Origin of the sequence: Klebsiella sp. GB_Kp056, assembly GCF_040064755.1 — a bacterium.
Lineage (GTDB): Bacteria > Pseudomonadota > Gammaproteobacteria > Enterobacterales > Enterobacteriaceae > Klebsiella > Klebsiella quasipneumoniae.
The window spans coordinates 1-57,671 of sequence record NZ_JBEAJA010000035.1; the positions used below are offsets into that span (position 1 = coordinate 1).

General features: G+C 58.1%; 42 protein-coding genes and 1 pseudogene (1 of these 43 running past the window's edge). 30 read left to right on the top strand and 13 right to left on the bottom strand.

Annotated features, from left to right (window positions below; translation table 11 throughout):
• From ftsK to ABLV52_RS02655, 8 genes are all read left to right on the top strand, one after another.
• Nucleotides 1-2,797, top strand: a 2,797-nt coding sequence (gene ftsK / locus ABLV52_RS02620; RefSeq protein ID WP_348889963.1) for a DNA translocase FtsK, incomplete at its 5' end; no start/stop codon positions are given.
• 122 nt (nucleotides 2,798-2,919) lie between these two features.
• Complete coding sequence (gene lolA, locus ABLV52_RS02625; RefSeq protein WP_004201368.1) at nucleotides 2,920-3,531, top strand: outer membrane lipoprotein chaperone LolA; 612 nt, start codon at nucleotides 2,920-2,922, stop codon at nucleotides 3,529-3,531.
• 8 nt (nucleotides 3,532-3,539) lie between these two features.
• Nucleotides 3,540-4,883, top strand: coding sequence for a replication-associated recombination protein RarA (gene rarA, locus ABLV52_RS02630; RefSeq protein WP_032455263.1), 1,344 nt, complete (start codon nucleotides 3,540-3,542; stop codon nucleotides 4,881-4,883).
• A 91-nt stretch (nucleotides 4,884-4,974) separates the two neighbouring features.
• Nucleotides 4,975-6,267: a serine--tRNA ligase gene (gene serS / locus ABLV52_RS02635; protein ID WP_004201371.1), complete on the top strand. Its 1,293-nt coding sequence runs from the start codon at nucleotides 4,975-4,977 to the stop codon at nucleotides 6,265-6,267.
• A gap of 198 nt (nucleotides 6,268-6,465) precedes the next feature.
• Nucleotides 6,466-8,904, top strand: coding sequence for a dimethylsulfoxide reductase subunit A (gene dmsA / locus ABLV52_RS02640; RefSeq protein ID WP_044521912.1), 2,439 nt, complete (start codon nucleotides 6,466-6,468; stop codon nucleotides 8,902-8,904).
• A gap of 10 nt (nucleotides 8,905-8,914) precedes the next feature.
• On the top strand, nucleotides 8,915-9,532 hold the full coding sequence (locus tag ABLV52_RS02645) for a DMSO/selenate family reductase complex B subunit (protein WP_023289012.1): 618 nt from the start codon (nucleotides 8,915-8,917) through the stop codon (nucleotides 9,530-9,532).
• A 1-nt stretch (nucleotide 9,533) separates the two neighbouring features.
• Complete coding sequence (locus tag ABLV52_RS02650; RefSeq protein WP_348889964.1) at nucleotides 9,534-10,397, top strand: dimethyl sulfoxide reductase anchor subunit family protein; 864 nt, start codon at nucleotides 9,534-9,536, stop codon at nucleotides 10,395-10,397.
• Between the two features lie 274 nt (nucleotides 10,398-10,671).
• Nucleotides 10,672-11,820, top strand: a complete 1,149-nt coding sequence (locus ABLV52_RS02655) for an MFS transporter (protein ID WP_008805851.1) — start codon at nucleotides 10,672-10,674, stop codon at nucleotides 11,818-11,820.
• A gap of 140 nt (nucleotides 11,821-11,960) precedes the next feature.
• Here ABLV52_RS02655 and pflA read toward each other — a convergent pair whose 3' ends face one another.
• The 4 genes from pflA to ycaO form a co-directional block, all read right to left on the bottom strand.
• Complete coding sequence (gene pflA, locus ABLV52_RS02660; protein ID WP_002898145.1) at nucleotides 11,961-12,701, bottom strand: pyruvate formate lyase 1-activating protein; 741 nt, start codon at nucleotides 12,699-12,701, stop codon at nucleotides 11,961-11,963.
• Between the two features lie 191 nt (nucleotides 12,702-12,892).
• Nucleotides 12,893-15,175, bottom strand: coding sequence for a formate C-acetyltransferase (gene pflB, locus ABLV52_RS02665; RefSeq protein ID WP_023289014.1), 2,283 nt, complete (start codon nucleotides 15,173-15,175; stop codon nucleotides 12,893-12,895).
• 51 nt (nucleotides 15,176-15,226) lie between these two features.
• A complete protein-coding gene (gene focA / locus ABLV52_RS02670; RefSeq protein ID WP_023289015.1) occupies nucleotides 15,227-16,084 on the bottom strand; it encodes a formate transporter FocA in 858 nt (285 codons plus the stop codon).
• A gap of 385 nt (nucleotides 16,085-16,469) precedes the next feature.
• Nucleotides 16,470-18,230 carry a 30S ribosomal protein S12 methylthiotransferase accessory factor YcaO gene (gene ycaO / locus ABLV52_RS02675; protein ID WP_032455278.1) on the bottom strand — a complete coding sequence of 587 codons (1,761 nt, stop codon included), beginning with the start codon at nucleotides 18,228-18,230 and terminating at the stop codon, nucleotides 16,470-16,472.
• Between the two features lie 115 nt (nucleotides 18,231-18,345).
• Here ycaO and ABLV52_RS02680 point away from each other — a divergent pair, with 115 nt between their 5' ends.
• The 14 genes from ABLV52_RS02680 to ABLV52_RS02745 all read left to right on the top strand — a co-directional run bounded on the left by ABLV52_RS02680 (nucleotide 18,346) and on the right by ABLV52_RS02745 (nucleotide 34,221).
• Nucleotides 18,346-19,038: a DUF421 domain-containing protein gene (locus ABLV52_RS02680; RefSeq protein ID WP_023289017.1), complete on the top strand. Its 693-nt coding sequence runs from the start codon at nucleotides 18,346-18,348 to the stop codon at nucleotides 19,036-19,038.
• Nucleotides 19,039-19,226: 188 nt separating this feature from the next.
• On the top strand, nucleotides 19,227-20,315 hold the full coding sequence (serC, locus tag ABLV52_RS02685; RefSeq protein ID WP_023289018.1) for a 3-phosphoserine/phosphohydroxythreonine transaminase: 1,089 nt from the start codon (nucleotides 19,227-19,229) through the stop codon (nucleotides 20,313-20,315).
• A gap of 73 nt (nucleotides 20,316-20,388) precedes the next feature.
• Nucleotides 20,389-21,672, top strand: coding sequence for a 3-phosphoshikimate 1-carboxyvinyltransferase (aroA, locus tag ABLV52_RS02690; RefSeq protein WP_044521915.1), 1,284 nt, complete (start codon nucleotides 20,389-20,391; stop codon nucleotides 21,670-21,672).
• A gap of 147 nt (nucleotides 21,673-21,819) precedes the next feature.
• Nucleotides 21,820-22,587 carry a M48 family metallopeptidase gene (locus tag ABLV52_RS02695; RefSeq protein WP_049014842.1) on the top strand — a complete coding sequence of 256 codons (768 nt, stop codon included), beginning with the start codon at nucleotides 21,820-21,822 and terminating at the stop codon, nucleotides 22,585-22,587.
• Between the two features lie 171 nt (nucleotides 22,588-22,758).
• A complete protein-coding gene (gene cmk, locus ABLV52_RS02700; RefSeq protein ID WP_023289021.1) occupies nucleotides 22,759-23,442 on the top strand; it encodes a (d)CMP kinase in 684 nt (227 codons plus the stop codon).
• Nucleotides 23,443-23,575: 133 nt separating this feature from the next.
• Nucleotides 23,576-25,249 carry a 30S ribosomal protein S1 gene (gene rpsA / locus ABLV52_RS02705; RefSeq protein WP_002898162.1) on the top strand — a complete coding sequence of 558 codons (1,674 nt, stop codon included), beginning with the start codon at nucleotides 23,576-23,578 and terminating at the stop codon, nucleotides 25,247-25,249.
• A gap of 151 nt (nucleotides 25,250-25,400) precedes the next feature.
• The gene (gene ihfB, locus ABLV52_RS02710; RefSeq protein ID WP_002898165.1) at nucleotides 25,401-25,688 is read left to right on the top strand and encodes an integration host factor subunit beta; all 288 of its coding nucleotides are present in this window, start codon (nucleotides 25,401-25,403) and stop codon (nucleotides 25,686-25,688) included.
• 202 nt (nucleotides 25,689-25,890) lie between these two features.
• Nucleotides 25,891-28,155 carry a ComEC family protein gene (locus tag ABLV52_RS02715; RefSeq protein ID WP_348889965.1) on the top strand — a complete coding sequence of 755 codons (2,265 nt, stop codon included), beginning with the start codon at nucleotides 25,891-25,893 and terminating at the stop codon, nucleotides 28,153-28,155.
• Between the two features lie 36 nt (nucleotides 28,156-28,191).
• The gene (msbA, locus tag ABLV52_RS02720) at nucleotides 28,192-29,940 is read left to right on the top strand and encodes a lipid A ABC transporter ATP-binding protein/permease MsbA (protein ID WP_004201387.1); all 1,749 of its coding nucleotides are present in this window, start codon (nucleotides 28,192-28,194) and stop codon (nucleotides 29,938-29,940) included.
• The gene (lpxK, locus tag ABLV52_RS02725; protein WP_348889966.1) at nucleotides 29,937-30,917 is read left to right on the top strand and encodes a tetraacyldisaccharide 4'-kinase; all 981 of its coding nucleotides are present in this window, start codon (nucleotides 29,937-29,939) and stop codon (nucleotides 30,915-30,917) included. Before msbA ends, lpxK begins: the two co-directional genes overlap by 4 nt.
• A gap of 54 nt (nucleotides 30,918-30,971) precedes the next feature.
• Nucleotides 30,972-32,201, top strand: coding sequence for a winged helix-turn-helix domain-containing protein (locus tag ABLV52_RS02730; protein WP_348889967.1), 1,230 nt, complete (start codon nucleotides 30,972-30,974; stop codon nucleotides 32,199-32,201).
• A 63-nt stretch (nucleotides 32,202-32,264) separates the two neighbouring features.
• Nucleotides 32,265-32,447, top strand: coding sequence for a protein YcaR (gene ycaR, locus ABLV52_RS02735; RefSeq protein ID WP_004201390.1), 183 nt, complete (start codon nucleotides 32,265-32,267; stop codon nucleotides 32,445-32,447).
• Nucleotides 32,444-33,190, top strand: coding sequence for a 3-deoxy-manno-octulosonate cytidylyltransferase (gene kdsB / locus ABLV52_RS02740; protein WP_348889968.1), 747 nt, complete (start codon nucleotides 32,444-32,446; stop codon nucleotides 33,188-33,190). Before ycaR ends, kdsB begins: the two co-directional genes overlap by 4 nt.
• Before the next feature lie 137 nt (nucleotides 33,191-33,327).
• A complete protein-coding gene (locus ABLV52_RS02745) occupies nucleotides 33,328-34,221 on the top strand; it encodes a YcbJ family phosphotransferase (protein ID WP_004201393.1) in 894 nt (297 codons plus the stop codon).
• Here ABLV52_RS02745 and elyC read toward each other — a convergent pair.
• Nucleotides 34,198-34,977, bottom strand: a complete 780-nt coding sequence (gene elyC, locus ABLV52_RS02750; RefSeq protein WP_289551502.1) for an envelope biogenesis factor ElyC — start codon at nucleotides 34,975-34,977, stop codon at nucleotides 34,198-34,200. The genes ABLV52_RS02745 and elyC overlap by 24 nt on opposite strands.
• 121 nt (nucleotides 34,978-35,098) lie before the next feature.
• Between elyC and cmoM the strand changes: the two genes are divergently transcribed.
• The 7 genes from cmoM to ABLV52_RS02785 all read left to right on the top strand — a co-directional run bounded on the left by cmoM (nucleotide 35,099) and on the right by ABLV52_RS02785 (nucleotide 45,859).
• A complete protein-coding gene (gene cmoM, locus ABLV52_RS02755; RefSeq protein ID WP_348889969.1) occupies nucleotides 35,099-35,899 on the top strand; it encodes a tRNA uridine 5-oxyacetic acid(34) methyltransferase CmoM in 801 nt (266 codons plus the stop codon).
• Entirely contained in the window at nucleotides 35,896-37,218 is a 1,323-nt protein-coding gene (gene mukF / locus ABLV52_RS02760; protein ID WP_002898189.1) for a chromosome partition protein MukF, read from the top strand. The genes cmoM and mukF overlap by 4 nt, the downstream gene beginning before the upstream one ends.
• Nucleotides 37,199-37,903 carry a chromosome partition protein MukE gene (mukE, locus tag ABLV52_RS02765; RefSeq protein WP_004150840.1) on the top strand — a complete coding sequence of 235 codons (705 nt, stop codon included), beginning with the start codon at nucleotides 37,199-37,201 and terminating at the stop codon, nucleotides 37,901-37,903. The genes mukF and mukE overlap by 20 nt, the downstream gene beginning before the upstream one ends.
• Nucleotides 37,903-42,351 (top strand): chromosome partition protein MukB, encoded by a 4,449-nt coding sequence (gene mukB, locus ABLV52_RS02770; RefSeq protein ID WP_348889970.1) that lies wholly within the window; start codon nucleotides 37,903-37,905, stop codon nucleotides 42,349-42,351. Before mukE ends, mukB begins: the two co-directional genes overlap by 1 nt.
• A gap of 201 nt (nucleotides 42,352-42,552) precedes the next feature.
• Complete coding sequence (ldtD, locus tag ABLV52_RS02775) at nucleotides 42,553-44,343, top strand: L,D-transpeptidase (RefSeq protein ID WP_348889971.1); 1,791 nt, start codon at nucleotides 42,553-42,555, stop codon at nucleotides 44,341-44,343.
• 303 nt (nucleotides 44,344-44,646) lie between these two features.
• Nucleotides 44,647-45,198 (top strand): YcbK family protein, encoded by a 552-nt coding sequence (locus tag ABLV52_RS02780; RefSeq protein WP_004201403.1) that lies wholly within the window; start codon nucleotides 44,647-44,649, stop codon nucleotides 45,196-45,198.
• A gap of 13 nt (nucleotides 45,199-45,211) precedes the next feature.
• Nucleotides 45,212-45,859 carry an MBL fold metallo-hydrolase gene (locus ABLV52_RS02785; RefSeq protein ID WP_023289031.1) on the top strand — a complete coding sequence of 216 codons (648 nt, stop codon included), beginning with the start codon at nucleotides 45,212-45,214 and terminating at the stop codon, nucleotides 45,857-45,859.
• 66 nt (nucleotides 45,860-45,925) lie between these two features.
• On the opposite strand, the gene aspC is transcribed toward ABLV52_RS02785, so the two are convergent.
• From aspC to pncB, 4 genes are all read right to left on the bottom strand, one after another.
• On the bottom strand, nucleotides 45,926-47,116 hold the full coding sequence (gene aspC / locus ABLV52_RS02790) for an aspartate transaminase (RefSeq protein ID WP_023289032.1): 1,191 nt from the start codon (nucleotides 47,114-47,116) through the stop codon (nucleotides 45,926-45,928).
• 187 nt (nucleotides 47,117-47,303) lie between these two features.
• On the bottom strand, nucleotides 47,304-48,386 hold the full coding sequence (ompK35, locus tag ABLV52_RS02795) for a porin OmpK35 (RefSeq protein ID WP_004201406.1): 1,083 nt from the start codon (nucleotides 48,384-48,386) through the stop codon (nucleotides 47,304-47,306).
• A gap of 591 nt (nucleotides 48,387-48,977) precedes the next feature.
• A complete protein-coding gene (gene asnS, locus ABLV52_RS02800; RefSeq protein WP_017899452.1) occupies nucleotides 48,978-50,378 on the bottom strand; it encodes an asparagine--tRNA ligase in 1,401 nt (466 codons plus the stop codon).
• Nucleotides 50,379-50,543: 165 nt separating this feature from the next.
• Nucleotides 50,544-51,746: a nicotinate phosphoribosyltransferase gene (gene pncB, locus ABLV52_RS02805; RefSeq protein WP_032428717.1), complete on the bottom strand. Its 1,203-nt coding sequence runs from the start codon at nucleotides 51,744-51,746 to the stop codon at nucleotides 50,544-50,546.
• Nucleotides 51,747-52,072: 326 nt separating this feature from the next.
• Here pncB and pepN point away from each other — a divergent pair, with 326 nt between their 5' ends.
• On the top strand, nucleotides 52,073-54,688 hold the full coding sequence (gene pepN, locus ABLV52_RS02810) for an aminopeptidase N (RefSeq protein WP_348889972.1): 2,616 nt from the start codon (nucleotides 52,073-52,075) through the stop codon (nucleotides 54,686-54,688).
• 97 nt (nucleotides 54,689-54,785) lie between these two features.
• On the opposite strand, the gene ssuB is transcribed toward pepN, so the two are convergent.
• The 4 genes and pseudogenes from ssuB to ABLV52_RS02830 form a co-directional block, all read right to left on the bottom strand.
• Nucleotides 54,786-55,559 carry an aliphatic sulfonates ABC transporter ATP-binding protein gene (gene ssuB / locus ABLV52_RS02815; protein ID WP_147733836.1) on the bottom strand — a complete coding sequence of 258 codons (774 nt, stop codon included), beginning with the start codon at nucleotides 55,557-55,559 and terminating at the stop codon, nucleotides 54,786-54,788.
• Nucleotides 55,556-56,347 (bottom strand): aliphatic sulfonate ABC transporter permease SsuC, encoded by a 792-nt coding sequence (gene ssuC / locus ABLV52_RS02820; RefSeq protein WP_348889973.1) that lies wholly within the window; start codon nucleotides 56,345-56,347, stop codon nucleotides 55,556-55,558. Before ssuC ends, ssuB begins: the two co-directional genes overlap by 4 nt.
• A gap of 10 nt (nucleotides 56,348-56,357) precedes the next feature.
• Nucleotides 56,358-57,503 (bottom strand): FMNH2-dependent alkanesulfonate monooxygenase, encoded by a 1,146-nt coding sequence (ssuD, locus tag ABLV52_RS02825; protein WP_023289041.1) that lies wholly within the window; start codon nucleotides 57,501-57,503, stop codon nucleotides 56,358-56,360.
• A pseudogene (locus ABLV52_RS02830) lies at nucleotides 57,463-57,671 on the bottom strand (sulfonate ABC transporter substrate-binding protein); it runs 791 nt beyond the window's last position. Before ABLV52_RS02830 ends, ssuD begins: the two are co-directional and overlap by 41 nt.

Genomic DNA, 57,671 nt, shown 5'->3' on the forward strand with positions numbered 1-57,671 from the left:
GCCGCAGGGGTATCAACCCGAGCCTGCACAGTATCAGCAGCCGGTTTACGATCCGCATGCCGGTCAGCCTGCGCCGCAGGGGCATCAATCCGAGCCTGCACAGTATCAGCAGCCGGTTTACGATCCGCATGCCGGTCAGCCCGCGCCGCAGGGGTATCAACCCGAGCCTGCACAGTATCAGCAGCCGGTTTACGATCCGTATGCCGGCCAGCCCGCGCCGCAGGCGTATCAGCCTGAGCCCGCGCCGGTACCTGCCGCGCAGCCAGAGCCTGAGGTCGTGCAGGAAGAAGTGAAACGTCCGCCGCTCTATTACTTCGAGGAAGTGGAAGAGAAACGGGCGCGCGAACGCGAGCTGCTGGCTTCCTGGTATCAGCCTATTCCGGAGCCGGAAAGCCCGATCGCCACCAAACCGCTGACGCCGCCAGCCGCCCCGTCCAAACCGCCCGTGGAGTCAACCGTGGTTTCTGCGGTGGCGGCCGGGGTGCATCAGGCAACGGCTGCCAGCGGCGGCTCAGCGGCAGCGACGACGGCGACCGCCGCGTCCGCAGCGACGGCGCCATTGTTCAGCCCGGCCTCCAGCGGACCGCGGGTACAGGTGAAAGAGGGCATTGGTCCAAAACTACCGCGGCCTAATCGCGTTCGCGTCCCGACGCGTCGGGAACTGGCCTCCTACGGCATCAAGCTACCGTCGCAGCGGGAAGCAGAACAGCGCGCGCGGCAGGCGGAGCGCGACCCCCATTATGATGATGGGCTACTCTCGGATGAGGAAGCGGATGCTATGGAGCAGGATGAACTGGCTCGCCAGTTCGCCGCCACTCAACAGCAGCGCTATGGCCATCACTGGGAAGACGATAACGCGACTGATGACGATGATGCCGACGCCGCGGCGGAAGCGGAGCTGGCGCGCCAGTTTGCCGCCACCCAGCAGCAGCGCTACGCCTCCGAGCAGCCGCCGGGCGCCAATCCGTTCTCGCCGGCGGATTACGAATTCTCGCCGATGAAAACTCTGGTCAATGAGGGGCCGAGCGAGCCGCTGTTTACGCCGACACCTGAAGTACAGCCGCAGCAGCCAGCCCAGCACTATCAACAACCGGCCGCCGCTCCGCAGCAGGGTTATCAACATCAACCTGCGCAGCACCAGCCGGTACACCATCAGCCAGTACCGCCGCAGCCTTACCAGCCTGCGCCGCAGTCCGTGCCGCAACACCAGCCGGTTACCCCGCCGGGGCATCAGCCTGCCGCGCCTGCGCCGCAGGAGAGCCTGATCCACCCGCTGCTGATGCGCAATGGCGATAGTCGACCGCTGCAAAAGCCGACGACGCCGCTGCCGTCGCTGGATCTGCTTACGCCGCCGCCCAGTGAAGTCGAGCCGGTGGATACCTTTGCTCTCGAGCAGATGGCACGACTGGTGGAAGCGCGACTCGCCGATTTCCGCATTAAAGCGGATGTGGTGAACTACTCGCCGGGGCCGGTGATCACCCGCTTCGAACTGAATCTGGCGCCTGGCGTCAAAGCGGCGCGAATCTCTAACCTGTCACGGGATCTGGCGCGTTCACTGTCCACGGTCGCCGTGCGCGTGGTGGAGGTGATCCCGGGTAAACCGTATGTCGGGCTTGAGCTGCCGAATAAAAAGCGCCAGACCGTCTACCTGCGTGAAGTGCTCGACAACAGCAAGTTCCGTGATAACCCGTCGCCGCTGACCGTGGTGCTGGGTAAAGACATCGCCGGCGATCCGGTGGTGGCCGATCTGGCGAAAATGCCGCACCTGCTGGTGGCCGGTACCACCGGTTCCGGTAAGTCGGTCGGCGTCAACGCCATGATCCTCAGCATGCTCTACAAGGCGCAGCCGGAAGATGTGCGTTTCATCATGATCGACCCGAAAATGCTGGAGCTGTCGGTCTACGAAGGTATTCCGCACCTGCTGACGGAAGTGGTTACCGACATGAAAGACGCCGCCAATGCGCTGCGCTGGAGCGTCAACGAGATGGAGCGTCGCTACAAGCTGATGTCGGCGCTGGGCGTGCGTAACCTGGCGGGCTATAACGAGAAGATTGCAGAAGCGGCGCGCATGGGGCGTCCGATCCCGGATCCGTACTGGAAGCCAGGCGACAGTATGGACGCCGTGCACCCGGTACTGGAAAAGCTGCCGTACATTGTGGTGCTGGTGGACGAATTCGCCGACCTGATGATGACCGTCGGTAAGAAGGTGGAAGAGCTGATCGCTCGCCTGGCGCAGAAAGCGCGTGCGGCGGGGATCCACCTGGTGCTGGCGACGCAGCGTCCGTCGGTGGATGTCATTACCGGTCTGATTAAGGCCAACATTCCGACGCGCATCGCTTTTACCGTGTCGAGCAAAATTGACTCGCGTACCATTCTGGATCAGGGCGGTGCGGAATCGCTGCTCGGGATGGGGGACATGCTCTACTCCGGGCCGAACTCCACCACGCCGGTGCGCGTCCATGGGGCGTTTGTTCGCGACCAGGAAGTCCACGCCGTGGTTCAGGACTGGAAAGCCCGCGGTCGTCCGCAGTATGTAGACGGCATTACCTCCGACAGCGAAAGCGAAGGCGGCGGCGGTGGCTTCGACGGTGGTGAAGAGCTGGATCCGCTGTTCGATCAGGCGGTCAGCTTTGTGACCGAGAAGCGTAAAGCGTCGATTTCCGGGGTGCAGCGCCAGTTCCGCATCGGCTATAACCGTGCCGCGCGTATTATCGAACAGATGGAAGCGCAGGGCATTGTCAGCGAGCAGGGCCATAACGGTAACCGCGAAGTACTGGCGCCGCCGCCCTTTGAATGAGTGCAAAGTTGGGTAAATAAGCGCAAAATCAGCCAATTCTTCTGTCCCGCCGCCGTCGGCGGTCCTACATTAGGGGCAGAAGAGGCTCCCGCGTCGGGAGTGACGCACATTAAGGAAGAACAATGAAAAAACTCGCAATCACCTGTGCATTACTGTCTGGTATGGTCGTCAGCCAGGTCTGGGCAGATGCGGCCAGTGACTTAAAAAGCCGTCTTGATAAAGTGAGCAGCTTCCATGCCAGCTTCACGCAAAAAGTCACCGACGGCAGCGGCAACGCCGTGCAGGACGGACAGGGCGACCTGTGGGTAAAACGCCCGAATCTGTTTAACTGGCATATGACCCAGCCGGATGAGAGCGTCCTCGTTTCGGATGGTAAAACCCTGTGGTTCTATAACCCGTTCGTCGAGCAGGCCACGGCGACCTGGCTGAAAGACGCCACCAGCAACACGCCGTTTATGCTGATTGCCCGCAACCAGTCCAGCGACTGGCAGCAGTACAATATCAAACAAAACGGCGATGATTTTGTGCTGACGCCGAAAAGCGGCAGCGGCAACCTGAAGCAGTTCACGATCAACGTCGGTCGGGACGGCACCATCCATCAGTTCAGCGCCGTCGAGCAGGATGATCAGCGCAGCAGCTATCAGCTGAAATCGCAGCAGAACGGCGCCGTCGACGCATCTAAGTTCACCTTTACGCCGCCGAAAGGGGTGACGGTGGACGATCAACGTAAGTAGAGGCGAAAGTGAGCAATCTGTCGCTCGATTTTTCCGACAACGCGTTTCAACCTCTGGCCGCTCGCATGCGGCCAGAAAATTTAGCGCAGTATATTGGCCAGCAGCACCTGCTGGCACCGGGCAAACCCCTGCCGCGGGCGATCGAAGCCGGGCACCTGCATTCGATGATCCTCTGGGGGCCGCCGGGCACCGGCAAGACTACCCTGGCGGAAGTGATCGCCCGCTATGCCAGCGCCGATGTCGAACGGATCTCGGCGGTGACCTCCGGGGTGAAAGAGATCCGCGAGGCCATTGAGCGCGCGCGGCAGAATCGCAACGCCGGCCGACGAACGATTCTGTTTGTTGACGAAGTGCATCGCTTCAATAAAAGCCAGCAGGATGCCTTTCTGCCGCATATTGAAGATGGCACCATCACCTTTATTGGCGCGACCACCGAAAATCCCTCCTTTGAGCTTAACTCGGCGCTGCTCTCCCGCGCCCGCGTCTACTTACTGAAATCGCTCACCACCGACGATATCGAGCAGGTGCTTGACCAGGCGATGCACGATAAAACCCGCGGCTACGGCGGCCAGGATATCGTTTTGCCGGATGAGACCCGCAGGGCCATCGCCGAACTGGTGAACGGCGATGCGCGGCGGGCGCTGAATACCCTGGAAATGATGGCCGATATGGCCGAGAGCGATGATGCGGGCAAGCGGGTGCTGAAGGCGGAACTGCTGACCGAGATCGCCGGCGAGCGCAGCGCGCGCTTTGATAATAAAGGCGACCGTTTCTACGATTTGATTTCCGCCCTGCATAAGTCAGTGCGCGGGAGCGCGCCGGACGCGGCGCTCTACTGGTACGCGCGGATCATCACCGCCGGGGGCGATCCGCTGTACGTTGCCCGCCGTTGTCTGGCGATTGCCTCGGAAGACGTCGGCAACGCCGACCCGCGGGCGATGCAGGTGGCCATTTCGGCGTGGGACTGCTTTACCCGCGTCGGGCCGGCGGAAGGCGAACGGGCGATTGCCCAGGCCATTGTCTATCTGGCCTGCGCGCCGAAGAGCAATGCGGTCTACACCGCCTTTAAAGCGGCGCTGGCCGACGCGCGAGACCGTCCGGACTATGACGTTCCGGTGCATCTGCGCAATGCCCCGACGAAGCTGATGAAAGAGATGGGCTACGGGCAGGAGTATCGTTACGCTCATGACGAACCTAACGCCTACGCCGCCGGTGAGCAGTACTTCCCGCAGGAAATGGCGCAAACGCGCTATTATCGCCCGACAAACCGGGGGCTTGAGGGCAAAATTGGCGAAAAGCTCGCCTGGCTCGCTGAACAGGATCAAAATAGCCCGATAAAACGCTACCGCTAATTGAGGCGTTGCGGTAAGGTTATTACACTATTTCCGTGGTCGTAGTCTGCGGCCACTATTCTTTTTTTAATTCGATAAGCACAGGATAAGCATGCTCGATCCCAATCTGCTGCGTACCGAGCCAGACGCAGTCGCAGAAAAACTGGCACGCCGGGGCTTTAAGCTGGATGTAGATAAACTTCGCGCGCTTGAAGAGCGTCGTAAAGTTCTGCAGGTGCAAACGGAAAACCTGCAGGCGGAGCGCAACTCCCGATCGAAATCCATTGGCCAGGCGAAAGCGCGCGGGGAAGACATCGAGCCATTACGCCTGGAAGTGAACAAACTCGGCGAACAGCTGGATGCCGCAAAATCCGAGCTGGAAGCGCTGCTGGCGGAAATCCGCGATATCGCGCTGGCGATCCCGAATATTCCTCACGATGACGTGCCGGTTGGCCGTGACGAAAACGACAACGTTGAAGTCAGCCGCTGGGGCACGCCGCGCCAGTTCGATTTCGACGTGCGCGATCACGTGACGCTGGGTGAAATGCACGGGGGGCTGGATTTTGCCGCCGCCGTTAAGCTCACCGGTTCGCGCTTCGTGGTGATGAAAGGCCAGCTGGCCCGTCTGCACCGCGCCCTGGCGCAGTTCATGCTGGATCTGCACACTGAACAGCATGGCTATAGCGAAAACTATGTCCCGTACCTGGTTAACCAGGACACTCTGTATGGCACCGGCCAGCTGCCGAAATTTGCCGGCGACCTGTTCCATACCCGTCCGCTGGAAGAAGAGGCTGACAGCAGCAACTACGCGCTGATCCCGACGGCGGAAGTGCCGCTGACCAACCTGGTGCGTGATGAAATTATCGATGAAGACGATCTGCCGATAAAAATGACCGCCCATACGCCGTGCTTCCGTTCCGAAGCAGGTTCTTATGGTCGCGACACCCGCGGTCTGATCCGTATGCACCAGTTCGATAAAGTTGAAATGGTGCAGATTGTCCGTCCGGAAGACTCGATGGCGGCGCTGGAAGAGATGACCGGCCACGCCGAGAAAGTGCTGCAGCTGCTGGGCCTGCCTTACCGTAAGGTCGCGCTGTGCACCGGCGATATGGGCTTCAGCGCCTGCAAAACCTATGACCTCGAAGTGTGGGTCCCGGCGCAGAACACCTACCGTGAGATCTCTTCCTGCTCCAACGTCTGGGATTTCCAGGCGCGTCGTATGCAGGCTCGCTGCCGCAGCAAGTCCGACAAGAAGACCCGTCTCGTTCATACCCTGAATGGTTCTGGCCTGGCGGTCGGTCGTACCCTGGTGGCGCTGATGGAAAACTATCAGCAGGCCGATGGCCGTATCGAGATCCCGGAAATTCTGCGCCCGTATATGCGCGGCCTCGAATATATCGGTTAATTTTTACCTTCTCCCTTAAAAGCGCCTGCGGGCGCTTTTTTTACATCCTTATTGATACCGGGCAATAATCCCATCCGCGAATGCAGTGATACTCCCTTTGGATTAAACCAGCATAAAAAACCAATAATATTTCAAAGCCTTATATATATGACTATATAGCGCTTGTCAGTTTATTGTGAGCAACCAAAGCGAGTATCCATGAAAATTAAAGCCCCCGATGCTTTACTGGCTGCTGAGGTAAGCCGCCGTGGTCTGATGAAAACCACGGCAATAGGCGGCCTGGCGCTGGCCAGCAACGCACTAACGTTACCCTTTTCCCGTATGGCCCACGCCGCCGACACGCCTGCCCCGGCCAGTGAGAAGGTGGTCTGGAGCGCCTGCACCGTCAACTGCGGTAGCCGCTGCCCGCTGCGCATGCACGTGGTGGATGGCGCGATTCAATACGTCGAAACCGATAATACCGGTGACGATAACTATGACGGCCTGCATCAGGTGCGCGCCTGCCTGCGCGGGCGGTCTATGCGCCGCCGGGTTTATAACCCCGATCGGCTGAAATATCCGATGAAGCGCGTAGGCAAACGCGGTGAGGGTAAATTCGAGCAAATCAGCTGGGAAGAGGCGTTCGATATCATCGCCAGCACGACGCAGCGCCTGATTAAAGACTACGGCAACGAGTCCATCTATCTGAACTACGGCACCGGCACGCTGGGAGGCACGCTGACCCGCTCCTGGCCGCCGGGGAAAACCCTGATTGCCCGTCTGATGAACTGCTGCGGTGGGTATCTCAATCATTACGGCGACTATTCATCCGCGCAGATTGCCGCAGGGTTGAATTACACATACGGCGGCTGGGCGGATGGCAACAGCCCGTCGGATATTGAAAACAGCCAGTTAGTGGTGCTGTTCGGCAACAACCCAGGCGAAACGCGGATGAGCGGCGGCGGGGTGACCTACTATCTTGAGCAGGCGCGCCAGAAATCCAATGCCCGGATGATCATTATCGATCCGCGCTATACCGACACCGGCGCCGGACGCGAAGATGAATGGATCCCGATTCGCCCCGGTACCGATGCGGCGCTGGTATCGGGTCTGGCGTGGGTGATGATCACCGAGAATCTGGTCGATCAGCCGTTCCTCGATAAATACTGTGTGGGATACGACGAGAAAACTCTGCCTGCCGATGCCCCGGCCAATGGCCACTATAAAGCCTGGATCCTTGGCCAGGGCGCCGACGGTATCGCCAAAACGCCGGAGTGGGCCTCGACCATAACCGGTATTCCGCGCGAACGCATTGTTAAACTGGCGCGCGAAATTGCCAGCGCCAAACCGGCCTATATCAGCCAGGGCTGGGGGCCGCAGCGTCACGCCAACGGCGAAATCGCCACCCGGGCTATCGCGATGCTCGCCATTCTGACCGGTAACGTCGGGATCAACGGCGGCAACAGCGGCGCGCGCGAGGGCTCCTACAGCCTGCCGTTTGAGCGCATGCCGACGCTGGAGAATCCGGTTCAGACCAGCATCTCAATGTTTATGTGGACCGATGCGATTGAGCGCGGCCCGGAAATGACCGCCCTGCGCGATGGGGTGCGTGGCAAAGATAAGCTCGATGTGCCGATCAAAATGATCTGGAACTATGCGGGCAACTGCCTGATCAACCAGCACTCAGAGATTAACCGCACCCACGAGATCCTGCAGGACGACAAGAAGTGCGAGATGATTGTGGTCATCGACTGCCATATGACCTCGTCAGCGAAATACGCCGATATTCTGCTGCCGGACTGCACCGCCTCTGAGCAGATGGATTTCGCGCTGGATGCTTCCTGCGGCAACATGTCCTACGTCATCTTTGCCGACCAGGCCATCAAGCCGCGTTTCGAATGCAAAACTATCTATGAGATGACCAGCGAGCTGGCGAAGCGCCTCGGCGTCGAGGAAAAATTTACCGAAGGCCGTACCCAGGAAGGCTGGATGCGCTATCTGTATGAGCAGTCGCGTACAGCGATTCCCGACCTGCCGGATTTCGACACCTTCCGTCAGCAGGGCATCTATAAGCAGCGCGATCCGCAAGGGCACCATGTGGCTTATAAAGCCTTCCGCGAGGATCCGCAGGCTAATCCGCTGACCACGCCTTCGGGCAAGATTGAAATCTATTCGCAGGCGCTGGCGAAAATCGCCGCCACCTGGGAGCTGCCGGAAGGCGATGTCATCGATCCGCTGCCGATCTACACCCCGGGCTTCGAAAACTACAACGATCCGCTGACGGCGAAATACCCGCTACAGCTGACCGGCTTCCACTATAAATCGCGTGTCCATTCAACCTACGGCAACGTCGATGTACTGAAGGCTGCCTGTCGGCAGGAGATGTGGATTAACCCGATCGATGCCCGCCAGCGCGGCATTGCCAACGGCGATCGCATTCGCATCTTCAACGACCGTGGGGAAGTGCATATCGAAGCGAAGGTGACCCCGCGCATGATGCCGGGCGTGGTCGCGCTGGGGGAAGGGGCCTGGTATAACCCGGACGCCTCGCGCGTGGATCAGGCGGGCAGCATTAACGTGCTGACCACCCAGCGCCCCTCGCCGCTGGCGAAGGGGAACCCGTCGCATACCAACCTCGTCCAGGTTGAGAAGCTGTAAGGAGTAACCGATGACAACTCAGTATGGATTTTTTATTGATTCCGCCCGTTGCACCGGTTGCAAGACCTGCGAACTGGCCTGTAAGGACTACAAAAATCTGACCCCGGATGTCAGCTTCCGCCGCATTTATGAATATGCCGGCGGCGACTGGCAGGAGGATAACGGCGTCTGGAATCAGAACGTTTTCGCCTATTACCTCTCCATCGCCTGTAACCACTGCGAAGATCCGGCCTGCACCAAGGTCTGTCCGAGCGGAGCGATGCACAAGCGCGAAGACGGTTTTGTGGTGGTCAACGAAGAGGTATGCATTGGCTGCCGTTACTGCCATATGGCCTGTCCTTACGGCGCGCCGCAATATAATGCCGACAAAGGCCATATGACCAAGTGTGACGGCTGCCACGAGCGCGTTGCCGACGGGAAAAAGCCGATCTGCGTCGAGTCCTGCCCGCTGCGGGCGCTGGATTTCGGGCCGATTGCCGAACTGCGCGCTAAGCACGGCCAGCTGGCGGCGGTGGCGCCGTTGCCTTCGGCGCACTTTACCCGGCCGAGCATCGTGATCAAACCTAACGCCAATGCCCGGCCGTGTGGCGATACCACCGGTTACCTGGCAAACCCGAAGGAGGTGTAAGATGGGAAACGGATGGCATGAATGGCCGCTGATGATCTTTACGGTCTTCGGCCAGTGCGTCGCGGGCGGCTTCATCGTCCTGGCGCTGGCGCTCATGACGGGCAAGCTCTCCCGTGAGCAGGAGCAGCGCGTGGTGGGTAGCATGTTCGGCCTGTGGGTATTGATGGGGATCGGGTTTATCGCCTCGACAATGCACCTCGGTTCGCCGCTGCGGGCCTTTAACTCGCTCAATCGCGTAGGGGCCTCCTCGCTGAGTAATGAGATAGCCAGCGGGGCGATCTTCTTCGCCGTCGGCGGGATTGGCTGGCTGCTGACCGTGTGTAAAAAGCTGCCTGCCGGACTGCGTAGCCTGTGGCTGGTAGCGACCATGGCGCTTGGGGTGATCTTCGTCTGGATGATGGTGCGGGTCTATAACACCATCGACACGGTGCCGACCTGGTATACCGTCTGGACGCCGCTGAGCTTCTTCCTGACGCTGTTTATCGGCGGCCCGCTGCTGGGCTACCTGCTGCTGCGCGTCGCAGGCGTCGACGGTTGGGCGCTGCGCCTGCTGCCGGTGGTCACTTTACTGGCGCTGCTGGTGAGTATCGTGGTGGTCCTGATGCAGGGGAGTGAACTCGCCACTATCCGCAGCTCAGTTCAGCAGGCCTCCGCCCTGGTGCCGGATTATGGGCTGCTTATGGCCTGGCGCGTGGTGCTGCTGGCGCTGGCCCTGGCCTGCTGGTGCGTGCCGCAGATCCGCGGTCGCAAGCCGGCGGTCTCGCTGCTCGGCCTGGCGTTTGTTCTGGTGCTGGCGGGAGAGATGATCGGCCGCGGCGTATTCTATGGTCTGCATATGACCGTCGGGATGGCTATCGCCAGTTAATCAGCGTCATCATGCCGGCGCAGGCGTGCCGGCATGATGAAAACGTGCTGTCGATAGATGAAATTTTTCGACTGAAATTAACAGCAAGATTTATTAATAAATTAAGAAAAACAACAGCGTATTATCTGTTGCCTCATCTTTATCCGTTCTGTGGATAAAAAACTTCTATCGTGCCCGGCAAAACCGCGTCAGGCCTGATTTCAGGTGGATTGACAATGTTTTTAGCGGTGGCATGATGCGCTCGCGATCTGAACATTCCTCACGGTTTTTACCCATGACCATCTACACCCGGCCAGTGCAAATGCTGCTCTGTGGCCTGCTTTTACTGACCCTGGCGATAGCGGTGCTGAATACGCTCGTCCCGCTCTGGCTCGCCCATGAAAATATGCCAACCTGGCAGGTCGGCATGGTGGGGTCATCCTATTTTACCGGCAACCTGGCCGGTACGTTGCTTGCCGGCTGGGTGATCAAGCGCCTGGGGTTTAACCGCAGCTATTATCTCGCGTCGTTAATATTCGCCGTCGGCTGCGTAGGGCTGGGGATCACCGTGGGCTTCTGGACGTGGCTGAGCTGGCGTTTTATCGCCGGCGTAGGCTGCGCGATGATTTGGGTGGTGGTGGAAAGCGCGCTGGTCTGCAGCGGCACTTCACGCAGCCGCGGCCGTCTGCTGGCGGCGTACATGATGGTCTATTACGTCGGTACCGTACTGGGCCAGCTGATGGTCAGTAAACTCCCCACCGATCTAATGAGCGTCCTGCCGTGGGTGACGGGTCTGGCGCTGGCGGCGATCCTGCCGCTGCTGTTTACCCGCATCATGGGGCAGGCCGAAGAGCCACATGAAACGGTACGTATCTGGCCGATGCTGAAGCTGCGCCAGGCGCGCCACGGGGTCAATGGCTGCATTATCTCAGGGATTGTCCTCGGCTCGCTGTATGGTCTGATGCCGCTGTGGCTGAACCATCAGGGCGTCAGCGACGCCGGCATTGGCTTCTGGATGGCGGTGATGGTTAGCGCCGGGATCCTCGGCCAGTGGCCGGTAGGGCGCCTGGCAGACCGCTACGGTCGCCTGCTGGTGCTGCGGGTGCAGGTTTTTGTGGTGATTCTGGGATGTATGGCGATGCTCAGCCAGGCGGCGATGGCGCCGGCGCTGTTTGTGTTGGGCGCTTCGGGCTTTACCCTCTATCCGGTGGCGATGGCCTGGGCCTGTGAAAAAGTGGAGCACCATCAGCTGGTGGCAATGAACCAGGCGCTGTTGATGAGCTATACCATCGGCAGCCTGCTGGGCCCGACGCTGACGGCGATGCTGATGCAGAACTTCTCGGATAACCTGCTGTTTATTATGATCGCCAGCGTGTCGTTTATCTATCTGCTGACCCTGCTGCGTAAAGCCGGGCATCATCCAACGCCGGTGGCGCACGCCTGACCCTGTAGCGCGCAGCGCATGCTGCGCGTCATCCGTTTTAATTGCAGTAGAGCCGTCTTGCATAAGAATGCAACGGCTGGACGGTAACAGCTTCCCACGCCGTTGCAGGCCGGCATAAGCGCATCACCGGCCCGGTGGGATTAGTACATCACTTTGTGCCCATATTGCTCAAGGATGCCTTTGACTCGCTCCATGGTCTCTTTCTTCGGCGGATGGACGCCGTCCAGCTTGTACTCTTCGCCCATCGCTACCCATTTGTGTTTGCCCAGCTCATGGTAGGGCAGCAGCTCGATTTTTTCGACATTGCCCATATCGCGGGTAAATTCGCCCAGGCGGTGCGCGGAATCATCATCGTCTGACCAGCCCGGAACCACCACGTAGCGGATCCAGACATTGATATTCTTCTTCGCCAGATACTGGGCGAATTCCAGCGTACGATGGTTAGAGACACCGACCAGGTTCTGGTGAATCTCATCGTTCATCTGCTTGAGATCCAGCATCACCAGGTCTGTTACCTCCAGCAGTTCGTCGATAACGGGATCGTAGCGACGAACAAAGCCATTGGTATCGAGACAGGTATGAATACCTTCCTTCTTACAGGCGCGGAACCAGTCGCGAACAAACTCCGCCTGCAGGATCGCTTCGCCGCCCGATGCGGTGACGCCGCCGCCGGAAGCATTCATAAAGTGACGATAGGTCACTACCTCTTTCATTAACTCTTCAACGGTGATTTCTTTGCCGCCGTGGGTATCCCAGGTATCACGGTTATGGCAGTACAGGCAGCGCATCAGGCAGCCCTGGAAAAAGGTAATAAAGCGGATGCCCGGGCCATCAACGGTGCCACAGGATTCAAAGGAGTGAATGCGACCAATAACTGACATTGCGGTGTTTTCTCCAGATGTGGCCCATCCGGGGCCGTGTTGGTGCACAGCTCAGCGGCTGTGTCGAGTCTGTTTTGACAGATACCCAAAGTATAGATAACTGGCAAAGCAGGCTAGGGCGGGGATTGCTTGTTAAAAAGGCCCCACTGATGTGGGGCCTTTATTGTACGCTTTTTCAGTCAGACAGGGAATTACATGGTCTGAGTGAAGGTACGGGTAATAACGTCCTGCTGCTGTTCTTTAGTCAGGGAGTTAAAACGTACAGCGTAGCCAGATACGCGGATGGTCAGCTGCGGATATTTTTCCGGGTTTTCCATCGCGTCGAGCAGCATTTCGCGGTTCATCACGTTCACGTTCAGGTGCTGACCACCTTCGATGGACGCTTCGTGGTGGAAGTAACCATCCATCAGACCCGCCAGGTTGGTCTTACGAACTTCGTCATCTTTACCCAGCGCGTTCGGTACGATAGAGAAGGTGTAAGAGATACCATCTTTCGCGTAAGCAAACGGCAGTTTCGCTACGGAGGTCAGAGAGGCAACAGCACCTTTCTGGTCACGGCCGTGCATCGGGTTAGCACCTGGTCCGAACGGCGCGCCAGCGCGACGACCGTCTGGGGTGTTACCGGTTTTCTTACCATATACCACGTTAGAGGTGATGGTCAGAACAGACTGAGTCGGGATCGCGTTGCGGTAGGTGTGCAGTTTCTGAATTTTCTTCATGAAACGTTCAACCAGGTCAACGGCCATGTCATCGACGCGAGCATCGTTGTTACCAAACTGCGGGTATTCGCCTTCGATTTCGAAGTCGACAGCCAGACCGTCTTCGTCACGAATCGGTTTAACTTTCGCATATTTGATTGCAGACAGGGAGTCAGCAGCAACGGACAGACCCGCGATACCACACGCCATGGTGCGGATAACGTCACGGTCGTGCAGCGCCATCAGAGAGGCTTCGTAGCTGTACTTGTCGTGCATGTAGTGGATGATGTTCAGCGCAGTGACGTACTGTTTAGCCAGCCAGTCCATGAAGTGATCCATGCGTTCCATCACTTCGTCGAAGTTCAGAACGTCGCCTTTGATCGGTTCAGATTTCGGACCCACCTGCATTTTCAGTTTTTCATCCACGCCGCCGTTGATAGCGTACAGCATGGTTTTTGCGAGGTTGGCGCGAGCACCGAAGAACTGCATTTGCTTACCAACAACCATCGGGCTTACGCAGCATGCGATAGCGTAGTCGTCGTTGTTGAAGTCTGGACGCATCAGGTCATCGTTCTCATACTGCAGAGAAGAGGTATCGATGGACACTTTAGCAGCGAATTTCTTGAAGCTCAGCGGCAGTTTTTCAGACCACAGGATAGTGATGTTCGGCTCCGGAGACGGCCCCATGGTGTACAGGGTGTTCAGGAAGCGGAAGCTGTTTTTGGTCACCAGAGTACGGCCGTCAACGCCCATACCGCCGATGGATTCTGTTGCCCAAATCGGGTCACCGGAGAACAGTTCATCGTATTCCGGGGTACGCAGGAAGCGAACCATACGCAGTTTCATGACCAGGTGGTCAACCATTTCCTGCGCGTCTTGCTCGGTGATTTTACCCGCCTGCAGGTCACGTTCGATGTAGATATCCAGGAAGCTGGAGGTACGACCGAAGGACATTGCCGCGCCGTTCTGAGATTTAACGGCAGCCAGGTAACCGAAGTAGGTCCACTGGATAGCTTCCTGAGCGGTGGTCGCCGGACCGGAGATGTCGTAGCCATATTTAGCCGCCATCTCTTTGATCTGGCCCAGCGCGCGGTGCTGTTCAGCGATTTCTTCACGCAGACGGATGGTCGCTTCCAGATCTTCGCCGCTTTCCAGTTTCGCTTGCAGAGAGTTGAACTGGGCGAATTTGTCTTTCATCAGGAAGTCGATACCGTACAGCGCAACGCGACGGTAGTCACCGATGATACGACCACGGCCGTAAGCATCCGGCAGACCAGTCAGCACGCCGGATTTACGGCAGCGCAGGATGTCCGGAGTATAGACGTCGAAAACGCCCTGGTTGTGAGTTTTACGGTACTCAGTGAAGATTTTTTTCAGCATCGGGTCCAGCTCGCGATTGTACGCTTTGCAGGAACCTTCAACCATTTTAATACCACCGAACGGGATGATCGCACGTTTCAGCGGCGCTTCGGTCTGCAGACCAACGATTTTTTCCAGACCTTTCTCGATATAGCCTGCGTCGTGAGAGGTGATGGTGGAGGCCAGGGCAGTGTCAAAATCAACAGGCGCGTGAGTGCGGTTTTCCTGTTTTACACCTTCCATTACGCTGTCCCACAGCTTGGTGGTCGCTTCAGTCGCGCCAGCCAGGAAGGATTCGTCGCCTTCATATGGGGTGTAGTTTTTCTGAATAAAGTCACGGACGTTGACTTCATTCTGCCAGTCACCTTTCGCAAAACCTTCCCAGGCTGTGGCTAACTTTTCATTAAGCTCGGACATGTAACACCTACCTTCTTAAGTGGATTTTTTATTTACTGCCTGAAACAACCCTTAGTGATGGTCGTTGCCACGCAGGTAAATGACCCAGTATGTCAACCCGACCAGCAGACCCCCGCCGATAATGTTCCCGATAGTTACCGGAATCAGGTTATCAGTGATGAAGTTCATAACGGTCAAGTGAGAGAAACTTTCCGGAGTCGAACCGATTGCGGTCCAGAATTCCGGGCTTGCAAAGTTGCGGATTACGATACCCATCGGGATCATAAACATGTTGGCGATGCTGTGCTCAAAGCCGCTGGCAACGAACATCGCTACCGGCAGGACCATGATCATCGCTTTATCCATCAGGCTACGACCGGAATAGCTCATCCATACGGCGAGACAAACCATCAGGTTAGCGAGGATACCCAGGCTCACGGCCTCCACAAAAGTATGGTGCATTTTGTGGTCAGCGGTCTGCAGGACATTGAGCCCCCAACCGCCGTTGGCAGTCATATATTCGCCTGATAACCACATCAGCAGCACAAACAGCAGTGCGCCCACCAGGTTACCAAAATAGACGTTGAGCCAGTTTTTTGCCAGTTGCCCCCAGGTAATTCGACCGCTGGCTTTCGCCACCACGATCAATACCGTAGAGGTAAAGAGGTCAGCGCCGCAGATAATGCACAGAATCAGACCCAGGGAAAAACAGACCCCACCGATAAGCTTGGCAATCCCATAAGGCATCGCGGCAGTGCCGGTGGTCGCGGTGATATAGAATACGAAAGCGATGGAGATGAAAACGCCAGCGGTGATCGCCAGATAAAAGGTCTTCATCGGATGCTTCGTTGCTTTATAGACACCTGCTTCTTCGGCGACTTTCGCCATCGCGGCAGGGAGCAAAAGATCAAAAGGGTTGTCAGCTTTCACACTAACTCTCTCTTTATATAAGTTGGCGGTGAGATACTAACAAAGCATTATAGAAGGGAAATTGATATAGATCATATCTCACCGGAACTATATGCCTTTTTAGTGTGTGGTTTTTGTGTTTTTAGTGGTTAAATTATTGAATATTATGAAGAAAATAAATTTTAAAATTTATAAGTTATGTTGAATTTTTTCGTTTTCACGCCATTTTTTGAGTTAATTAATATGGAGTATTTTATTTAAAATTAACGAATGGTAAATCTTATAAGCGCATTATTTACTATTAATTAACTTTGCAACTACAAACTATAGTGGCCGCCTCGTCAGGTGAAATCAACGGAGCCGCATTGGGCTCCGTTGCTGGTCATCAGGATGGCGCGCTTAGGGCTTATTTTGCCCAGAACGCCGCCTTCGCTCGCTGCAGTTTTTCATAAGCCTTCAGCAGCGACTGATGGGCCGGGAAGGCCTGCAGATCGCTGTCGACAGCCTGAAGGCCATAGAACGGCGCTTCCCCGCTCAGCGCCGCGCTGGCGGCTTCGACCGCTTCGGCGCCGTACATACGGATAAAGGCGTTCAGGTATTGCAGCGGCTGACGCTCCTCTTCCTGGCTCAGCAGCAGCAGGGTCTGCAGGCAGCGATAGTAGTTAGCGCGTTCCGCGCTGAAGACCGAAGCGTTGAACTCCATGGTCCACTCGGTCCAGATCAGCGCCTGCTCCAGATCGCCGCCGGCCAGGGCCAGCATGGCTTTCAGCTCGCCGACGCGCAGGGTATACCAGCCGTTGTCTTTGCCGGTGGCGAGGCCCAGCAGTTCGCGAACGCGGGTGAAATCATCCAGGCCTTCATCGTCCATCTGCTCGATCAGCGCCAGGTAATCTTCTTTTTCCCACTCGCTGCCCGGCAGGGACAGAATGGTGTCGCGCAGATGAGCGCCCATGCTGTTGTTCGCCAGCCACAGATCTTCCGCCGGGTAAATATCCGACATCCCCGGGACGATGATACGGCAGGCGTAAACGCCCAAGTGCTCGTAGTCGGCGATATACACTTCTTTATCTTCGGCCTTGAAGATGGCCATCAGGGTGGCGAACTCTTCTTCTGTGGTGCCGGAGAAGCTCCAGTCAACGAACGGATAGTCGGCATCCTGCTTGAACATATCCCAGGAAATCAGGCCGCTGGAGTCGATAAAGTGGGTTTCGAGGTTAGCATGCTCGGCGACTTCTTCGTCGTCGAAGGTCGGCGGCGTGAAGACGTCGAGATCTTTCAGGCTGCGGCCCTGCAGCAGTTCGGTGACCGTACGCTCCAGCGCCACGCCGAAGTCCGGATGGGCGCCGAAAGAGGCGAAGCAGGTGCCGTTTGCCGGGTTAAACAGCACGACGCAGATAACCGGATACTTGCCGCCCAGCGAGCCATCATAGGCAAAGATCGGGAAACCTTCGGCTTCCAGTTTGGCGATCGACTCCACGACGCCCGGATAGCGCGCCATGACCTCCGCCGGGATCTCCGGCAGGCTGATGCTTTCGGCGATGATGCGGTTTTTGATATGGCGCTCAAAGACTTCGGACAGGCCCTGCACGCGAGCTTCATTGCGGGTGTTGCCGGCGGACATGCCGTTGGAGACATACAGGTTGCCGACGATATTCATAGGAATATAGACCGTTTCGCCGTCGGACTGGCGGGTAAAGGGCAGGCCGCACACGCCGCGCTCATCGTTACCGGATTGCAGATCCACCAGCATGCTGGCCGTCAGCTGATCGTCCGGATCGTAGAACGTGAGCAGGCGGGCATCCAGCAGACCTTCCGGGACGTCGTCGTTTTCGGTCAGCGGGAACCACTTTTCGTTCGGGTAGTGAACGAACGGGCCGTTAGCGATAGTGTCGCCTAACCAGAAGTCAGCGAAAAAATAGTTGGTGGACAGGCGCTCGAAATATTCGCCCAGCGCGGAGGCGAGGGCTGCCTTTTTGGTGGCGCCTTTACCATTGGTAAAGCACAGCGCGCATTCCTTATCGCGAATGTGAACGGACCACACGTGCGGCACCGGGTTCAGCCACGAGGCCTCTTCGATATCAAATCCGAGGTCGAGCAATTTTTGCTGGAAGCGAGCGATGGAATCTTCCAGGGCGGCATCTTTGCCGGGAATAAACGTTTGGGTCATGGCGATCACTTTTGTCGTACGGAAAGCGCGCAATGATACGGCTTTTATCTGACAGGTGCTATCTCCATCATCTGGCTATGCTTAGAGACATCTTTTAATGCTCAGGGAGATGATAATGAAAGCCTTTGACTGGCAGAGGATGGCGCTCGATAAAGTGCCGGTGGAATTTCTCGGCGAGGTGGCGTTGCGCAGCCTCTACACCTTTGTTCTGGTCTTTATTTTCCTCAAAATTACCGGACGGCGCGGCGTGCGGCAGATGTCGCTGTTTGAAGTGCTGATTATTCTGACCCTCGGCTCGGCGGCGGGGGACGTGGCGTTTTATGACGATGTTCCGCTGTTGCCGGTGCTGGTGGTCTTCGTCACGCTGGCGCTGCTTTATCGCGGCATCATGTGGCTGATGGGGCATAGTGAAAAGCTGGAGGATCTGCTGGAGGGCAAGCCTATCGTGGTGGTGGAGGAGGGGCAACTGGCATGGGAGAAACTGCATGCGGAAAATATGACCGAATTCGAATTTTTTATGGAGCTACGGGTCAACAGCGTCGAGCAGCTCGGCCAGGTGCGGCTGGCGATCCTTGAAACCAATGGCCAGATCAGCGTGTTTTATTATCCCGATGACGAGGTGAGGGCCGGGTTGTCGATTCTCCCGACGCACTGCACCACGCGCTATACCACTATTCCTCAGGAGGGGATCTACGCCTGCGTACGCTGCAGCATCGTGATGGCGATGCAGGCGGGAGAAAAGCGAATATGTTCCCGCTGCGCAAATGCAGAATGGTCGAAGGCCAGCCGGGCGAAACGGCTCACCTGACAGCAAATATGTCGGTTTTATTACGTCAAGCCGATAGATTCTGTTGTGTGACGGCTGCCGCGTTTTACCGTCGGCGAGTTTTAGCCATTGCGGACCGTGTCACTGAATGATAAAACCGATAGCCACAGGAATAACTTATGCCCGCGGCGGTTCGCGGGCAAAACAACATAGCAACGTGGTGAGGGGAAATGGCTCAGGTCTATAACTTCAGTTCGGGCCCGGCAATGCTGCCGGCGGAAGTACTCAAACTGGCTCAGCAGGAACTGTGCGACTGGCACGGTCTGGGTACGTCGGTCATGGAAATCAGTCACCGTGGTAAGGAGTTCATCCAGGTGGCAGAAGAGGCAGAACAGGACTTCCGTTCTCTGCTGAATATCCCTTCCAACTATAAAGTGTTGTTCTGTCATGGCGGCGGCCGCGGCCAGTTCGCCGGGATCCCGCTGAACATCCTCGGCGATAAAAACGTCGCTGACTATGTGGACGCTGGCTACTGGGCCGCCAGCGCGGTCAAAGAGGCGAAGAAATACTGCACGCCTAACGTCATCGACGCGAAAATCACCGTCGACGGCAAGCGCGCGGTCAAGCCAATGAGCGAGTGGCAGCTGACGCCGGGCGCGGCGTATCTGCACTACTGCCCGAACGAAACCATTGACGGTATCGCGATTGACGATACGCCGAACTTCGGCGACGACGTCATCGTGACCGCCGATTTCTCCTCCACCATTCTGTCCCGCGAAATTGACGTCAACCGCTTCGGCGTGATCTATGCCGGCGCGCAGAAGAATATCGGCCCGGCAGGGTTGACGCTGGTCATCGTGCGTGAAGATCTGCTGGGTAAAGCCAGCGTGGCCTGCCCGTCAATCCTCGACTACACCGTGTTAAGCGAGAATGACTCGATGTTTAACACGCCGCCGACGTTCGCCTGGTATCTGGCCGGTCTGGTGTTTAAGTGGCTGAAACAGCAGGGCGGCGTTGCCGCGATGGACAAGATCAACCAGCAGAAAGCCGAACTGCTGTATGGCGTGATCGATAACAGCGGCTTCTATCGTAACGATGTGGCGCAAGCCAACCGCTCCCGTATGAACGTGCCGTTCCAGCTGGCGGACAGCGCGCTGGATAAACTGTTCCTAGAAGAGTCGTTTGCCGCCGGGCTGCACGCGCTTAAGGGCCACCGGGTGGTGGGCGGCATGCGTGCCTCCATCTACAACGCGATGCCGTTAGACGGCGTGAAGGCGTTAACCGATTTTATGCTGGACTTCGAACGCCGCCACGGTTAATCGCCCGTTCCTTTCTTCCTCCCCGCGGCCTGTCTGCGGGGTTTTTATTCTGTTTGTTTGAGAGTGAAGTTTGATGGATTCCCTGACGTTACAACCCATCGCACGCGTAGAGGGCACCGTGAACCTGCCAGGTTCGAAAAGCGTCTCCAACCGCGCGCTGCTGCTGGCCGCCCTGGCTCGCGGCACGACGGTGCTGACCAACCTGCTGGACAGCGACGATGTGCGCCATATGCTGAATGCCCTGAGTGCGCTGGGGGTTCAATACACCCTGTCTGCTGACCGTACCCGCTGTGAAGTGACCGGCAACGGCGGCCCGCTGCATGCCGCAGCGGCGCTGGAGCTGTTCCTCGGCAACGCCGGTACCGCGATGCGCCCGCTGGCGGCAGCCCTGTGCCTTGGCAGCAACGATATCGTGCTGACCGGCGAGCCGCGAATGAAAGAGCGCCCGATCGGCCATCTGGTGGATGCCCTGCGTCAGGGCGGCGCTCAGATCGACTATCTGGAGCAGGAAAATTATCCGCCGCTGCGCCTGCGCGGGGGATTCCAGGGGGGCAACGTTGAAGTTGACGGCAGCGTCTCCAGCCAGTTCCTGACCGCACTGCTGATGACCGCGCCGCTGGCGCCGCAGGATACTGTGATCGCCATTAAGGGCGATCTGGTGTCAAAACCCTATATCGACATTACGCTGCACCTGATGAAAACCTTCGGGGTTGAGGTGGACAACCAGTCTTATCAGCGCTTTGTGGTGCGCGGCAAGCAACAGTATCAGTCGCCGGGGGATTACCTGGTGGAAGGGGATGCTTCATCGGCCTCGTATTTCCTTGCCGCTGGCGCCATTAAGGGCGGCACGGTGAAAGTCACCGGTATCGGCCGCGGCAGCGTACAGGGCGATATTCGTTTCGCCGACGTACTGGAAAAAATGGGCGCCACCGTCACCTGGGGCGACGATTTCATCGCCTGTACCCGTGGCGAGCTCAAGGCTATCGATATGGATATGAACCATATCCCGGACGCCGCGATGACCATCGCCACCGCCGCGCTGTTCGCGCAAGGGACCACCACGCTGCGCAATATCTACAACTGGCGGGTCAAGGAGACGGACCGTCTGTTCGCCATGGCGACCGAGTTGCGTAAAGTGGGCGCCGAGGTGGAAGAGGGTGAAGATTATATTCGCATCACCCCGCCGGCGACGCTGAAGTATGCTGAAATCGGCACCTATAACGACCACCGGATGGCGATGTGCTTCTCGCTGGTGGCGCTGTCTGATACGCCGGTGACCATCCTTGATCCGAAGTGTACGGCGAAAACCTTCCCCGACTATTTTGAGCAACTGGCGCGGATCAGTACGCCGGCCTGAATGACGCGAATTTAAGGTAACAACGCCGACCTTCAGGTCGGCGTTTTTTTATCTCTGCTTGTCGGACAGGAAACTAAATGCTAGCCTTGCTTGCTTGTAAATATAGGATTTATAAGCATTTATTATGCTAATCAATGGATGATTGATATGAGAAATACAAAAGTAATGCTGGCTTTGGCCGTTTCCGCCACGTTGTTGGCAGGTTGTAAAAATATGCAGGGGATGGACACCAACGCCCTCGTCAATTCAGGAATGACGGCTTACAAAGCGGCGACGCTTTCTGACTCTGAAGTCAAAACGCTTTCCGACGATGCCTGTAAGCAAATGGATAGTGAAAATAAACTGGCTAGTGCATCAAGTAAGTACACCAAACGTCTGAACAAAATTGCCAAAGCGTTAGGAAATAATATCAACGGCACGCCGGTAACCTATAAGGTTTATATGACATCCGACGTCAACGCCTGGGCAATGGCCAACGGCTGCGTCCGCGTCTATAGCGGCCTGATGGACATGATGACCGATAATGAAGTTGAAGCGGTTCTGGGCCATGAGCTGGGTCACGTAGCGCTCGGACACTCGCGCAAAGCGATGCAAACCGCGTATGCGACTATTGCCGCACGCGATGCAATTTCAGCGACCAGCGAAGCGGCTGCAAACTTGTCTAAATCTCAGTTGGGCGATATCGCTGAGGGAATGATCAACTCTGCGTTCTCCCGCTCGCAGGAGTCGGATGCTGATGATTTCTCTTACGATCTGCTGAAAAAACGCAACATCAGCACTCAGGGGCTGGTGGGCAGCTTCGAAAAACTGGCCAGCCTTGACGCCGGCCACAGTAAATCTCTGTTCGATTCACACCCGCCTTCAGCTGAACGCGCGCAGCATATCCGCGACCGTATCGCTGCAGATAAAAAGTAAAACTCCCTCATCTTCCGGGCTGATGCTCTATCAGCCCGCTATAATTGCTCAATTCTTCCGCATGAGATTTCCAGTTATCTGTAATTTAAAAGCAAGACTCACTTTCCGCCGAAGAGATGCGTATAATGCGCGGCGTTTAGATATTTATGCGCCTTGCTGAAGGAGAAAAAGATGACGGCAACAGTTCCGGTAATCACCATTGATGGGCCTGGCGGTGCGGGTAAAGGTACGTTGTGCAAGGCAATGGCGGAAGCGCTGGGCTGGCATCTGTTAGATTCAGGCGCGATCTACCGCGTTCTGGCGCTGGCGGCGCTGCATCATCATGTTGACGTGGAGTCCGAAGAGGCGCTGGTGCCCCTGGCTGCCCATCTTGACGTGCGCTTTATTTCTACTGACGGCAACCTCGAAGTGGTGCTGGAAGGGGAAGATGTCAGCGGCGAAATTCGCACCCAGGAGGTCGCGAACGCCGCCTCGAAAGTGGCGGCTTTCCCTCGCGTTCGCGAAGCGCTGCTGCGCCGCCAGCGCGCCTTTCGTGAGCTGCCGGGGCTGATTGCCGACGGGCGCGATATGGGCACGGTGGTTTTCCCGGACGCGCCGGTGAAAATTTTCCTCGATGCCTCGGCCGATGAGCGGGCGCATCGCCGCATGCGGCAGTTGCAGGAAAAGGGCTTTGATGTTAACTTTGAACGTCTTTTGTCCGAGATAAAAGAGCGTGACGATCGCGATAGAAATCGCGCCGTGGCGCCGCTTGTCCCGGCTGCCGATGCATTAGTTCTCGATTCAACCGAACTAAACATTGAGCAAGTGATTGAAAAAGCGCTACAATATGCGCGCGAAAAATTGGCCGTTGCGTAAGCCTTAACCGGTCACGCGCCGAAGCCTCCGAATTATAGCAGTACCCCGCGGCAATGGATGGTCAGCGGGTATGTGAAACAACCCCATCCGGCACGGAGCCAGGTGGACGTTAATATTAACCTGAAGATTAAACATGACTGAATCTTTTGCTCAACTGTTTGAAGAATCCTTAAAAGAAATCGAAACCCGCCCGGGTTCCATCGTTCGTGGTGTTGTTGTTGCTATCGACAAAGACGTAGTACTGGTTGACGCCGGTCTGAAATCTGAGTCCGCCATCCCGGCTGAGCAGTTCAAAAACGCCCAGGGCGAGCTGGAAATCCAGGTTGGTGACGAAGTTGACGTTGCTCTGGATGCAGTAGAAGACGGCTTCGGTGAAACTCTGCTGTCCCGTGAGAAAGCTAAACGTCACGAAGCTTGGATCACGCTGGAAAAAGCTTACGAAGACGCTGAAACTGTTACCGGTGTTATCAACGGCAAAGTTAAAGGTGGCTTCACTGTTGAGCTGAACGGTATTCGTGCGTTCCTGCCGGGTTCCCTGGTAGACGTTCGTCCGGTGCGCGACACGCTGCACCTGGAAGGCAAAGAGCTTGAGTTCAAAGTCATCAAGCTGGACCAGAAGCGTAACAACGTTGTTGTTTCTCGTCGTGCCGTTATCGAATCCGAAAACAGCGCAGAGCGCGATCAGCTGCTGGAAAACCTGCAGGAAGGCATGGAAGTCAAAGGTATCGTTAAGAACCTCACTGACTACGGTGCATTCGTTGATCTGGGCGGCGTTGACGGCCTGCTGCACATCACCGATATGGCCTGGAAACGCGTTAAGCATCCGAGCGAAATCGTAAACGTTGGCGACGAAATCACTGTTAAAGTGCTGAAGTTCGACCGCGAGCGTACCCGTGTATCCCTGGGCCTGAAACAGCTGGGCGAAGATCCGTGGGTAGCTATCGCTAAACGTTATCCGGAAGGTACCAAACTGACCGGTCGCGTGACCAACCTGACCGACTACGGCTGCTTCGTTGAAATCGAAGAAGGCGTTGAAGGCCTGGTTCACGTTTCTGAAATGGATTGGACCAACAAAAACATCCACCCGTCCAAAGTTGTTAACGTTGGCGACGTAGTGGAAGTAATGGTTCTGGATATCGACGAAGAGCGTCGTCGTATCTCCCTGGGTCTGAAGCAGTGCAAATCTAACCCATGGCAGCAGTTCGCGGAAACCCACAACAAGGGCGACCGTGTTGAAGGTAAAATCAAGTCTATCACTGACTTCGGTATCTTCATCGGCCTGGACGGCGGCATCGACGGCCTGGTTCACCTGTCTGACATCTCCTGGAACGTTGCAGGCGAAGAAGCAGTTCGTGAATACAAAAAAGGCGACGAAATCGCAGCAGTTGTTCTGCAGGTTGACGCAGAGCGTGAGCGTATCTCCCTGGGCGTTAAACAGCTGGCGGAAGATCCGTTCAACAACTACGTTGCTCTGAACAAGAAAGGCGCTATCGTTGTTGGTAAAGTGACTGCAGTTGACGCTAAAGGCGCAACCGTAGAACTGGCTGACGGCGTAGAAGGTTACCTGCGTGCTTCTGAAGCATCCCGTGACCGCGTTGAAGACGCAACTCTGGTTCTGAGCGTTGGCGACGAAGTTGAAGCGAAATTCACTGGCGTGGATCGTAAGAACCGCGTAGTGAGCCTGTCTGTACGTGCGAAAGACGAAGCGGAAGAAAAAGACGCTATCGCTACCGTGAACAAGCAGGAAGACGCGAACTTCTCCAACAACGCCATGGCTGAAGCGTTCAAAGCAGCGAAAGGCGAGTAATCTTTGTCATTCAGGTAATAACAACCTGAATAGTGACGAGTTTACTTGACAGATTGCAGGATTCGTCCTGTAATCAAGCACAAAGGGCGGCTACGGCCGCCCTTGTTTAAGCTGTTAGCTAATTTTTGCCTTGAAGGAAACCGGAGGAATAATGACCAAGTCAGAATTGATTGAAAGACTTGCCAGCCAGCAATCTCACATTCCGGCGAAAGCGGTGGAAGATGCTGTTAAAGAAATGCTGGAACATATGGCCTCAACGCTTGCTCAAGGTGAGCGCATTGAAATCCGCGGTTTCGGCAGCTTCTCTCTGCACTATCGAGCACCTCGCACCGGACGTAACCCGAAAACTGGTGATAAAGTCGAACTGGAAGGTAAGTACGTTCCGCACTTTAAGCCCGGGAAAGAATTACGTGACCGCGCCAATATTTATGAAGGGTGAGTTGCACGACGTGCAACCTGCCTGACGATAAAAGCACCTTTGGGTGCTTTTTTTGTACCCGCCATTTGCGTTCCGCCTCGCAAAACAAAAGTGCCTGACTGCAAGCGTGACGATTGTCTGGAACGCTGCGCGCGCGCCTGAATACTGCCCCAGGACGCCAGCCTCGCTTTGCGTAACACTGCCCGCTCACAGGGAGGTGTTTATGCGTCTACCATGGCTTGCCGGATGCGCCATCATCGCAATACTGCCGCTACTCTGGCTACCCGCGTTGCCGGGGCCGGGCATTCTGGCGGTCGCCGGCGTACTGGCGATGTTGCTGACCCGTCTGCGCGGGACGGTCGTCGCCGTTGTGGCGGTGACGCTTCTGCTGATGGTCTGGGGAGTTTTAAGCGCGTATCAGGCGCTGTGGCCAACGCAGCACCTCACCGGCGCCGTCCGTCAGGCGGAAGTGATCCTCCACGAGACGGATGGTCAGACCCTGCACCGCGGGCAGATTGTGCGCCTGGCGGGTCGCTTCCTGTTCCCTCCGGTTGGCGTGACTTTATACGGGGAACTTGCACCTGCGCCCGTCTGCGAGGGGCAGCGCTGGATGATGACGCTGCGCCTGCGGCCGGTGCATGGGCAGCTCAATGACGGGGGCTTCGACAGCCAGCGCTATGCGCTGGCTCAGCATCGGCCGCTGAGCGGGGGGATCGTCGCCGCTTCCGCGCTGGATACCCGCTGCAGTCTGCGCGCCCGCTACCTGGCGTCGCTGACCCGGCGATTGCAGACTTATCCCTGGCATCCGGTGATGCTGGGGCTGGGAATGGGGGAGCGGCTGGCGCTGCCGGCGGAGATAAAGGTCCTGATGCAGAACACAGGCACCTCCCATCTGATGGCTATCTCCGGTTTGCATATTGCCCTCGCGGCTTCCCTGATCGTGCTCCTGCTGCGCGGATTACAGTCACTTTTACCGGGGCGCTGGATCGGCTGGCGGCTACCGCTGCTGGCAGGGCTGGCGGGCGCCGTCGGCTATGCCTGGCTGACCGGTATGCAGCCGCCGGCCCTGCGCACTTGCGTAGGGCTTGCGGTCTGCTGTGCTTTACGTTTGTCGGGTCAACGCTGGACGGCATGGCAGGTGTGGCTCTGCTGTTTGGGGGCGATACTGGTTGCCGATCCGTTGGCGGTGTTGTCGCAAAGCCTGTGGCTATCCGCCTTCGCCGTGGCGGGGCTGATCTTCTGGTACCAGTGGTTACCGCTGCCTGACAGCCGCTGGCGCTGGCCGTGGAAAGCCCTGTTCGCCCTCGCGCATTTGCAGGCTGGCGTGACGCTGCTGCTGATGCCGCTGCAACTGCTGCTCTTCCACGGTATAAGCCTGACGTCGATGGCCGCCAATTTGCTGGCGGTACCGTTAGTGACCCTGCTGGCGGTGCCGCTCATTCTCGCCGGAATGCTGCTGCATCTCACTGGACCGGAGATGGTGGCGTCGCTGATCTGGCTGGCAGCCGATCGCGTGCTGGCGGTATTGTTCTGGGGGTTACGACGTTTACCGGACGGCTGGCTGACGTTGGATGCCCGCTGGCTCTGGATCAGTAGCCTGCCGTGGCTGCTGGTGATGGGCTGGCGTTTTCAGAGCTGGCGACATTCGCCGGCGCTGTGTCTGAGCGTGCTGTTTTTGCTGACGCGGCCATTCAGCCGGCAACCGCCCGCGGACCAATGGCAGGTGACGATGCTGGATGTCGGGCAAGGGCTGGCGATGGTGATCGAGCGTTACGGCAAGGCGTTATTGTACGATACCGGGCCGGCATGGCCGCAGGGCGACAGCGGTCGACAGGTGATTATCCCGTGGCTGCGCTGGCGCCATCTGCAGCTGCAGGGGATTATGCTGAGCCACGAGCATCTTGACCATCGCGGCGGCCTCGAATCGGTGCTGCAGGCATGGCCGCAGGCGTGGGTGCGCAGCCCGCCAGGCTGGTCGGGTCATCTGCCGTGCCATCGCGGCGAGCGCTGGCAGTGGCAGGGACTCACTTTCCAGGCGCTGTGGCCGCTGCCGGGCAGCACGGCAAAGGGAAATAATCACTCCTGCGTGGTGCGGATCGATGACGGTCGCTCCAGCATCCTGCTGACCGGCGATATAGAACGTCAGGCGGAGCAGGCGATGATCAGCCGCTACTGGCAGCATCTGGCGTCTACACTTATTCAGGTTCCCCATCACGGCAGCAACACCTCCTCCAGCGAACTGCTGATCCGGCGGGTGGATGGCGCGGCCGCGCTGGTTTCCGCTTCGCGCTACAATGCGTGGCGGATGCCCTCGCACAAGGTCGTTCAGCGTTATCGCCAGCGGGGGTATCGCTGGTTCGCCACGCCGCAGCAGGGGCAGATAACGGTGGTTTTTTCTGCAGAAGGGTGGCAAATCCATAGCTTACGGGATCAAGTTTTACCACGTTGGTATCATCAGTGGTTTGGCGCGCCCGCCGATAACGGGTAGAATATGCGGCTATTTCAACACAAGCTGGTTTATTGAATGCAGAACGATAAAGATCTCTCCACGTGGCAGACCTTCCGCCGACTTTGGCCGATTATTGCACCGTTTAAAGCCGGGCTAATCGTAGCGGCGGTGGCGTTAGTGCTTAACGCGGGCAGTGACACCTTCATGTTATCGCTTCTTAAACCGTTATTGGATGATGGTTTTGGTAAAACGGATCGCTCAGTGCTGCTATGGATGCCGCTGGTGGTTATCGGGCTGATGGTGCTGCGTGGGATCACCAGCTACATCTCGAGCTATTGTATCTCCTGGGTTTCCGGCAAAGTGGTGATGACCATGCGTCGTCGCCTGTTCGGCCATATGATGGGTATGCCGGTGGCATTCTTTGACAAGCAGTCTACCGGGACGCTGCTGTCACGTATCACCTATGATTCCGAGCAGGTCGCTTCCTCTTCTTCCAGCGCGCTGATCACCGTGGTCCGCGAAGGGGCATCGATTATCGGCCTGTTCGTGATGATGTTCTATTACAGCTGGCAGCTGTCGCTGATCCTGATCGTACTGGCGCCTATCGTGTCGGTAGCAATCCGCGTGGTCTCCAAGCGTTTTCGCAATATCAGTAAGAATATGCAGAACACGATGGGGCAGGTCACCACCAGCGCCGAGCAGATGCTTAAAGGGCACAAAGAGGTGCTGATGTTTGGCGGCCAGGAAGTGGAAACCAAACGTTTTGATAAGGTCAGCAATAAAATGCGCCTGCAGGGGATGAAGATGGTTTCCGCCTCGTCTATCTCCGACCCGATCATTCAGCTTATCGCCTCCCTGGCGCTGGCCTTTGTCCTGTATGCCGCCAGCTTCCCGAGCGTGATGGACACCCTGACCGCCGGGACCATTACCGTGGTCTTCTCCTCCATGATTGCGCTGATGCGTCCGCTGAAGTCGCTGACTAACGTCAATGCCCAGTTCCAGCGCGGGATGGCGGCATGCCAGACGCTGTTTGCGATCCTCGATTCCGAGCAGGAAAAAGACGAAGGTACGCGCGTCATTGAGCGGGCGAAAGGCAATCTCAAGTTCGAGAACGTCACCTTTACCTATCCGGGTCGCGAAGTGGCCGCGCTGCGCAATATCAATCTCGATATCCCGGAAGGGAAAACCGTGGCGCTGGTGGGACGCTCCGGGTCGGGTAAATCGACCATCGCCAGCCTGATCACACGCTTCTACGATGTCGACGACGGGCAGATCCTGCTGGATGGCCACGACCTGCGCGAGTACAAGCTGAGCTCGCTGCGCGACCAGGTCGCGCTGGTTTCACAGAACGTGCACCTGTTCAATGATACCGTCGCTAATAACATCGCCTATGCCCGTACCGAAGAGTACAGCCGCGAGCAAATTGAAGAGGCTGCGCGGATGGCCTACGCCATGGACTTCATCAATAAGATGGACAATGGCCTGGATACCATCATCGGCGAAAATGGCGTGATGCTGTCCGGCGGCCAGCGTCAGCGTATTGCTATCGCCCGTGCGCTACTGCGTAACAGCCCGATCCTGATCCTCGATGAAGCCACCTCGGCGCTGGATACCGAGTCCGAACGTGCGATTCAGGCGGCGCTGGATGAGCTGCAGAAAAACCGCACCTCGCTGGTTATCGCCCACCGTCTGTCAACCATTGAGCAGGCTGATGAGATCGTGGTGGTTGAAGACGGGCGGATTGTGGAGCGCGGAACGCACCACGACCTGCTGGAGCATAAAGGCGTATACGCCCAGCTGCATAAGATGCAATTCGGCGAATGATCGCGCGCATCTGGTCCGGTGAATCGCCGCTGTGGCGCCTGCTGCTGCCGCTCTCCTGGCTGTATGGCCTGGTGAGCGCGGTGATTCGCCTCAGTTATCAGCTGGGGTGGAAAAAAGCCTGGCGCGCGCCGGTGCCGGTGGTGGTGGTCGGTAATCTGACCGCCGGCGGCAATGGTAAAACGCCGGTGGTGATCTGGCTGGTGGAGCAGCTGCAACAGCGCGGCATTCGCGTTGGGGTGGTCTCCCGCGGCTACGGCGGTAAAGCCGAACGCTACCCGCTGGTGTTAACTGACCGGACCAGTACGGCGCAGGCAGGTGATGAACCGGTGCTTATCCATCAGCGCACCGGCGCGCCGGTGGCTGTCTCTCCACTGCGCAGCGACGCGGTGAAATCGCTGCTCAGCGCGCACGATCTGCAGATTATCGTGACCGACGATGGTTTGCAGCACTATAAGCTGGCGCGGGACCGGGAAATTGTCGTCATCGACGGCGTGCGCCGCTTTGGCAACGGCTGGTGGCTGCCTGCCGGGCCGATGCGCGAGCGGGCGTCGCGCTTGCAAAGCGTTGATGCGGTTATCGTCAACGGCGGCGTGGCGCGTCCGGGAGAGATCCCGATGCAGCTGCGTCCCGGGATGGCGGTCAACCTGCTCACCGGCGAACGTCGCGATGTCTCTACCTTCACTAACGTGGTGGCAATGGCCGGCATCGGCCATCCGCCGCGCTTTTTCGCCACCCTCGAAAGCTGTGGCGTCCAACCGGTCAAAACCGTGGCTCTGGCGGACCATCAGGCGCTGAACCAGGCCGATGTCGCCGCCCTGGTAACCGCCGGGCAGACGCTGCTGATGACCGAAAAAGACGCCGTGAAATGTCGCGATTTCGCCGCTGCGAACTGGTGGTATTTACCGGTCGACGCCATAATGGCCGATGAACGCGCACAGCGGTTGCTTGCGGACTTAGCGACGTTGGCGCAACGTTAACCGACGCGCCGGCTTTGCTCGCCGCTGTGCTGGAAATCCTGACGGAGAACCTGCATGTCGGTATTGCAACTATCGCTTAATGAGGCGCGCCACCTCCATCTCGCGGCGCAGGGGTTATTAAAAAAGCCCCGGCGTCGCGCTCGCCCAAATGACATCCTTTCTACCATCCAGCAGATGTCGCTGCTGCAAATCGATACCATCAACGTGGTGGCCCGCAGCCCCTACCTGGTGCTGTTCAGCCGCCTCGGCAGCTATCCGCAGCACTGGCTGGATGAGTCGCTGCGCAACGGCGAGCTGATGGAATACTGGGCGCATGAAGCCTGTTTTCTGCCGCGCAGCGATTTCGCCCTTGTACGCCACCGGATGTTGAACCCCGATAAGATGGGCTGGAAATATCATCGCGCGTGGATGGAGGAGCATGCCGGCAGTATTGCAGAGCTGGTGGCGCATATCGGCCAAAACGGGCCGGTTCGCTCGGCGGATTTTGCCCACCCTCGCAAAGGCGCCAGCGGCTGGTGGGAGTGGAAACCGCATAAGCGCCACCTGGAAGGGCTGTTTACCGCCGGGGAAGTGATGGTGGTAGAGCGGCGCAACTTTCACCGCGTGTATGATTTAACCCGGCGGGTGATGCCGCACTGGGACGACGAGCGCGATGCGCTGTCCCGCGACGCCGCAGAGGCCATCATGCTGCGCAACAGCGCCCGCAGCCTCGGCATCTTTCGTCCCCAGTGGCTGGCGGATTACTATCGTTTACGTCAGCCGGCGCTACCGGGTCTGCTGGCGGCCTGGCAGGAAGAGGGTCTGGTGACCCCGGCCAACGTGGAAGCGCTTGGCGAGATGTGGCTGCATCGCGATGCGCTGGCGCAGCTGGAGTCCGCGCCCGGCGGTAAACTTACCGCCAGCCATAGCGCCGTGCTCTCGCCCTTCGACCCGGTGGTCTGGGATCGGAAACGCGCTGAGCAGCTGTTCAACTTCAGCTATCGTCTGGAGTGCTATACCCCTGCGCCGAAGCGTCAGTATGGCTACTTCGTACTGCCTCTGCTGCACCAGGGAAAACTGGTCGGGCGGATGGACAGTAAAATACATCGCAAAAGCCGGGAACTGGAGATCTTCGCCCTGTGGCTGGAGGATGGGGTGAAGATCACCCGCGGTCTGGAGCAGGGGCTGCGCCGGGCGATCAACGATTTCGCACGCTGGCAATCGGCAGAGCGGATCCTGTGCCGACGCCTGCCGGAAGGGCTGTTTGGCGGCCAGACGCAGGGGTGGGAAATCGATGCTGATTGATCCCGGCGCCGACCTTCCTGTGTTATGCTGCTGAGAAATCTATCCGGTCCATCAGGAGGAAACATGGATCACCGTTTACTTGAAATCATCGCCTGCCCGGTCTGTAACGGTAAGCTGTATTACAGTCAGGATAAGCAAGAACTTATTTGCAAACTTGATAGTCTGGCGTTTCCGCTCCGCGACGGCATCCCTGTGCTGCTGGAGACAGAAGCGCGTCCGCTGGCGGTAGAAGAGAGTCACTCATGAGTTTCGTGGTCATTATTCCTGCGCGTTTCGCCTCCACGCGCCTGCCGGGAAAACCACTGCAGGACATTAACGGCAAGCCGATGATTGTCCATGTGCTGGAGCGCGCCCGCGAATCCGGCGCGGAACGCATTATTGTCGCCACCGATCACGAAGATGTCGCCCGGGCGGTTGAAGCCGCCGGCGGCGAGGTCTGCATGACCCGCGCCGACCATCAGTCCGGCACCGAACGGCTGGCGGAGGTGGTGGAGAAGTGCGCGTTCAGCGATGACACCATCATCGTCAATATCCAGGGCGATGAGCCGATGATCCCCTCGGCTATCGTCCGCCAGGTGGCGGAGAATCTGGCTGCCAGCACCAGCGGAATGGCGACGCTGGCGGTACCGATCCACGATGCGGAAGAGGCGTTTAATCCAAATGCGGTCAAAGTAGTGATGGATGCGCAGGGCTATGCGCTCTATTTCTCCCGCGCCACCATTCCCTGGGATCGCGATCGCTTTGCCCACTCCCGCGACGCCATTGGTGATTCTCTGCTGCGCCACATCGGCATCTATGGCTATCGCGCCGGCTTTATTCGCCGCTACGTCAGCTGGGCGCCAAGCCCGCTGGAGCAGATTGAAATGCTCGAGCAGCTGCGGGTGCTGTGGTATGGCGAGAAGATCCACGTCGCCGTGGCGGCCGAAGTGCCCGGTACCGGCGTCGATACCCCTGAAGATCTGGCGCGCGTCCGCGCTGAACTGCGCTAGTCCTCTGTCCCCTCCTTGCAGGAGGGGATATCCCCACCAGTTTTATGCTTTTTTTGCCCATTTTTGATCTTATCCGATGACAACCCAGGTGCGGGCGCTCATTATGAAATCAGTAGTGTTCATAGGGGTAATCGACAATGGAACAGTTGCGAACCGAACTCAGTCACCTGCTTGGCGAAAAGCTGAGCCGGGTGGAGTGTGTCAGTGAAAAAGCCGCTACGGCGCTGTGGTCCCTGTATGACGCGCAGGGAAATCCGATGCCGCTGCTGGCGCGAAGTTTCACCACGCCCGGGGTGGCGCGGCAGCTGGCCTGGAAGATCTCCACTCTGGCGCGCAGCGGTACGGTGCGCATGCCGGTGGTCTACGGCGTGATGACGCACGAAGAGCATCCCGGGCCGGACGTGCTGCTGCTTGAGCGCCTGCGCGGCGTCCCGGTGGAGGCGCCCACCCGCACCCCGGCACGCTGGGAGCAGCTGCAGGAGCAGATCGTCGAGGCGCTGCTGGCCTGGCATCGTCAGGACAGCGGCGGCTGCGTGGGGATGGTCGATAATACCCAGGACAATCTGTGGCCGAACTGGTACCGGCAGCGGGTGGCGATGTTGTGGAGCACCCTGAACCTGTATCAGGACACCGGCCTGACCATGCAGGATAAGCGGGTTTTGTTCCGCTCTCGCGAGTGTCTGCCGGAGCTGTTCCGCGATTTCAATGATAATGCCGTGCTGGTGCACGGCAATTTCACCCTGCGCAGTATGCTGAAAGATCCGCGCAGCGATCAGCTGCTGGCGATGGTCGGCCCGGGGATGATGCTCTGGGCGCCGCGGGAGTACGAACTGTTCCGTCTCGCGGAGGGGGGCCAGGCCGAGCAGCTGCTATGGCGCTACCTGCAGCAGGCGCCGGTTTCCGAGGCCTTTGTCTGGCGGCGCTGGCTTTATCTGCTGTGGGATGAGGTGGATAGTCTGGTCAATACCGGGCGCTTTGACCGCGCCCGTTTCGACCTCGCCGCGAAATCACTCCTGCCCTGGCTCGCCTGAGCTGCCTTTCAGCCATTGCCAAACGCGACCGAGCGTTTCATAGCCGACCCGGTCGCTGTGCATCAGCCACACCGGAGAAGGAATGACCCGCTCCCACGGATTGAGCGGTGACATGATCGCCATCTGATTAGCCGGTGCGGGCAGTGGATCCAGACCGGCATGGCGAAAGAAGATCATCGCCCGCGGAAGGTGTGACGCCGAGGTGACCAGCAGGAAGGGGGCGTCGCCGATGGCGCCCTTCACCGCCAGCGCTTCCTCTTCCGTATCTTTCGGCTTATCGAGCACGATGATATCGCTGCGCGGTACGCCGAGGCTCTCGGCCACTCTCGCCCCGGCCTCCGCCGTGCTGACGGGGTTGGTTTTTGCCGCCGCGCCGGTAAAGATCATTTTCGATCCCGGATTCTCCTGCCACAGGCGAATGCCCTCCGTCAGGCGCGGCAGGCTGTTGCTGATAAGGTTAGAGCTTGGCGCCCACTCCGGGTTCCAGGTATAGCCGCCGCCCAGCACCACCACGTAGCTCACCGGCTGCTCGCCGCGCCAGGTGGGATAGCGATCTTCTATCGGTTTAAGCAGGCTGTCTGCCACGGGCTGCAGGCTCAGCAGCGCCAGCAGCAGCCAGCCGAGGCTCACGCACAGCTTCCCGGTACGTTGAAAGCGGCTGAACCATAACAGGGCGATCCCGATACCGATCAGCAACAGCAGGGCAGGAAGCGGCAGCAGCAGACCGCCGACGATCTTTTTTAGCGTGAAAAGCATGCCAGATGGTTCCTTTTTTAACCATATAACCAAAGTTATGTTCGGATCTTATAACAGATCGCTTCATTCTCGGCGCGGGTATGACAAAATAGCGGTTTTGTGTTGGCTTGTGGAGTCGCCCGTGCAGGATCGCAATTTCGATGACATTGCTGAAAAGTTTTCGCGCAATATTTACGGCACCACAAAAGGCCAGCTGCGCCAGGCAATCCTCTGGCAGGATCTGGAGCCGCTGCTGGCGCAGCTGGGGCCGGGACCGCTGAGGATACTGGATGCCGGCGGCGGCGAAGGGCAAACGGCCATTAAAGTGGCGCAACTGGGCCATCACGTGACGCTGTGCGATCTCTCTGCTGAAATGGTGGCCCGCGCCCGCCAGGCTGCTGTCGATAAAGGTGTGATCGACAACATGCATTTTGTACAATGCGCGGCTCAGGATATTGCGCAGCACTTGGAAAGCCCGGTCGATCTGGTACTGTTTCATGCGGTGCTGGAGTGGGTGGCGGAGCCCCAGGCGGTGCTGCGTACCCTGTGGTCGACGCTGCGTCCTGGCGGCGGCTTGTCGTTGATGTTCTACAATGCTAACGGCCTGCTGATGCACAATATGGTTGCCGGTAATTTCGATTACGTACAACTGGGCATGCCAAAAAAGAAAAAACGCACGCTGTCGCCGGATTATCCGCGTGAGCCGCAACAGGTTTATCACTGGCTGGAAGAGATTGGCTGGCAAATTGTCAGCAAAACCGGCGTGCGGGTGTTTCATGATTATCTGCGTGAAAAACGCCAACAGCATGACAGCTATGCGGCGCTGCTGGAGCTGGAGACGCGCTACTGTCGTCAGGAGCCGTACCTCAGCCTGGGCCGTTATATTCATGTCACCGCGCTTAAGAGCCAGGCTCATAGCCGCAGATGCAAGGATAAAGTATGAGTGAATTTTCCCAGACAGTCCCCGAACTGGTTGCCTGGGCCAGGAAAAACGATTTTTCTATCTCGCTGCCGGTCGACAGGCTCTCTTTCCTGCTGGCGATCGCCACCCTGAATGGCGAACGGCTGGAAGGAGAAATGAGCGAGGGAGAACTGGTGGATGCGTTCCGCCACGTGAGTGATGCGTTTGAGCAGACCAGCGAAACCATCAGCCAGCGCGCCAATAACGCCATCAACGATTTGGTGCGCCAGCGTCTGCTGAACCGCTTTACCAGCGAAATTACCGAAGGCAATGCAATCTATCGTCTGACGCCGTTGGGGATCGGGATCACCGATTATTATATCCGGCAGCGCGAATTTTCGACGCTGCGTCTCTCGATGCAGTTGTCGATCGTCGCCGGCGAGCTGAAGCGCGCGGCGGACGCGGCAGAAGAGGGCGGCGATGAGTTTCACTGGCATCGCAACGTTTTTGCCCCGCTGAAGTATTCGGTGGCGGAAATTTTCGACAGCATCGACCTGACGCAGCGCATCATGGATGAGCAGCAGCAGCTGGTGAAAGACGATATCGCGCAGCTGTTGAACAAAGACTGGCGCGCGGCGATTTCCAGCTGTGAACTGTTGCTGTCGGAAACTTCCGGTACCCTGCGTGAACTGCAGGATACGCTGGATGCGGCGGGAGATAAGCTGCAGGCGAATCTGCTGCGCATTCAGGATTCGACCATGGCGCGCGACGATCTCCATTTTGTCGACCGGCTGGTGTTCGATCTGCAAAGCAAGCTCGACCGCATCGTCAGCTGGGGCCAGCAGGCGATTGACCTGTGGATCGGCTATGACCGCCACGTGCACAAGTTTATCCGTACCGCTATCGATATGGATAAGAACCGCGTCTTCGCTCAGCGTCTGCGCCAGTCGGTACAGACCTATTTTGATGAGCCGTGGGCGCTGACTTACGCCAACGCCGACCGTCTGCTGGATATGCGCGACGAGGAGATGGCCCTGCGCGATGAAGAGGTCACCGGCGAGCTGCCTGCGGACCTTGAATTTGAAGAGTTTAACGAAATTCGCGAGCAGCTGGCGGCGCTGATCGAAGCGCAGCTGGCGGTCTATAAAGAGAAAGGAATACCGCTGGATCTCGGCCTGGTGGCGCGGGAGTTCCTGGCGCAATATCCGCGTGGGCGTCACTTTGACGTGGCGCGGATCGTCGTGGATCAGGCGGTACAGCTGGGCGTCGCCCAGGCAGATTTCACCGGACTGCCAGCCAAATGGCAGCCGATTAATGATTACGGAGCCAAGGTACAGGCGCATGTCATTGACAAATATTGAACAAGTGATGCCGGTTAAGCTGGCGCAGGCGTTGGCCAATCCGTTATTTCCGGCGCTGGACAGCGCCCTGCGCGCGGGCCGACATATCGGCCTCGACGAGCTGGATAATCACGCATTTTTGATGGATTTCCAGGATTATCTGGAAGAGTTTTATGCTCGCTATAACGTCGAGCTGATCCGCGCGCCGGAGGGCTTCTTCTACCTGCGCCCGCGTTCCACAACCCTGATTTCACGCTCGGTGCTGTCCGAACTGGATATGATGGTGGGCAAAATTCTTTGCTATCTCTATCTCAGCCCGGAGCGCCTGGCAAATGAAGGGATTTTCACCCAGCAGGAGCTGTATGACGAGCTGCTGACCCTGGCGGATGAATCCAGGCTGCTGAAGCTGGTCAACAACCGTTCCACCGGTTCGGATCTGGACCGCCAGAAGCTGCAGGAAAAAATGCGCGCGTCGCTTAACCGCCTGCGCCGTCTGGGGATGGTGTGGTTTATGGGCCATGACAGCAGCAAGTTCCGTATTACCGAATCGGTATTCCGCTTTGGCGCCGATGTGCGCGCCGGCGACGACCCACGCGAGGCGCAGCGCCGCCTGATCCGCGACGGGGAAGCGATGGCCCTGGAAAATCACCTGCAGCTCAATGATGAGAATGAAGAGAACCAGCCGGATAGCGGGGAGGAAGAGTAATGATTGAACGCGGTAAGTTTCGCTCGCTGACGCTGGTTAACTGGAACGGTTTCTTTGCCCGGACCTTTGATCTTGATGAACTGGTCACCACCCTCTCCGGGGGGAACGGCGCCGGTAAGTCGACGACCATGGCGGCCTTCGTCACGGCGCTGATCCCCGATTTAACCCTGCTGCATTTCCGTAACACCACCGAAGCGGGGGCCACCAGCGGCTCACGCGATAAAGGCCTGCACGGGAAGCTGCGCGCCGGGGTCTGTTACTCCGTGCTCGACGTCATCAACTCGCGCCATCAGCGCGTGGTGGTCGGCGTGCGTCTGCAGCAGGTTGCCGGGCGCGATCGCAAAGTCGATATCAAGCCTTTCGCCATTCAGGGGCTGCCCACCGCTATCCTGCCGACCCAGCTGTTAACCGAAACGCTGAACGATCGCCAGGCGCGCGTGGTTAGTCTCAATGAGCTGAAAGACAAGCTCGAGGCGATGGAAGGGGTCCAGTTTAAGCAGTTCAACTCGATCACCGAGTATCACTCGCTGATGTTCGATCTGGGCGTGGTGGCGCGGCGTCTGCGTTCCGCTTCCGATCGAAGTAAATACTATCGCCTGATCGAGGCATCGCTGTACGGCGGGATCTCCAGCACCATTACCCGCTCGCTGCGCGACTACCTGTTGCCGGAAAACAGCGGCGTGCGTAAGGCATTCCAGGATATGGAAGCGGCGCTGCGGGAAAACCGCATGACCCTCGAGGCGATCCGCGTCACCCAGTCCGATCGCGATCTGTTCAAACACCTGATCAGCGAAGCCACTAACTACGTGGCGGCGGACTATATGCGTCACGCCAACGAGCGGCGCATTCATCTTGATAAGGCGCTGGAGTATCGTCGCGATCTCTTTACCTCCCGTTCACAGCTGGCGGCAGAGCAGTATAAGCACGTCGACATGGCGCGCGAGCTGCAGGAGCATAACGGCGCAGAAGGCGATCTGGAAGCGGATTACCAGGCCGCCAGCGACCACCTGAACCTGGTGCAGACCGCACTACGTCAGCAGGAAAAAATCGAGCGCTACGAAGCGGATCTCGACGAGCTGCAGATCCGTCTGGAAGAGCAGAACGAAGTGGTGGCGGAAGCCATCGATCGCCAGGAAGAGAACGAAGCCCGCGCCGAGGCCGCCGAGCTGGAAGTGGATGAGCTGAAAAACCAGCTCGCCGACTATCAGCAGGCGCTCGACGTGCAGCAGACCCGCGCCATTCAGTATAACCAGGCGCTGCAGGCGCTGGAGCGCGCGAAGGCGCTGTGTCATCTGCCGGATCTGACGCCGGAGAGCGCCGACGAGTGGCTGGAAACCTTCCAGGCGAAAGAGCAGGAAGCGACGGAGAAAATGCTGTCGCTGGAACAGAAAATGAGCGTGGCGCAAACCGCGCACAGCCAGTTTGAACAGGCCTACCAGCTAGTGGCGGCGATTAACGGCCCGCTGGCGCGCAATGAAGCCTGGGACGTGGCGCGCGAATTGCTGCGCGACGGCGTGAACCAGCGTCACCAGGCCGAGCAGGCGCAGGGGCTGCGTAGCCGCCTCAACGAGCTGGAGCAGCGCCTGCGCGAGCAGCAGGACGCCGAGCGCCAGCTGGCTGAGTTCTGCAAACGCCAGGGCAAACGCTACGATATCGACGATCTGGAAACGCTGCATCAGGAGCTGGAAGCGCGCATCGCTTCGCTGGCCGACAGCGTTTCTAACGCGCAGGAACAGCGCATGACCCTGCGCCAGGAACTGGAGCAGCTGCAGTCGCGCACTCAGACGCTGATGCGCCGGGCGCCGGTCTGGCTGGCGGCGCAGAACAGCCTTAACCAGCTGTGCGAGCAGAGCGGCGAGCAGTTTGAGTCCGGCCAGGAGGTTACCGAATACCTGCAGCAGCTGCTGGAGCGCGAGCGCGAAGCTATCGTTGAACGTGACGAGGTCGGCGCCCGCAAGCGCGCCATCGACGAAGAAATTGAGCGTCTCAGCCAGCCGGGCGGTTCGGAAGATCCGCGCCTCAACGCGCTGGCGGAACGGTTCGGCGGCGTTCTGCTGTCCGAGATCTACGATGATGTCAGCCTTGACGATGCGCCGTACTTCTCCGCGCTGTACGGTCCGTCGCGCCATGCCATCGTGGTGCCGGATCTGTCGCAGGTTGCCGAGCAGCTTGAAGGACTGGAAGATTGTCCGGAAGATCTCTATCTGATCGAAGGCGATCCGCAGTCCTTTGACGATAGCGTATTCAGCGTGGATGAGCTGGAAAAAGCGGTGGTGGTGAAGATTGCCGACCGCCAGTGGCGTTATTCGCGCTTCCCGTCGCTGCCGCTGTTTGGCCGCGCCGCGCGTGAAAACCGCATTGAAACCCTGCATGCCGAGCGTGAATCGCTGTCCGAGCGTTTTGCGACCCTGTCGTTTGACGTGCAGAAAACTCAGCGTCTGCATCAGGCCTTTAGCCGCTTCATTGGCAGCCATCTGGCAGTGGCCTTTGAGGACGATCCGGAAGAAGAGATCCGCAAACTCAACAGCCGCCGCGGCGAGCTGGAGCGCGCGCTGAGCGCCCATGAAAGCGATAACCAACAGAACCGCGTGCAGTATGAGCAGGCGAAAGAGGGCGTGTCGGCGCTCAACCGCCTGCTGCCGCGCCTGAATCTGCTGGCGGATGATACGCTGGCCGACCGCGTGGACGAGATCCAGGAACGTCTGGACGAAGCGCAGGAGGCCGCGCGCTTTATTCAGCAGCACGGCAACCAGCTGGCGAAGCTGGAGCCGATTGTTTCGGTGCTGCAGAGCGATCCGGAGCAGTTTGAGCAGCTGAAAGAAGATTACGCCTATGCGCAGCAGACCCAGCGCGATGCGCGCCAGCAGGCTTTTGCCCTGGCGGAAGTCGTCCAGCGCCGGGCCCACTTCAGCTACTCCGATTCGGCGGAAATGCTCAGCGGCAACAGCGATCTCAACGAGAAACTGCGCCAGCGCCTGGAGCAGGCGGAAACCGAACGCAGCCGCGCGCGCGACGCGATGCGTGCCCATGCGGCGCAGCTTAGCCAGTACAATCAGGTGCTGGCCTCGCTGAAGAGCTCGTATGACACCAAAAAAGAGCTGCTCAACGATCTGTATAAAGAGCTGCAGGACATTGGCGTGCGCGCCGATTCCGGCGCGGAAGAGCGTGCCCGTGCGCGTCGCGATGAGCTGCACATGCAGCTGAGCAATAACCGCTCCCGTCGCAATCAGCTGGAGAAAGCGTTGACCTTCTGCGAAGCGGAAATGGACAACCTGACCCGCAAACTGCGCAAGCTGGAGCGCGATTACTGCGAAATGCGCGAGCAGGTGGTGACCGCCAAGGCGGGCTGGTGCGCGGTGATGCGCCTGGTGAAAGACAACGGCGTCGAGCGTCGTCTGCACCGCCGCGAGCTGGCCTATCTCTCCGCCGACGAGCTGCGCTCCATGTCGGATAAGGCGCTCGGTGCGCTGCGTCTGGCGGTCGCCGATAACGAACATCTGCGTGACGTGCTGCGTATCTCGGAAGATCCGAAGCGCCCGGAGCGCAAAATTCAGTTCTTCGTTGCCGTCTACCAGCATCTGCGCGAGCGTATCCGCCAGGATATTATCCGCACCGATGATCCGGTGGAAGCGATCGAGCAGATGGAGATTGAGCTCAGCCGCCTGACCGAAGAGCTGACAAACCGCGAACAGAAGCTGGCCATCAGCTCCCGCAGCGTGGCCAACATTATTCGCAAAACCATTCAGCGCGAGCAGAACCGTATCCGAATGCTCAACCAGGGATTGCAGAGCGTCTCCTTCGGCCAGGTCAACAGCGTGCGTCTGAACGTCAACGTGCGCGAGACCCACTCGACGCTGCTTGATGTGCTCTCCGAGCAGCATGAACAGCATCAGGATCTGTTCAACAGCAACCGCCTGACCTTCTCGGAAGCGCTGGCCAAGCTCTATCAGCGCCTGAATCCGCAGATCGACATGGGGCAGCGCACGCCGCAAACCATCGGCGAAGAGCTGCTCGACTACCGCAACTATCTGGAGATGGAAGTGGAAGTTAACCGCGGCTCCGACGGCTGGCTGCGCGCGGAGTCCGGCGCGCTGTCCACCGGGGAAGCGATCGGTACCGGGATGTCGATTCTGGTGATGGTCGTCCAGAGCTGGGAAGATGAATCCCGCCGCCTGCGCGGCAAGGATATCTCGCCTTGCCGTCTGCTGTTCCTCGATGAAGCGGCGCGTCTCGACGCCCGCTCCATCGCCACGCTGTTCGAGCTGTGCGAACGTCTGGAGATGCAGCTGATTATCGCGGCGCCGGAGAACATCAGTCCGGAGAAAGGCACCACCTATAAACTGGTGCGTAAGGTGTTCAATAATCACGAACACGTCCACGTGGTGGGGCTGCGCGGGTTTGCCGCGCCGCTGCCGGAAGCGCTGCCGGGAACAGCCGACGCCTCCTGAGGCTGCGGCTACATTCTGGCGGCTAAGCGGTGAAGAGGGCAACGTTACGTTGCCCTTTTTTTCTATCCAGCCCGGTATGCGAGGGTGGTATAATCTTTAAACTTCTTTACATTAGGTAAGGCAAAAGCCTTTTCGTCTTTATATACTGAAAAAAGAGCCCCAATTTTGTGGGCAGCAATGTGTGACAACAGGGGGCAAGGGATGTTGCTAAAGAAACGGTATGGTCGTCCATTGTCAGCGCTCAGCCTGAGCCTGGCACTGGCATTTGCTCCGCTGTTCAATGTCCAGGCCGAAGAGCCTGAAGTCGTACCCGGCGACAGTTCTGCGGCGCCCGCCGAGGTTTCCGCCGCGCTGGCGCAAAGCGATGGGCAATCGCCGGCGGTCGCGAAGCTGGCCGGTGAGCAGCCGCTGTCGATGGAGGCGGCGGCAAACAGCCGCGCCCAGATCGAGGCGCTGTTGCCGGCAGGGTACAAACCCGTCTTTATGAATCCGCTGGTGTCGCTGTACGCCGCCAGGGATATGAAACCGATGTGGGAAAACCGCGAGGCAGTGCAGGCGTTCCAGCAGCAGCTGGCGGAGATCGCCATCGCCGGTTTTCAGCCGCAGTTTACCACCTGGGTCAGCCTGCTGACCGATCCCGCCGTCAGCGGCATGGCGCGCGATGTGGTGCTGTCGGACGCCATGATGGGCTATCTGCACTTTATCAGCGGCATCCCCACCCAGGGGACCCGCTGGTTGTACAGTTCAACGCCGTACAAGATGGCGACCCCGCCGCTGTCGGTGATTAACCAGTGGCAGCTGGCGCTGGACAATGGCTCCCTGCCGGCGTTTATCGCCGGCCTGGCGCCGCATCATCCGCAGTATGAAGCCATGCATCAGTCGCTGCTGGCGCTGGTGGCTGATTCTCGCCCATGGCCGCAGATGACCGGCAGCGGCTCGCTGCGCCCCGGCGAATGGAGCAATGATATCGGCGCCCTGCGCGAGATCCTCCAGCGTACCGGAATGCTGGACGATACCGCCAATATCGTTCTGCCCGGCGATGTGGTGAGCCCGTCGGCGAAGAAAAAGAGCAAACCTGCGGCGCGCGGCGTGTACGATCGCCAGCTGGTGGAGGGGGTTAAGCGCTTCCAGGCGATGCAGGGGCTGGGGGCGGATGGCGTCATCGGCCAGTCGACTCGCGACTGGCTCAACGTCTCTTCCGCGCAGCGCGCAGGGGTGCTGGCCCTGAACATTCAGCGTTTACGCTTACTGCCGGGCAAACTGTCCACCGGCATTATGGTCAATATTCCGGCGTTCTCGCTGGTCTATTACCAGGACGGCAGCCAGGTGCTGGCCTCGCGGGTAATTGTGGGGCGTCCGGACCGCAAAACGCCAATGATGAGCAGCGCGCTGAATAACGTGGTGGTCAATCCGCCATGGAACGTGCCGCCAACCCTGGCGCGCAAAGATATCCTGCCGAAGGTGCGTAACAATCCAGGCTATCTTGAGCAGCATGGCTACACCGTCATGCGCGGCTGGAACAGTAAAGAGACCATCGATCCTTATCGGGTCGACTGGTCGAGCATCACCGAGAACAACTTACCGTTCCGTTTTCAGCAGGCGCCCGGAGCGCGTAACTCGCTCGGACGCTACAAGTTCAATATGCCGAGCTCCGATGCCATCTACCTGCACGATACGCCGAACCATAACCTGTTCCAGAAGGATGTTCGTGCGCTCAGTTCCGGCTGTGTGAGGGTGAATAAGGCTTCGGAGCTGGCCAATATGCTGCTGCAGGATGCGGGCTGGAATGACACGCGTATTTCCGATGCCCTGAAGCAAGGGGACACGCGCTATGTCAATATTCGGCAAAATATACCGGTGAATTTATATTACTTAACGGCGTTTGTGGACGCTGATGGACGTACACAATATCGAACAGATATTTACAATTACGATATCACCGCGCGATCCAGCGCACAAATTCTGACGAAAGCTGAGCAATTAATCAGGTAAATGAAGTAGTTCAATGGATTTTGTTGTCCTAGCACTGGGTAAAAAAGGGCGCTGCTCCTCTGCAGCGCCCGATTTTCCTGGGGTGAGGCTGCCTTGACGTTGGCAATAATGCCCGGTAAGGTGCCTTTCGTGCGCCAGAAGTGCATATACATATCATTCCGCTCAATGCGTGACGCAGTCAGCGCGAACGCTCTCTTTTGCCGGGCAGCATCACGGCTGTGGCGAGCGATGGCGTGCTGGGGTTCAGCATCGCGCAAAGCGGAAAAAGTATATAACGATTCATTGACTGTAGACCTGATTATCATGGACAAATTTGACGCTAATCGCCGCAGATTGCTGGCGTTGGGTGGTGCTGCGCTGGGTGCTGCCGCCATTCTCCCTGCGCCGGCATTTGCCACCCTCTCGACCCCCCGTCCGCGTATTTTGACGCTGAATAACCTGCATACCGGTGAATCACTCAAGGCGGAGTTTTTCGATGGCAGAGGCTATATTCAGGATGAATTAGCAAGACTTAACCATTTTTTCCGTGATTACCGCGCGAATAAAATTAAGTCCATCGATCCAAATCTGTTCGATCATCTTTATCGGTTGCAGGGACTACTAGGCACCAACAAACCTGTCCAGCTTATCTCTGGCTATCGTTCCCTCGATACCAATGATGAGCTTCGCGCACGAAGCCGTGGTGTAGCAAAACATAGCTATCACACCAAGGGGCAGGCAATGGATTTCCATATTGAAGGTATTTCGTTAAGCAATATTCGCAAAGCGGCGTTATCTATGCGCGCAGGTGGTGTAGGATACTACCCACGTAGTAACTTTGTGCATATTGATACCGGTCCCGTAAGGCACTGGTAACGAAAGGAGCGTCATGAACTATCGTATTATTCCGGTTACCGCGTTCGCGCAGAACTGTTCTCTTATCTGGTGCGAACAAACCCGGCTGGCGGCGCTGGTCGATCCTGGCGGCGATGCTGAACGTATCAAAGCGGTGGTGGCGGAGGCTGGCGTCACGCTGATGCAGATCCTGCTGACGCATGGCCATCTCGATCACGTCGGCGCCGCTGCGGAACTGGCGCAGCATTATGGCGTACCGGTTATTGGTCCGGAAAAAGAAGATGAGTTCTGGCTGGAAGGATTACCGGCGCAAAGCCGGATGTTCGGCCTGGAGGATTGCCAGCCGCTGCGTCCGGATCGCTGGCTCAATGAAGGCGATGTGGTTAATGTGGGGAATGTGGCGCTGCGGGTACTGCACTGCCCGGGCCATACGCCGGGTCACGTGGTCTTCTTTGATGACGCTTCCCGACTGCTCATTTCCGGAGATGTGATTTTCAAAGGCGGGGTGGGGCGCAGTGATTTTCCACGCGGCGACCATGGACAGCTGATCGCGGCCATTAAGGATAAGCTGTTGCCGCTGGGCGATGACGTGACCTTTATTCCCGGCCATGGTCCGCTGTCGACGCTGGGTGAGGAACGCCGCAACAACCCGTTCCTGCAGGATGAGATGCCGGTCTGGTAACCGACCTGACGCGAACGTAAAAAAGGCCGCATTCGCGGCCTTTTTCTTTATAGCGAATAATATCGCTTACAGCACGGCGACGATGGCTTCACACAGCGGCGCCATGTTGTCAGGCGTCATGCCGGCCACGTTGATACGGCCGGACGCGACCGCATAGATGGCGAACTCTTCACGCAGACGCAGCACTTGCTCTTTAGTCAGGCCGCTGAACGAGAACATACCGTTCTGCTTGCTGATAAAGCTGAAGTCGCGGCTCGCGCCTTTCTCCTGCAGGGTGTTGACGAACAGCAGGCGCATACGCTGGATGCGCTGGCGCATATCGGTCAGCTCCTGCTCCCAGATTGCCCGCAGCGCATCGTTGCTCAGGATGGTCGCGACCACGGACGCGCCGTGCGCTGGCGGGTTGGAGTAGTTAGCGCGGATCACCGACTTCATCTGGCTGAACGCGCGGTCTACGGTCTCCTGATCGGCGGCGACCAGGGTGCAGGCGCCGACGCGCTCGTTGTACAGGCCAAAGTTTTTCGAGTAGGAGCTGGCGACCAGCAGCTCTTTATGCAGAGCAGCAAAGGCGCGCAACCCTTCAGCATCTTCTTCCAGACCGCGGGCGAAGCCCTGGTAGGCGAAATCGAACAGCGGCAGCCAGCCTTTCTCGACCGACAGCTGCGCCAGCGTCTGCCACTGTTCGAGCGTCGGATCGATACCGGTCGGGTTGTGGCAGCAGCCGTGGAACAGTACCACGTCGCCCGCCTGGGCTTCGTTCAGGCTGGCCAGCAGACCATCAAAGTCCAGCGCGTGGTTAGCCGCATCGTAGTAGGCATATTCACGTACTTCCAGCCCGGCGGAGGTAAACACACTCTTATGGTTTGGCCAGCTTGGATTGCTTACCCACACGCGTTTCACGTCGGTGTTTTTGGCGAGGAAGTCTGCGGCGACGCGCAGCGCACCGGTACCGCCCGGGGTCTGCGCGGTGCGGGCGCGTTTATCGGCGATAATCGCATTGCCTTTACCGAACAGCAGCTCCTGGGTGCAGCGACCAAATTCAGGAATACCATCGATGCCCAGATAGTTTTTAGTCGTTTCATTTTCCAGCAGGTACTGCTCTGCTTTTTTGACGCTGGTCAGAACGGGTGTTTTACCGGTTTCATCCTTGTAAACACCAATTCCGAGGTTAATCTTTTCAGGGCGGTCATCGGCACGAAACAGATCGGCCAGACCTAAAATCGGGTCGGCTGGGGCGGCGGTAATGTTCTCAAACATGACGAGGTTCCATTGTGATTACTGAAGGGAAATCCGCTATCAGGTTAACGGGAGAACAACGAATTGCCAACCGTTTGCGATAAAAAGCGCGAAGGTTTTCGAAAGATACGAGCTTTGCCTCAGGAATAGAGAAAAGCAGGACCGAAGTCCTGCTCTGAAGGCATATCACGAAGGGGTGTACTGCAGATTAGAACTGGTAAACGATACCCACGGCCGCCTGGTCGTCGGTCGCTACGCCAGCTTCACGCGTATAAGCGTTGTCGTCAAGTTGGTTGAACTTGTACGCCGCATAAACGTTCATGTTCTTGTTGAAGTAGTACCAGGTACCCACTTCGACGTATTTAACCAGATCCGCATCGCCGCCGGAGAAGCCGCCGCGCGCCTGCAGGTCTTTGCCTTTGGTCTGTACGTAGCCGATGGACGGACGCAGGCCGAAGTCGAACTGATACTGTACAACGGCTTCGAAGTTCTGGGTTTTGCCAGCGAAGTAGTTACCCTGGTTTTCCGGGGTCATGTTGTAAGTCTGGGAGTACATGACGGCCGCGTAGACATTGTTGGCGTCATATTTTGCAGAGGTTGCCCAGGCTTCGGCTTTGTCGCCATTGCCGTCAGCTTTCTGGTCTACGCTGCGGTTGGAGCCGGAGTAGCCAGCAGACAGCGCGATACCGTTGTCGAACGCGTAGGTCGCCGCGGTGCTGAAGCCGTCGCCATTCTGCTTGTGAATCGAACGGTCGTGGTCGTTTTTACCCTGGTACTGCAGCGCGAAGCTCAGGCCGTCAACCAGACCGAAGAAGTCAGAGTTACGGTAGGTTGCCACGCCGTTGGTACGGCCGGTCATGTAGTTGTCGGTGTAGTTCCAACCGTCGCCACCCCATTCAACCAGCATATCGGTTGCTGCTTCGACGTCGTAGATCGCGCCGTAGTTACGGCCGTAGTCGAATGAACCATACTCGCCCGCTTTCAGACCTGCGAACGCCAGACGGGTTTTCGTCGGCTGGGAACCTTCAACATTGGAGGCGTCCATGTTGTATTCCCACTGACCGTAGCCGGTCAGCTGATCGTTGATCTGGGTTTCGCCTTTCAGGCCGATACGGGCGTAGGTGGTATCGTCGCTGCTGGTGTCGCCATTGGTGGTCCAGACGTGCTCGCCGACCATTTTTCCGTAGAAGTCCAGTTTGTTGCCGTTTTTGTTATAGATTTCTGCAGCGTTAGCTGCACCGGCTACCAGCAGGGCAGGGATCACCACTGCCAGAATATTGCGCTTCATCATTATTTATTACCCTCATTAATATTTTTTATATGAACACGTGCCACTGCCGTCAATAAGTTCTGTCAATAAAAACTTACAGAACCATTGATGAGAGTTTGGTGTCTGAAGGCATCTTTCCATCCGCGACAACGTTTCGCTAGCCGGAAAATGCTACTAATATCTCATATGAGTAACAAAACGAAAAAACATGTAACTAAATATGTATTTCTGGGAACTTTGTGAACTTAATCAAAATTCCGTTCCACATGGTGAGGTAAATCGCCTTTCCATATCTATCTATATGAATTATTTATGATTAATTTGGATAAGCGTAAATTTGCTCATTTTGTGTGTTGAATTCGCCTTCTTTTTATTCAGCCTTTGTCTTGGCAAGACGTGCGGCGCGTGGTTAAAAAATGAGCAAATTTATCAGGGGTTTTGCTCTGTTATGAACATAAAGTGCGATCTGCATCACCCGGATGCACCGAAACAGTGCGTAACATAAATGTGAATCCGAGGCCTTGATGTTTAAGTTTGTTGAATTTTGATAACAGTAATTGACATAAAAAAAGGCCAGCTTGCGCTGGCCTTTCAGGTTTATGTCAGAAAAATTTAGAATGTCGCGTTGCGCGGGGTCCGCGGGAACGGGATGACATCGCGGACGTTCTGCACGCCGGTCACGTAGGCAATCAGACGCTCGAAGCCCAGGCCAAAGCCGGAGTGTGGAACGGTGCCGTAGCGGCGCAGGTCGCGATACCACCAGTAGTCTTCTTTATTCAGACCCATCTCGGCCATACGCGCGTCGAGCACGTCGAGGCGCTCTTCACGTTGGGAACCGCCGATGATCTCGCCAATACCCGGCGCCAGGACGTCCATTGCCGCGACGGTTTTACCGTCTTCGTTAAGGCGCATGTAGAAGGCTTTAATATCTTTCGGATAGTTTTTCACTACCACCGGCGCTTTGAAGTGTTCTTCAGCCAGGTAACGTTCGTGCTCGGAGGAGAGATCCACGCCCCAGTAGACCGGGTTCTCGAACTGCTTGCCGCAGTTTTCCAGAATAGTGACGGCGTCGGTATAATCCACCTGCGCAAAATCAGCGGTGATAAAGCGCTGCAGACGGTCGATAGCGTCTTTATCAACGCGCTCGGCGAAGAACTGCATGTCGTCCGCGCGCTCTTCCAGTACCGCTTTAAAGACGTACTTGAGCATCGCTTCCGCCAGGCCGGCAACATCGTTCAGGTTAGCGAAGGCCACTTCCGGCTCCAGCATCCAGAACTCCGCCAGGTGGCGGCTGGTGTTGGAGTTTTCCGCACGGAAGGTCGGGCCGAAGGTGTAAATCTTCGACAGCGCGCAGGCATAGGTCTCGCCGTTCAGCTGGCCGGAAACGGTCAGGAACGACTCTTTACCGAAGAAGTCTTTGTCGAAATCGACTTTGCCCTGATCGTTACGCGGCAGGTTTTCCAGATCCAGCGTCGACACGCGGAACATTTCGCCGGCGCCTTCGGTATCGGAGGCAGTAATCAGCGGGGTGGAGACCCAGAAGAAGCCCTGCTCATCAAAGAAGCGATGCAGCGCCTGCGCCAGGGTGTGACGCACGCGGGCAACCGCGCCGATCAGGTTGGTGCGCGGACGCAGGTGGGCCACCTCACGCAGATACTCGATGCTGTGACGCTTGGCCGCCATCGGGTAGGTGTCCGGGTCTTCCACCCAGCCGGTCACTTCCACGTTGGTCGCCTGGATCTCAAAGCTTTGACCCTGGCCCTGGGAAGCCACGACTTTACCGGTGACAATCACCGAGCAACCGGTGGTCAGACGCAGCACTTCCTGATTGTAATTGGGCAGAGAATTATTAATAACGGCCTGTACAGGATCAAAGCAGGAACCGTCATAGACGGCGAGGAATGAAAAGCCAGCTTTTGAATCTCGGCGGGTACGCACCCATCCGCGGACCGTGACTTCGCTGTCAACGGCAACGCGGCCCTGGAGTACGTCGGCTACAGGCACAACGCTCATAATAATCTCTCTATATAGTCCAATAAAAAAGTCTCTTCCCCCTACAGCGGGGGGATATCTATGTTACCTGTCATCTTCCATCAGACAAGTAGATTTCGCATCATAAGCGGATAATTCGGCAATAAATAATAAAGAAAAAGGAGCCTGAAAGGCTCCTTAGGGAAATTAGCTTGCCTTTTTAATCGGCGGCAGGTCGAACGCCTCGCGCAGGGCGCGGACGAAGGCCTTATCGTGGCAGATGGTTTTCCCCGGGCTGTCGGAGAGTTTCGCCACCGGCTTGCCGTTACATTCCACCAGCTTAATCACGATATTGAGCGGTTTAACCTGCGGCAGATCGCAGGTTAAACGGGTACCAATACCAAAGCTCAGCTTCACCCGCGAGGCGAAGTGGCGATACAGGTCGACGGCTTTCGCCAGGTCGAGATTATCGGAGAAGACCAGCACTTTGCTCAGCGGATCGATGCCCAGCTTCTGGTAATGGGCGATGGCTTTTTCACCCCATTCCACCGGGTCGCCGGAGTCGTGGCGCAAACCCTGATAGCGGGTGGCGAACTCCGGACCGAAATCGCGCAGGAACGCATCCATGGTGATGCAGTCGGTCAGCGCGATGCCCAGCTGGTCAGGATACTCTTCCAGCCAGGCGGCGAGGGCCGCCCGCTGGCTGCTGGCCAGGTTCGGGCTGATCTGCTGGTGGGCCTGGAACCACTCATGGGCCTGGGTACCCATCGGGGTTAAGTTCAGACGGCGCGCCAGATCGTAGTTGCTGGTGCCGACAAACCAGGGCTCCTGCTGCAGGCGTTGCACAATGGCTTCCTGTACATCGCGTGAAAAACGACGGCGGGTGCCGAAATCCATCAGGCGGAAGGCGCTCATATCGAGGTCAGCGGTCATGGTGGCGAAGTCGCCTAGCTTATGCTCCAGCGCGTTTAGCGCTTGTTCAACGCCCATCTCGGGTGAACGGTAGCGATGGACCAGCTCGCTTATCACCGCCAGCAGGGGGACTTCCCACATGATGGCTTCCCGCCACGGGCCGGTGAGGCGAATGTTCAGCTTGCCGTTGTCATTGGCGACCGTGACCTGGCGCGGGTCATAGCGAAAATCGCGCAGCCAGTCGAGGTAATCCTGGCGAAAAAAGGGAAGGGTGGACAGCCAGCGATATTCATCATCCCGCAGCCTCAGATCGCGCATGGACTCCACCTGCTCGCGGATCGCGTCGGCATAAATGCCGAGCAGGTCGTCTCCACGGCAGCGAAACTCCGCCGCCACATGTACATCGCCGTAGCGGTGGAAGACAGCCTGCTGCATGTGCAGCTTGTAGGCATCCGTATCAAGCAGCGAATGCAGTACAGGAGAAGTGAATTGTGTCATGGTGCGCAGTAGCATCCTCTCACTGGAGCGTTCCATCGAAACCAACGCGGAAAAAGGAGGCGGAGTATACCTTTATTACCCGGCTCTGTCCCGCGATGGCGAGCGATGGCGACGCTGACGGTCATTTGCGAGGCCTAGTTTAATATATTGAACATGGATCACACCACAAGCTTTGCGTCGGGTCGAGGGCAATTCGTGCCGCGAGTGTTAACAAAATGTAGCGATTTTCGTGTTTCACGTTGAAAAGATGAAGATTCTGCATAGCGCGATTGACACAACAGGAATAGACTGGGACGACACTTTACCGAAGATGCTAAAGGTTTTTTATGACACAACAGCCCCAAGCCAAATACCGCCACGACTATCGTGCGCCGGAGTATCTGATTAGCGATATCGATTTGACCTTTGACCTGGATGCCGCAAAAACCGTTGTTACGGCCGAGAGCAAGGTCTCCCGCCATGCGGCTGCGTCTGATGTGCCATTGCGCCTGGACGGCGAAGATCTGACCCTGATTGCTCTGCAGGTGAACGGCCAGCCGTGGAGCGACTATAAAGAAGAAAACAATCAGCTGGTGATCGGCGGCCTGCCGGAGCATTTCACCCTGACCATCGTCAATGAGATCAGCCCGGCGGCGAACACCGCGCTGGAAGGCCTGTATCAGTCAGGCGAAGCGCTGTGCACCCAGTGTGAAGCGGAAGGTTTCCGCCATATCACCTGGTACCTGGACCGTCCGGATGTGCTGGCGCGCTTTACCACCAAAATTATCGCCGATAAAGCCAAATATCCGTTCCTGCTCTCCAACGGCAACCGGATGGCGGAAGGGGATCTGGAGAACGGTCGTCACTGGGTACAGTGGCAGGATCCCTTCCCGAAGCCGTGCTACCTGTTTGCGCTGGTGGCCGGTGATTTCGACGTCCTGCGCGACACTTTTACCACCCGCTCCGGGCGTGAAGTGGCGCTGGAATTGTACGTCGACCGCGGTAACCTCGACCGCGCGCCGTGGGCGATGACCTCGCTGAAAAACTCCATGAAATGGGATGAGGAGCGCTTTGGCCTCGAGTACGACCTCGACATCTATATGATTGTCGCCGTCGACTTCTTCAATATGGGAGCGATGGAAAACAAAGGGCTGAACGTCTTTAACTCCAAATATGTCCTGGCCCGCACCGACACCGCCACCGATAAAGACTATCTCGATATTGAGCGGGTGATTGGCCATGAGTATTTCCATAACTGGACCGGCAACCGCGTCACCTGTCGCGACTGGTTCCAGCTCAGCCTGAAAGAGGGGCTGACCGTGTTCCGCGATCAGGAGTTCAGTTCCGACCTCGGCTCGCGGGCGGTGAACCGCATTAACAACGTGCGCACCATGCGCGGGCTGCAGTTTGCCGAAGACGCCAGCCCGATGGCGCACCCGATCCGCCCGGATATGGTTATCGAGATGAATAACTTCTACACCCTGACGGTCTATGAAAAGGGTGCCGAAGTGATCCGCATGCTGCACACGCTGCTGGGTGAAGAAAACTTCCAGAAAGGGATGCAGCTATATTTTGAACGTCATGACGGCAGCGCCGCCACCTGCGACGATTTCGTCCAGGCGATGGAAGATGCTTCTAACGTCGACCTGTCGCACTTCCGCCGCTGGTACAGCCAGTCCGGCACGCCGATTGTCACCGTCCACGACGACTATAACCCGGAAACCGAGCAGTATACGCTGACCATCAGCCAGCGCACGCCGCCGACCGCCGAGCAGGCTGAGAAACAGCCGCTGCATATTCCGTTTGCCATCGAGCTGTACGATAACGAAGGTAAGGTGATCCCCCTGCAGAAGGGCGGTCATCCGCTGCACCCGGTGCTAAATGTGACCCAGGCTGAGCAGACTTTCGTCTTTGATAATGTCTATTTCCAGCCGGTCCCGGCACTGCTGTGCGAGTTTTCAGCACCAGTGAAACTGGAATACAAGTGGAGCGATCAGCAACTAACCTTCCTGATGCGCCATGCGCGGAATGATTTCTCGCGCTGGGATGCGGCGCAGAGTCTGCTGGCGACCTACATCAAGCTGAACGTCAACCGTCATCAGCAGGGACAGCCGCTGTCGCTGCCGGTGCACGTGGCGGACGCCTTCCGCGCGATTCTGCTCGACGAGAAGATTGACCCGGCGCTGGCCGCCGAGATCTTAACCCTGCCGTCGGCCAACGAAATCGCCGAGATGTTCGCCATTATCGATCCTATCGCCATCGCCACCGTGCGCGAGGCGCTCACCCGCACCCTGGCGAACGAGCTGGCGGACGAATTCCTCGCGCTATATAACGCCAATAAGCTCGACAGCTACCGGGTGGAGCACGCCGATATCGGTAAGCGAGCCCTGCGCAATACCTGCCTGCGCTATCTGGCGTTCGCAGAGCCGACGCTGGGCGATAAGCTGGTGGCGGCGCAGTATCACCAGGCGGATAACATGACCGACGCGCTGGCCGCGCTGTCGGCGGCGGTTGCCGCTGAGCTGCCGTGCCGCGATGCGCTGATGCAGGAGTATGACGACAAATGGCATCAGGACGGCCTGGTGATGGACAAGTGGTTTATCCTGCAGTCCACCAGTCCGGCGGCCAATGTGGTCGAAACGGTACGCGGTCTGCTGAACCATCGTTCGTTCAGCATGAGCAACCCGAACCGCGTGCGGTCGCTCATCGGCGCTTTCGCCAGCAGCAACCCGGCGGCGTTCCATGCTGAAGACGGTAGCGGCTACCAGTTCCTGGTGGAGATGCTGACCGAGCTTAACCAGCGCAACCCGCAGGTCGCATCGCGACTGATTGAGCCGTTGATTCGTCTGAAGCGTTATGATGAGAAACGCCAGGCGCTGATGCGCGCCGCGCTGGAGCAGCTGAAGGGGCTGAAGGATCTCTCAGGCGATCTGTACGAGAAAATCAGTAAGGCGCTGGCGTAACGGTGGCAAAATCCCCGGTTGCGCTCTCGCTTACCGGGGCTACAGCGCTGTGCGATTTGGTAGCCCGGCCGAGCGAAGCGCGGGCCGGGGACGTTAGTTAGCCATGACTAAACAAACGCGGTGCGCTCTCGCTCTTGCCGCGTTTCATCACCCGATCCAGCACCTCCGCCTCCAGCTCGGCCAGCTTCGCCGAACCGGTGCGCCGCGGTCGCGCAATATCCACGTTCAAATCGAGACCGATCTTCTTCTCTTCAATCAACAGCACCCGGTCGGCCATCGCCACGGCTTCGCTGACGTCGTGGGTCACCAGCAGGACCGTAAAGCCATGCTCCTGCCACAGGGAGACGATCAGCTCCTGCATCTCCAGACGGGTGAGGGCGTCCAGCGCCCCCAGCGGCTCGTCCAGCAGCAGCAGACGCGGGCGATGGATCAGCGCGCGGGCCAGCGCAACGCGCTGCTTCTGCCCGCCCGACAGCGCCGCCGGCCACTCCTGCGCGCGGCTCTCGAGTCCGACGCTGGCCAACGCCTGCAGGGCGGCGTCGCGCCAGGCGCCTTTTAACCCCAGCCCCACGTTATCAATCACCGTTTTCCACGGCAGCAGGCGCGCATCCTGAAACATCATCCGGGTGTCGTCCTGGATCGCCGCCAGCGGCGTCGCGCCTGCCAGCAGCTCGCCGGCATTCGGCTTTTCCAGGCCCGCCAGCAGGCGCAGCAGGGTGCTTTTGCCGCCGCCGCTGCGGCCCACCACCGCCACAAACTGGCCGCTGGGGATATGCAGATCCAGCTCGTTAAGAATGGTGTTGTCGCCATAGCGTTTAGTCACCCCGTTCAGCAGCAGCGGGATACCTGGGTTCAGACGGGCAGTGTTCATGCGTTAGCCTCCTGAAGATGATACGCCGGGTTCCAGCGCAGCCAGAGCCGCTCCAGCAGCTGGGCGCTGACGTCGGCCAGTTTGCCAAGAATGGCGTAAAGAATGATGGCGACCACCACCACGTCGGTTTGCAGGAATTCACGCGCATTCATCGCCAGGTAGCCGATACCGGCGTTCGCCGAGATGGTTTCGGCGACAATAAGCGTCAGCCACATCAGACCGAGGGCAAAACGCACGCCGACCATAATCGAGGGCAGGGCGCCGGGTAAAATCATGTGACGGAAAAGAGCAAAGCCGGATAAACCATAGCTGCGCGCCATCTCCACCAGCCCACGGTCGATATTGCGGATCCCGTGCCAGGTATTGATATAGATCGGGAACAGGGTCCCCAGCGATACGAGGAAGATCTTGGCGGTCTCATCGATACCGAACCACAAGATCACCAGTGGGATCAGCGCCAGGTGCGGCACATTGCGCAGCATCTGGATCGACGTGTCCAGCAGGCGCTCGCCCCAGCGTGACAGACCGCTGATCAGGCCGAGCACCAGTCCAATGGAGCCGCCGATGGCGAAGCCGACCAGCGCCCGCCACGAGCTAATGGCCAGATGCTGCCACAGCTCACCGCTGGCCGAGAGCGTCCAGAATGCTTTCAAAACGCCCTCCGGCGAGGGCAGCACCCGCGTCGACAGCCAGCCGACGGACGACGCCAGCTGCCAGACAATGACCGTTCCCACCGGCAGCAGCCAGGGGGCGAGGCGTAACAACAGGGGATGGGTTGATTTTGCCATCAGTGCCTCCTCAGCTCTGCGCCACTTTACGCGGGATAAACTCGTTGGCGACGGCTTCCCCCTGCAGACGCAGGTTGTGCGGCTGCGGAACAGACGGCACCGCGACGTCGAGCAGCGGGAACAGCAGCTCGCCGACCCGATACGCCTCTTCCAGATGCGGATAGCCGGAGAAGATAAAGCTATCGATACCCAGCGCGGCGTATTCATTGATCCGTTCGGCAACCGTAGCGGCATCGCCCACCAGCGCGGTCCCGGCGCCGCCGCGCGCTAAACCGACGCCAGCCCACAGGTTGGGGCTGATTTCCAGCTTATCGCGTCGACCATTGTGCAGCGCCGCCATCCGCTGCTGGCCGACGGAGTCGGTTCTGGCGAAGGCCGCCTGGGCGCGGGCGATAGTCTCATCATCCAGATGGGAGATAAGGCTGTCCGCCGCCTGCCAGGCTTCCTCATTGGTTTCCCGCACGATCACGTGCAGGCGGATGCCAAACCGCACCCGGCGACCGTGCCGGGCGGCTTTCTCCCGCACCTGAGCTATCTTCTCTGCCACCTGGGCCGGCGGTTCGCCCCAGGTAAGATAGAGATCGACCTGCTCAGCGGCCAGATCCTGCGCCACCTCAGACGATCCGCCGAAATAGAGCGGCGGACGCGGCTGCTGGAGCGGCGGGAACAGCAGTTTGGCGTCGCGAACGCGCTGGTGCTTGCCGTTAAAGGTGACAGTCTCCCCCTCCATCAGCTTGCGCCAGATATGGGTAAATTCAGCCGAGGCCTCATAGCGCTCGGTGTGGTCGAGGAAGACACCGTCGCCTGCCAGCTCGGCGGGATCGCTGCCGGTGACCAGATTGAACAGCGCCCGGCCGTTCGACAGTCGGTCCAGGGTCGCCGCCTGGCGCGCGGCCACCGTCGGCGACACCACGCTTGGCCTCAGGGCGACAAGGAATTTCAGCCGCTGCGTTACCGGGATCATCGAGGCCGCAACCAGCCAGGCATCTTCGCATGAGCGCCCGGTCGGGATCAGTACGCCGGTGAATCCCAGCCGATCCGCCGTCTGCGCGATTTGCTGCAGATAGCCGTAATCGACCGGACGGGCTCCCTCTTCGGTACCCAGATAACGACCATCACCATGGGTCGGTAAAAACCAGAACATATTCAGACTCATGATTTCGCTCCTTGTGCGGCGGCGGGCTGCCAGATGCGGGCCCGGATATCAACTTTTTTCGGCACCAGCTTGTTCTCATAGAACAGGTCGGCCGTCTGCTGCTGGCGAGCGGTGGTTTCAGCGCTCACCGGGGTCACCGAGGTGGGGGGACGATGGTCCAGGTAGCTG

What these genes read in the sequence shown, in the direction of transcription:
- ssuB (WP_147733836.1), bottom strand. Translation starts at nt 55,559, where the DNA reads ATGAACACTGCCCGTCTGAACCCAGGTATCCCGCTGCTGCTGAACGGG.
- asnS (WP_017899452.1), bottom strand. Translation starts at nt 50,378, where the DNA reads ATGAGCGTTGTGCCTGTAGCCGACGTACTCCAGGGCCGCGTTGCCGTT.
- ycaR (WP_004201390.1), top strand. Translation starts at nt 32,265, where the DNA reads ATGGATCACCGTTTACTTGAAATCATCGCCTGCCCGGTCTGTAACGGT.
- ssuC (WP_348889973.1), bottom strand. Translation starts at nt 56,347, where the DNA reads ATGGCAAAATCAACCCATCCCCTGTTGTTACGCCTCGCCCCCTGGCTG.
- ABLV52_RS02655 (WP_008805851.1), top strand. Translation starts at nt 10,672, where the DNA reads ATGACCATCTACACCCGGCCAGTGCAAATGCTGCTCTGTGGCCTGCTT.
- serS (WP_004201371.1), top strand. Translation starts at nt 4,975, where the DNA reads ATGCTCGATCCCAATCTGCTGCGTACCGAGCCAGACGCAGTCGCAGAA.
- ABLV52_RS02680 (WP_023289017.1), top strand. Translation starts at nt 18,346, where the DNA reads ATGAAAGCCTTTGACTGGCAGAGGATGGCGCTCGATAAAGTGCCGGTG.
- ABLV52_RS02650 (WP_348889964.1), top strand. Translation starts at nt 9,534, where the DNA reads ATGGGAAACGGATGGCATGAATGGCCGCTGATGATCTTTACGGTCTTC.
- ldtD (WP_348889971.1), top strand. Translation starts at nt 42,553, where the DNA reads ATGTTGCTAAAGAAACGGTATGGTCGTCCATTGTCAGCGCTCAGCCTG.
- msbA (WP_004201387.1), top strand. Translation starts at nt 28,192, where the DNA reads ATGCAGAACGATAAAGATCTCTCCACGTGGCAGACCTTCCGCCGACTT.
- ABLV52_RS02645 (WP_023289012.1), top strand. Translation starts at nt 8,915, where the DNA reads ATGACAACTCAGTATGGATTTTTTATTGATTCCGCCCGTTGCACCGGT.
- kdsB (WP_348889968.1), top strand. Translation starts at nt 32,444, where the DNA reads ATGAGTTTCGTGGTCATTATTCCTGCGCGTTTCGCCTCCACGCGCCTG.
- ABLV52_RS02785 (WP_023289031.1), top strand. Translation starts at nt 45,212, where the DNA reads ATGAACTATCGTATTATTCCGGTTACCGCGTTCGCGCAGAACTGTTCT.
- ABLV52_RS02780 (WP_004201403.1), top strand. Translation starts at nt 44,647, where the DNA reads ATGGACAAATTTGACGCTAATCGCCGCAGATTGCTGGCGTTGGGTGGT.
- pflB (WP_023289014.1), bottom strand. Translation starts at nt 15,175, where the DNA reads ATGTCCGAGCTTAATGAAAAGTTAGCCACAGCCTGGGAAGGTTTTGCG.
- serC (WP_023289018.1), top strand. Translation starts at nt 19,227, where the DNA reads ATGGCTCAGGTCTATAACTTCAGTTCGGGCCCGGCAATGCTGCCGGCG.
- cmk (WP_023289021.1), top strand. Translation starts at nt 22,759, where the DNA reads ATGACGGCAACAGTTCCGGTAATCACCATTGATGGGCCTGGCGGTGCG.
- ABLV52_RS02715 (WP_348889965.1), top strand. Translation starts at nt 25,891, where the DNA reads ATGCGTCTACCATGGCTTGCCGGATGCGCCATCATCGCAATACTGCCG.
- mukF (WP_002898189.1), top strand. Translation starts at nt 35,896, where the DNA reads ATGAGTGAATTTTCCCAGACAGTCCCCGAACTGGTTGCCTGGGCCAGG.
- pncB (WP_032428717.1), bottom strand. Translation starts at nt 51,746, where the DNA reads ATGACACAATTCACTTCTCCTGTACTGCATTCGCTGCTTGATACGGAT.
- ihfB (WP_002898165.1), top strand. Translation starts at nt 25,401, where the DNA reads ATGACCAAGTCAGAATTGATTGAAAGACTTGCCAGCCAGCAATCTCAC.
- pepN (WP_348889972.1), top strand. Translation starts at nt 52,073, where the DNA reads ATGACACAACAGCCCCAAGCCAAATACCGCCACGACTATCGTGCGCCG.
- dmsA (WP_044521912.1), top strand. Translation starts at nt 6,466, where the DNA reads ATGAAAATTAAAGCCCCCGATGCTTTACTGGCTGCTGAGGTAAGCCGC.
- mukE (WP_004150840.1), top strand. Translation starts at nt 37,199, where the DNA reads ATGTCATTGACAAATATTGAACAAGTGATGCCGGTTAAGCTGGCGCAG.
- ssuD (WP_023289041.1), bottom strand. Translation starts at nt 57,503, where the DNA reads ATGAGTCTGAATATGTTCTGGTTTTTACCGACCCATGGTGATGGTCGT.
- ABLV52_RS02695 (WP_049014842.1), top strand. Translation starts at nt 21,820, where the DNA reads ATGAGAAATACAAAAGTAATGCTGGCTTTGGCCGTTTCCGCCACGTTG.
- mukB (WP_348889970.1), top strand. Translation starts at nt 37,903, where the DNA reads ATGATTGAACGCGGTAAGTTTCGCTCGCTGACGCTGGTTAACTGGAAC.
- lolA (WP_004201368.1), top strand. Translation starts at nt 2,920, where the DNA reads ATGAAAAAACTCGCAATCACCTGTGCATTACTGTCTGGTATGGTCGTC.
- rpsA (WP_002898162.1), top strand. Translation starts at nt 23,576, where the DNA reads ATGACTGAATCTTTTGCTCAACTGTTTGAAGAATCCTTAAAAGAAATC.
- ABLV52_RS02730 (WP_348889967.1), top strand. Translation starts at nt 30,972, where the DNA reads ATGTCGGTATTGCAACTATCGCTTAATGAGGCGCGCCACCTCCATCTC.
- ycaO (WP_032455278.1), bottom strand. Translation starts at nt 18,230, where the DNA reads ATGACCCAAACGTTTATTCCCGGCAAAGATGCCGCCCTGGAAGATTCC.
- pflA (WP_002898145.1), bottom strand. Translation starts at nt 12,701, where the DNA reads ATGTCAGTTATTGGTCGCATTCACTCCTTTGAATCCTGTGGCACCGTT.
- ompK35 (WP_004201406.1), bottom strand. Translation starts at nt 48,386, where the DNA reads ATGATGAAGCGCAATATTCTGGCAGTGGTGATCCCTGCCCTGCTGGTA.
- lpxK (WP_348889966.1), top strand. Translation starts at nt 29,937, where the DNA reads ATGATCGCGCGCATCTGGTCCGGTGAATCGCCGCTGTGGCGCCTGCTG.
- elyC (WP_289551502.1), bottom strand. Translation starts at nt 34,977, where the DNA reads ATGCTTTTCACGCTAAAAAAGATCGTCGGCGGTCTGCTGCTGCCGCTT.
- ABLV52_RS02745 (WP_004201393.1), top strand. Translation starts at nt 33,328, where the DNA reads ATGGAACAGTTGCGAACCGAACTCAGTCACCTGCTTGGCGAAAAGCTG.
- aspC (WP_023289032.1), bottom strand. Translation starts at nt 47,116, where the DNA reads ATGTTTGAGAACATTACCGCCGCCCCAGCCGACCCGATTTTAGGTCTG.
- aroA (WP_044521915.1), top strand. Translation starts at nt 20,389, where the DNA reads ATGGATTCCCTGACGTTACAACCCATCGCACGCGTAGAGGGCACCGTG.